This window comes from Colwellia sp. (genome assembly GCF_013215345.1).
GTDB lineage: Bacteria > Pseudomonadota > Gammaproteobacteria > Enterobacterales > Alteromonadaceae > Colwellia.
Genome location: NZ_JABSOV010000010.1, coordinates 1 through 57,671 on the forward strand (window position 1 = coordinate 1; position 57,671 = coordinate 57,671).

51 protein-coding genes, 1 tRNA gene and 1 riboswitch (1 of these 53 running past the window's edge) are annotated in these 57,671 nt (G+C 39.1%); of the genes, 36 read left to right on the top strand and 16 right to left on the bottom strand.

Annotated features, from left to right (window positions below):
- The 3 genes from HRT50_RS01395 to HRT50_RS01405 form a co-directional block, all read right to left on the bottom strand.
- Positions 1 to 774, bottom strand: a 774-nt coding sequence (locus tag HRT50_RS01395) for an efflux RND transporter periplasmic adaptor subunit (RefSeq protein ID WP_291610567.1), incomplete at its 3' end; no start/stop codon positions are given.
- Positions 775 to 1,075: 301 nt separating this feature from the next.
- Positions 1,076 to 1,417 (bottom strand): iron-sulfur cluster insertion protein ErpA, encoded by a 342-nt coding sequence (gene erpA / locus HRT50_RS01400; protein WP_291610569.1) that lies wholly within the window; start codon positions 1,415 to 1,417, stop codon positions 1,076 to 1,078.
- Between the two features lie 126 nt (positions 1,418 to 1,543).
- Positions 1,544 to 2,149 carry a DUF6776 family protein gene (locus HRT50_RS01405; RefSeq protein WP_291610571.1) on the bottom strand — a complete coding sequence of 202 codons (606 nt, stop codon included), beginning with the start codon at positions 2,147 to 2,149 and terminating at the stop codon, positions 1,544 to 1,546.
- Between the two features lie 137 nt (positions 2,150 to 2,286).
- Between HRT50_RS01405 and HRT50_RS01410 the strand changes: the two genes are divergently transcribed.
- The 6 genes from HRT50_RS01410 (at position 2,287) to hemL (ending at position 9,600) form a co-directional block, all read left to right on the top strand.
- The gene (locus HRT50_RS01410; protein WP_291610573.1) at positions 2,287 to 4,008 is read left to right on the top strand and encodes a chloride channel protein; all 1,722 of its coding nucleotides are present in this window, start codon (positions 2,287 to 2,289) and stop codon (positions 4,006 to 4,008) included.
- Complete coding sequence (hemJ, locus tag HRT50_RS01415) at positions 4,008 to 4,454, top strand: protoporphyrinogen oxidase HemJ (protein ID WP_291610575.1); 447 nt, start codon at positions 4,008 to 4,010, stop codon at positions 4,452 to 4,454. The genes HRT50_RS01410 and hemJ overlap by 1 nt, the downstream gene beginning before the upstream one ends.
- A gap of 46 nt (positions 4,455 to 4,500) precedes the next feature.
- A complete protein-coding gene (locus HRT50_RS01420; RefSeq protein WP_291610577.1) occupies positions 4,501 to 4,635 on the top strand; it encodes a hypothetical protein in 135 nt (44 codons plus the stop codon).
- A 261-nt stretch (positions 4,636 to 4,896) separates the two neighbouring features.
- A complete protein-coding gene (locus HRT50_RS01425) occupies positions 4,897 to 6,984 on the top strand; it encodes a trypsin-like serine protease (protein ID WP_291610579.1) in 2,088 nt (695 codons plus the stop codon).
- A 156-nt stretch (positions 6,985 to 7,140) separates the two neighbouring features.
- Positions 7,141 to 8,154, top strand: a complete 1,014-nt coding sequence (locus tag HRT50_RS01430; protein ID WP_291610581.1) for an aspartate carbamoyltransferase — start codon at positions 7,141 to 7,143, stop codon at positions 8,152 to 8,154.
- 162 nt (positions 8,155 to 8,316) lie between these two features.
- A complete protein-coding gene (gene hemL / locus HRT50_RS01435) occupies positions 8,317 to 9,600 on the top strand; it encodes a glutamate-1-semialdehyde 2,1-aminomutase (RefSeq protein WP_291610583.1) in 1,284 nt (427 codons plus the stop codon).
- Between the two features lie 136 nt (positions 9,601 to 9,736).
- On the opposite strand, the gene HRT50_RS01440 is transcribed toward hemL, so the two are convergent.
- A complete protein-coding gene (locus HRT50_RS01440) occupies positions 9,737 to 10,129 on the bottom strand; it encodes a hypothetical protein (RefSeq protein WP_291610585.1) in 393 nt (130 codons plus the stop codon).
- Positions 10,130 to 10,228: 99 nt separating this feature from the next.
- A complete protein-coding gene (gene moeA, locus HRT50_RS01445; RefSeq protein WP_291610587.1) occupies positions 10,229 to 11,461 on the bottom strand; it encodes a molybdopterin molybdotransferase MoeA in 1,233 nt (410 codons plus the stop codon).
- Between the two features lie 271 nt (positions 11,462 to 11,732).
- Positions 11,733 to 11,927, top strand: a riboswitch (molybdenum cofactor riboswitch).
- Here moeA and moaA point away from each other — a divergent pair.
- From moaA to HRT50_RS01495, 10 genes are all read left to right on the top strand, one after another.
- Positions 11,914 to 12,885 (top strand): GTP 3',8-cyclase MoaA, encoded by a 972-nt coding sequence (gene moaA / locus HRT50_RS01450; RefSeq protein WP_291610589.1) that lies wholly within the window; start codon positions 11,914 to 11,916, stop codon positions 12,883 to 12,885. Its footprint overlaps the riboswitch before it by 14 nt.
- A 2-nt stretch (positions 12,886 to 12,887) precedes the next feature.
- Positions 12,888 to 13,553 carry an NTP transferase domain-containing protein gene (locus tag HRT50_RS01455; protein ID WP_291610591.1) on the top strand — a complete coding sequence of 222 codons (666 nt, stop codon included), beginning with the start codon at positions 12,888 to 12,890 and terminating at the stop codon, positions 13,551 to 13,553.
- Positions 13,554 to 13,710: 157 nt separating this feature from the next.
- On the top strand, positions 13,711 to 14,286 hold the full coding sequence (gene moaB / locus HRT50_RS01460; RefSeq protein ID WP_291610592.1) for a molybdenum cofactor biosynthesis protein B: 576 nt from the start codon (positions 13,711 to 13,713) through the stop codon (positions 14,284 to 14,286).
- Complete coding sequence (moaC, locus tag HRT50_RS01465) at positions 14,286 to 14,807, top strand: cyclic pyranopterin monophosphate synthase MoaC (protein ID WP_291610594.1); 522 nt, start codon at positions 14,286 to 14,288, stop codon at positions 14,805 to 14,807. The genes moaB and moaC overlap by 1 nt, the downstream gene beginning before the upstream one ends.
- Before the next feature lie 29 nt (positions 14,808 to 14,836).
- Positions 14,837 to 15,085 (top strand): molybdopterin converting factor subunit 1, encoded by a 249-nt coding sequence (gene moaD / locus HRT50_RS01470; protein WP_291610596.1) that lies wholly within the window; start codon positions 14,837 to 14,839, stop codon positions 15,083 to 15,085.
- 3 nt (positions 15,086 to 15,088) lie between these two features.
- Positions 15,089 to 15,571: a molybdopterin synthase catalytic subunit MoaE gene (gene moaE, locus HRT50_RS01475; protein WP_291610598.1), complete on the top strand. Its 483-nt coding sequence runs from the start codon at positions 15,089 to 15,091 to the stop codon at positions 15,569 to 15,571.
- 1 nt (position 15,572) lies between these two features.
- Positions 15,573 to 16,421 carry a molybdate ABC transporter substrate-binding protein gene (gene modA / locus HRT50_RS01480; protein WP_291610600.1) on the top strand — a complete coding sequence of 283 codons (849 nt, stop codon included), beginning with the start codon at positions 15,573 to 15,575 and terminating at the stop codon, positions 16,419 to 16,421.
- Positions 16,408 to 17,130 carry a molybdate ABC transporter permease subunit gene (modB, locus tag HRT50_RS01485; RefSeq protein WP_291610700.1) on the top strand — a complete coding sequence of 241 codons (723 nt, stop codon included), beginning with the start codon at positions 16,408 to 16,410 and terminating at the stop codon, positions 17,128 to 17,130. Before modA ends, modB begins: the two co-directional genes overlap by 14 nt.
- Entirely contained in the window at positions 17,123 to 18,307 is a 1,185-nt protein-coding gene (modC, locus tag HRT50_RS01490) for a molybdenum ABC transporter ATP-binding protein (protein ID WP_291610601.1), read from the top strand. Before modB ends, modC begins: the two co-directional genes overlap by 8 nt.
- A 36-nt stretch (positions 18,308 to 18,343) precedes the next feature.
- On the top strand, positions 18,344 to 19,111 hold the full coding sequence (locus HRT50_RS01495) for a HesA/MoeB/ThiF family protein (RefSeq protein ID WP_291610603.1): 768 nt from the start codon (positions 18,344 to 18,346) through the stop codon (positions 19,109 to 19,111).
- Between the two features lie 143 nt (positions 19,112 to 19,254).
- Here HRT50_RS01495 and HRT50_RS01500 read toward each other — a convergent pair whose 3' ends face one another.
- A complete protein-coding gene (locus HRT50_RS01500; protein WP_291610605.1) occupies positions 19,255 to 19,821 on the bottom strand; it encodes a DUF1285 domain-containing protein in 567 nt (188 codons plus the stop codon).
- A 329-nt stretch (positions 19,822 to 20,150) separates the two neighbouring features.
- On the opposite strand from HRT50_RS01500, the gene HRT50_RS01505 reads away from it, so the two are divergent.
- The 8 genes from HRT50_RS01505 (at position 20,151) to HRT50_RS01540 (ending at position 34,630) form a co-directional block, all read left to right on the top strand.
- Positions 20,151 to 22,211 (top strand): S9 family peptidase, encoded by a 2,061-nt coding sequence (locus HRT50_RS01505; protein ID WP_291610702.1) that lies wholly within the window; start codon positions 20,151 to 20,153, stop codon positions 22,209 to 22,211.
- Between the two features lie 341 nt (positions 22,212 to 22,552).
- On the top strand, positions 22,553 to 23,947 hold the full coding sequence (locus HRT50_RS01510; protein ID WP_291610607.1) for a TolC family protein: 1,395 nt from the start codon (positions 22,553 to 22,555) through the stop codon (positions 23,945 to 23,947).
- 2 nt (positions 23,948 to 23,949) lie between these two features.
- Complete coding sequence (locus HRT50_RS01515) at positions 23,950 to 25,347, top strand: efflux RND transporter periplasmic adaptor subunit (RefSeq protein WP_291610609.1); 1,398 nt, start codon at positions 23,950 to 23,952, stop codon at positions 25,345 to 25,347.
- Complete coding sequence (locus HRT50_RS01520; protein ID WP_291610611.1) at positions 25,347 to 28,472, top strand: efflux RND transporter permease subunit; 3,126 nt, start codon at positions 25,347 to 25,349, stop codon at positions 28,470 to 28,472. The genes HRT50_RS01515 and HRT50_RS01520 overlap by 1 nt, the downstream gene beginning before the upstream one ends.
- Positions 28,473 to 29,468: 996 nt before the next feature.
- A complete protein-coding gene (locus HRT50_RS01525; protein WP_291610612.1) occupies positions 29,469 to 29,645 on the top strand; it encodes a hypothetical protein in 177 nt (58 codons plus the stop codon).
- A 167-nt stretch (positions 29,646 to 29,812) separates the two neighbouring features.
- The gene (locus HRT50_RS01530; protein WP_291610614.1) at positions 29,813 to 31,492 is read left to right on the top strand and encodes a methyl-accepting chemotaxis protein; all 1,680 of its coding nucleotides are present in this window, start codon (positions 29,813 to 29,815) and stop codon (positions 31,490 to 31,492) included.
- A gap of 390 nt (positions 31,493 to 31,882) precedes the next feature.
- Positions 31,883 to 31,958 (top strand) — tRNA-His (locus tag HRT50_RS01535).
- Between the two features lie 893 nt (positions 31,959 to 32,851).
- A complete protein-coding gene (locus HRT50_RS01540) occupies positions 32,852 to 34,630 on the top strand; it encodes an ATP-binding protein (RefSeq protein ID WP_291610616.1) in 1,779 nt (592 codons plus the stop codon).
- Between the two features lie 220 nt (positions 34,631 to 34,850).
- Here the strand turns inward: HRT50_RS01540 and HRT50_RS01545 are convergent, their stop codons facing one another.
- A complete protein-coding gene (locus HRT50_RS01545) occupies positions 34,851 to 35,759 on the bottom strand; it encodes a LysR family transcriptional regulator (RefSeq protein WP_291610619.1) in 909 nt (302 codons plus the stop codon).
- A gap of 174 nt (positions 35,760 to 35,933) precedes the next feature.
- Between HRT50_RS01545 and HRT50_RS01550 the strand changes: the two genes are divergently transcribed.
- The 3 genes from HRT50_RS01550 to HRT50_RS01560 all read left to right on the top strand — a co-directional run bounded on the left by HRT50_RS01550 (position 35,934) and on the right by HRT50_RS01560 (position 39,482).
- Entirely contained in the window at positions 35,934 to 36,653 is a 720-nt protein-coding gene (locus HRT50_RS01550; protein WP_291610621.1) for an SDR family oxidoreductase, read from the top strand.
- Positions 36,654 to 37,005: 352 nt separating this feature from the next.
- Entirely contained in the window at positions 37,006 to 37,533 is a 528-nt protein-coding gene (locus tag HRT50_RS01555; protein WP_291610623.1) for a porin family protein, read from the top strand.
- Positions 37,534 to 37,865: 332 nt separating this feature from the next.
- On the top strand, positions 37,866 to 39,482 hold the full coding sequence (locus tag HRT50_RS01560; RefSeq protein WP_291610704.1) for a GMC family oxidoreductase: 1,617 nt from the start codon (positions 37,866 to 37,868) through the stop codon (positions 39,480 to 39,482).
- A 16-nt stretch (positions 39,483 to 39,498) separates the two neighbouring features.
- Here HRT50_RS01560 and HRT50_RS01565 read toward each other — a convergent pair whose 3' ends face one another.
- Positions 39,499 to 40,425, bottom strand: coding sequence for a LysR family transcriptional regulator (locus HRT50_RS01565; protein ID WP_291610624.1), 927 nt, complete (start codon positions 40,423 to 40,425; stop codon positions 39,499 to 39,501).
- Between the two features lie 131 nt (positions 40,426 to 40,556).
- Here HRT50_RS01565 and HRT50_RS01570 point away from each other — a divergent pair, with 131 nt between their 5' ends.
- Positions 40,557 to 41,402 carry a pirin family protein gene (locus HRT50_RS01570; protein ID WP_291610626.1) on the top strand — a complete coding sequence of 282 codons (846 nt, stop codon included), beginning with the start codon at positions 40,557 to 40,559 and terminating at the stop codon, positions 41,400 to 41,402.
- A gap of 85 nt (positions 41,403 to 41,487) precedes the next feature.
- Entirely contained in the window at positions 41,488 to 42,504 is a 1,017-nt protein-coding gene (locus HRT50_RS01575) for a glutathione S-transferase family protein (RefSeq protein ID WP_291610628.1), read from the top strand.
- A gap of 106 nt (positions 42,505 to 42,610) precedes the next feature.
- Here the strand turns inward: HRT50_RS01575 and HRT50_RS01580 are convergent, their stop codons facing one another.
- Positions 42,611 to 43,129, bottom strand: coding sequence for a GNAT family protein (locus tag HRT50_RS01580; RefSeq protein WP_291610630.1), 519 nt, complete (start codon positions 43,127 to 43,129; stop codon positions 42,611 to 42,613).
- Positions 43,130 to 43,429: 300 nt separating this feature from the next.
- On the opposite strand from HRT50_RS01580, the gene HRT50_RS01585 reads away from it, so the two are divergent.
- Positions 43,430 to 44,458, top strand: coding sequence for a PAS domain-containing sensor histidine kinase (locus HRT50_RS01585; protein WP_291610632.1), 1,029 nt, complete (start codon positions 43,430 to 43,432; stop codon positions 44,456 to 44,458).
- A 187-nt stretch (positions 44,459 to 44,645) separates the two neighbouring features.
- Here the strand turns inward: HRT50_RS01585 and HRT50_RS01590 are convergent, their stop codons facing one another.
- Positions 44,646 to 45,266, bottom strand: coding sequence for a PEP-CTERM sorting domain-containing protein (locus HRT50_RS01590; protein WP_291610634.1), 621 nt, complete (start codon positions 45,264 to 45,266; stop codon positions 44,646 to 44,648).
- Between the two features lie 466 nt (positions 45,267 to 45,732).
- On the opposite strand from HRT50_RS01590, the gene HRT50_RS01595 reads away from it, so the two are divergent.
- From HRT50_RS01595 to HRT50_RS01615, 5 genes are all read left to right on the top strand, one after another.
- Positions 45,733 to 46,896, top strand: a complete 1,164-nt coding sequence (locus HRT50_RS01595) for a murein transglycosylase domain-containing protein (protein WP_291610636.1) — start codon at positions 45,733 to 45,735, stop codon at positions 46,894 to 46,896.
- 344 nt (positions 46,897 to 47,240) lie between these two features.
- Complete coding sequence (locus HRT50_RS01600; protein WP_291610639.1) at positions 47,241 to 47,621, top strand: BlaI/MecI/CopY family transcriptional regulator; 381 nt, start codon at positions 47,241 to 47,243, stop codon at positions 47,619 to 47,621.
- Between the two features lie 61 nt (positions 47,622 to 47,682).
- Positions 47,683 to 49,242: a M56 family metallopeptidase gene (locus tag HRT50_RS01605; protein WP_291610641.1), complete on the top strand. Its 1,560-nt coding sequence runs from the start codon at positions 47,683 to 47,685 to the stop codon at positions 49,240 to 49,242.
- 235 nt (positions 49,243 to 49,477) lie between these two features.
- Positions 49,478 to 50,890 carry an MBOAT family protein gene (locus tag HRT50_RS01610; protein ID WP_291610642.1) on the top strand — a complete coding sequence of 471 codons (1,413 nt, stop codon included), beginning with the start codon at positions 49,478 to 49,480 and terminating at the stop codon, positions 50,888 to 50,890.
- The gene (locus HRT50_RS01615) at positions 50,865 to 52,169 is read left to right on the top strand and encodes a hypothetical protein (RefSeq protein WP_291610644.1); all 1,305 of its coding nucleotides are present in this window, start codon (positions 50,865 to 50,867) and stop codon (positions 52,167 to 52,169) included. The genes HRT50_RS01610 and HRT50_RS01615 overlap by 26 nt, the downstream gene beginning before the upstream one ends.
- Before the next feature lie 13 nt (positions 52,170 to 52,182).
- Here HRT50_RS01615 and HRT50_RS01620 read toward each other — a convergent pair whose 3' ends face one another.
- The 4 genes from HRT50_RS01620 to HRT50_RS01635 all read right to left on the bottom strand — a co-directional run bounded on the left by HRT50_RS01620 (position 52,183) and on the right by HRT50_RS01635 (position 55,906).
- Positions 52,183 to 53,289, bottom strand: a complete 1,107-nt coding sequence (locus HRT50_RS01620; protein ID WP_291610646.1) for an MBL fold metallo-hydrolase — start codon at positions 53,287 to 53,289, stop codon at positions 52,183 to 52,185.
- Positions 53,290 to 53,403: 114 nt separating this feature from the next.
- Positions 53,404 to 53,784 carry a hypothetical protein gene (locus tag HRT50_RS01625; protein ID WP_291610648.1) on the bottom strand — a complete coding sequence of 127 codons (381 nt, stop codon included), beginning with the start codon at positions 53,782 to 53,784 and terminating at the stop codon, positions 53,404 to 53,406.
- A 178-nt stretch (positions 53,785 to 53,962) separates the two neighbouring features.
- The gene (locus HRT50_RS01630) at positions 53,963 to 54,745 is read right to left on the bottom strand and encodes a hypothetical protein (RefSeq protein WP_291610650.1); all 783 of its coding nucleotides are present in this window, start codon (positions 54,743 to 54,745) and stop codon (positions 53,963 to 53,965) included.
- 168 nt (positions 54,746 to 54,913) lie between these two features.
- Positions 54,914 to 55,906 carry a YeiH family protein gene (locus HRT50_RS01635; protein WP_291610652.1) on the bottom strand — a complete coding sequence of 331 codons (993 nt, stop codon included), beginning with the start codon at positions 55,904 to 55,906 and terminating at the stop codon, positions 54,914 to 54,916.
- A 161-nt stretch (positions 55,907 to 56,067) separates the two neighbouring features.
- Here HRT50_RS01635 and HRT50_RS01640 point away from each other — a divergent pair, with 161 nt between their 5' ends.
- Positions 56,068 to 56,952 carry a LysR family transcriptional regulator gene (locus HRT50_RS01640; protein ID WP_291610654.1) on the top strand — a complete coding sequence of 295 codons (885 nt, stop codon included), beginning with the start codon at positions 56,068 to 56,070 and terminating at the stop codon, positions 56,950 to 56,952.
- Between the two features lie 103 nt (positions 56,953 to 57,055).
- On the opposite strand, the gene HRT50_RS01645 is transcribed toward HRT50_RS01640, so the two are convergent.
- Both HRT50_RS01645 and HRT50_RS01650 read right to left on the bottom strand, forming a co-directional pair.
- Entirely contained in the window at positions 57,056 to 57,397 is a 342-nt protein-coding gene (locus HRT50_RS01645; RefSeq protein WP_291610656.1) for an FtsX-like permease family protein, read from the bottom strand.
- Positions 57,398 to 57,507: 110 nt separating this feature from the next.
- Positions 57,508 to 57,671, bottom strand: the final stretch of a protein-coding gene (locus HRT50_RS01650; RefSeq protein ID WP_291610658.1) for an ABC transporter substrate-binding protein. The gene runs 910 nt beyond the window's last position; 164 of the gene's 1,074 nt are visible here — the last part of the coding sequence; its start codon lies beyond the right edge, outside the window; it ends in the stop codon at positions 57,508 to 57,510.

A 57,671-nucleotide genomic window follows, 5' to 3' on the forward strand; every position in this document is an offset into this window, starting at 1 on the left:
ATCATCACCGACACTGGCAATATAACGTAATGTACCTTGTGAAATCTGGCCATTCAGTAAGCTCACTTGGGCAATTTGGCCAACAGATAACTGACTTATTTGTTGTTCGGTAACATGGGCTCTAACAATAAGTGGGTCTAAATCAGCAATCATGGCAATATCATCGCCAGACGCAACATAATCACCTACTTCAACATAACGAGTATTTAAAATCCCGGCAAATGGCGCCTTAATAACCGTGTTGGCAATATCTAATTCTAAACTGATAATTTCGGCTTTAACTGACGCTAACGCGGCATAGGATTGTGCCAAATACACCTTACCTTGATAGCCTTGTTTATTTAATTTTAATGCGCCTTGGTACTCGACTTCACGCTGGGTTAATAATGCTTGGCTACGTGCTAATTGCGCGGGTAAACTATTTAAAGCAATTTTTGCAATAACCTGCCCTTTAGCTACTTTTGAGCCTCTTTTGGCCAGTACCTCAACAATTTTACCGCGAACTTCTGCTTTTAATGTGGTGATACGATTAGGCTCGGTACGGCCGTAAAGTTCAATTTTTTTATGAATATATTGGCCGAATCGGGTTTCAACTTTAACTTTAGCTGTTAGCTGCTGTTCATTATGACTTGGGATTAGTGCTTTTAATGCCGATTTTTGCTCGGCGACACTCGGACCAGAAGCCATCCATAACACCAAAACAAGGGTGATTAATGTGGCGATAAGGTAAGGGCGTTGCGCTAACCAGCGAGAATTCAAGGTAAATTTCATCATTATAACTCCATATTGATGGCGGCTATAGTAACGTGTTTTCTAAAGAGGAGATAAACTAACTTGCAACAAATTGTTCGCCTCTTTGTGCCTTTATGTAACCTTTGGTAAAATTAAAACAGCAGCCATGTAAGAAATACTCTTCGAAAGCTGGGACTCATCAAGCATTTTTAATTTATCTCAGAAGTCGTGGTCAGGAAATTTGGCTATGACACAAGTAGCTGAAAGTTTTAGCGGAGCAGAAATGACAATGCCGACATAACGTCGGCATTTAGTAGCTTTCTTTAACTAAAAAATTAGCAAGCTACATAGAAAACGATGAACCACAACCACAAGTAGTCGTTGCATTTGGGTTATTTACCACAAAACGACTGCCTTCTAAGCTTTCAAGATAGTCTACTTCACCATCAACAAGGTATTGTAAACTCATAGGATCTATCACCATAGCAACACCTTGCTTTTCAATAGTCATATCGCCATCATTTACTTTTTCATCAAAAGTGAAACCATATTGAAAGCCTGAACAACCACCACCAGTAACATATACACGTAGCTTAAGAGCAGGATTTTCTTCTTCTGTGATTAGCGAAAGGACTTTAGTCGCCGCTGCATCGGTAAATTTAATGGGTAATTCAGGGTTTGACATGGTGCTCTACTTAGTACAATAAAGTACGAAAAAAAATACGCTTTAAAAACGATGGATGGTAACAAAGCTAATTATCTTAAACCTGACTAATTTAATCAAGTATTATTCGTTGATAACCATCAAAGGTTACTTACTTACCAGCCAGGGCACATGTTTATCTTTTTTAGCATATTTTTGCCAACGAGATTTACTTAGTATTGCCGAGACCAAGATATTTTCAGGAGTGAAATTAGCCGGCAAGGTAAATTCACCACTAATAATCTGGAAATATTGAAAACTGAACTTTACATCTTTCTTATTTAATTTAGAGACTTGGCCAAGTTTAAGCTTTATTGATTTTTCACCTTCATAACCTTCAAAGACCAATTCTATATAGCCTTTACTATAGCGCCGCTTCAATTGCTGTTGCACTAAGGTCACTTGAAAATGGTATTGATTAGGTGTTTTACTGGCGGTTATTTTCACACTTTCGACCAACAAGCCTGCAGCTTGTTTTTCTGGTGCCATTATTTTTTCGTAAAAAGCCAATTGCTTTTTCACTTCAAACTGTTGCACGGCTTCGGCTTTAAGTAAACTTTGTGCCTTTTTATTAGCAAGTTGTTCAACCGCTAACTCAACCTCTAAGGAGTGAATTCGTGCTGTACTCTGCTCTTGTTGATGATAGAGTTGTTCCAATCTAAGCTTTTGTTGTTCAAGGCTGGTCACTTGAAAATAATGATAATAATTTCCCATTCGGTAGCCGATAAAAAGACAAAGACCTATCACTGTGCATAAAAACAAAGCCGATTTAAAGGTGCCTAGGCGCTCAATGACTACCCTTAGATTTATTTTTGCTAACCATTTCATTTGTAAAGTATTATAATCCCGTAATGATAATCTCAATCGCAGCAATAAGAAAACATCTAGCTCTACCAACAACCTCTTGGCAAATTTGTTTGCTGGCCATTATTGGTGGCTGCGCTTCCGCTTTATTAGTGGTGTTATTTACGCTTACTATCGAAGAAATTCAGCAACTTTACCTAATAAAGCGCGATAACTATAGCAGTTTAGATGAGTTAAGTCGTTTTGATTTACCCATAATCGGCGCTCTTATCATCTTACTTATTGGTTGGCTTACCGGTTATAAATATTTACGCACCGGTATCCCCTTTGTTCTGCATAGATTAAAAGTTGCTCATGGTGTCATTCCCTTTAAAAACACCCTTAACCAATTTTGGGGCAGCGCGGTAGCACTAGCCTCTGGATTTTCTGTTGGCCGTGAAGGACCTGCGGTACACCTTGGCGCGGCCTGTAGTAGCTATATAGGTAGTGTTTTGAAACTACCTTATAACAGTATCCGTACCTTGTGCGCTTGTGGTATAGCCGCAGGCATAGCAGCAACATTTAACACCCCGATTGCCGCGGTTATTTTTGTTATGGAAGTAATAATGCGTGAATACAAGGTCCATATTTTTGTGCCTGTTATGCTTGCTGCAATTGTTGGCTCCTTGATTACCCGAAGTGTCTTTGGCACCAGTCATAACTTTGAATACTTTCATACCATAGCACTTGGCCAACACCACTACTTTTCCTTAGTAATGCTAGCCATAGTATTAGGCATATTGGCGGCAGCATTTAATAAGTACCTGGTTTTAATCATTAAACACAGTGTTAAATACCATATAGTACCGCGCTTATTACTTGCTGCTTTTATTACCGGTACTTTAGGCTATTTAGTGCCTGGTGCTATGGGTACAGGCACAAGTGCCATAGATATTTCCTTAACCAGTAACTTGCAGCTAGGTTTGTTATTTAGCTTACTTATCGCAAAATTATTAATGACCATGTTTGCTCTTGGCTTAGGTATACCGGGCGGTATTATTGGCCCGACACTCGGTATAGGAGCTATAGCTGGCGCTTGCGCTGGTGCGTTAGTGATACAAGTATTACCCGGTGAGCACCTTGGCAGTGATTTCATTCTCATGGGCATGGCCGGTTTTATGGCTGCCAGCTTGAATGCGCCACTTGCCGCTCTACTCACTGTGGTAGAGCTATCTGGTCAACTTGAGTTGGTTGTTCCCGCCATGATTGTCATTACCATTGCCAGTATAGTGTCTCGACAACTTTGTAAAAACGAGTCTATTTTTATCATGCAATTAGATGCGCAAAACTTATCCTATCGCAAACCGCCCATTGAAGAATCATTGCAAAATATTGGTGTCTTAGCGGTAATGAAAGATAATTTTTTGATGTTAGAGCAAGCCAGTAATCGCTCTATTATCGGTGAACTACTAAATTGTGATGAATCACAACTCATTATTAATAAAGCACCAGCACAGTCGGCAAAGATAAATGATTACTATTGGGCGCAATTCGATGCTGAGATAGCTGACGATGAAGGTGAGGACATTGAACATAACCTTGCTAAGAAGTTGATATTACATAAGCTTATTCCACTGAATCATCAAGCAACCTTGGCAGAAGCATATTTAGCATTAGTTGAGCAACGTTCAGGGGCGGTATACATTTATCATAAAGATATCAACGACTGTATTGGTCTAGTCACTTTTGAACAACTTAGAATTTATTTAGTAGCAGGAAAACTCCTTTAATGGACACATTTTTAATCAACAATATCCTCTGGCTCAAAGCCTTCCATGTTTTTTTTATGGTCGCTTGGTTTGCTGGTATCTTTTATTTACCACGTTTATTTGTCAATCACGCAGAAACCAAATCAACTGAAGTCGCTCAGCACCTTAAGGGCATGGAAAAACGTTTACTGTATTTTATCACTCCTTTTGCCATTTTCACCTTAATAATGGGTTTAGCAATAATCTACACTTACGGACATGACTGGTTTATTGCTGCTAAGTGGCTACACATTAAATTGAGCTTAGTGATAGTGCTATTTGTTTACCACGGCTATTGTTTTAAGTTAGTGAAAACCTTTGCCCAAGATAAAAATACCCGTTCAGGTCGCTTCTATCGTATTTTCAATGAACTTCCGGTACTTATTTTATTAGCAGTTATTATTTTAGCTTACGTTAAGCCGATGTAACTTCCACTCACCTATTACATTCGGTTAAGGCCAACTAAGGTAAGTTATGCTGTACTTATATTTGGGTTATGTAGCCACGCAACTTTATGCCATTACCGAAGTGTTTTCAAAAAACACCGTGGCGCTCAAGGCCAAGCAAACAAAGTCACTTTATTTATTTCGGGTATCGTTATTGCGTTAGTCGAGCATGGTTTTAGTTATTTTAATTTATTGACTGATAAGCCCCATGACATCAGTACCGCAATCGTTTTTTATTGTTTTTCCTAGTAGCTTATTTACCGTTAAACAAACAACAAACCGCCGATTTGTAGACAAAATAAATAACAGTGAACCCCACTTCATTTTTCATACATTACAGTTATAATCTAAATAGGGTAACTTGCCCACAATATAAAAAAAATGTTAATCCACTTATGGATAACCTAAATTAGGGAACATTTTAATGAAGTACATTTTAGTCGCTTGCTTAGCATTCACTACTCTTTTATCAACAGTCAATGCCAATAGCCAATCAACGTTACCAATAATCAAGCCCAAGATTGTTGGTGGTCAACTTGCAGACAAAAATGACTGGCCTTGGATGGCTGCCTTAGTCTCTACCTATAATGAGGTCAACACCTCTTTAGAGGTCGCCGGTATTCCCTATATTAGTTCGCCTTTTTCATATAGCCCATCGGGTCAAGCCAGTGCCACTATGGCTGACTGTGGTATTGGCGATAGTCAATGTGACTCGGCAGCAGAGAAAATATGTCTAATTGCTCGCGGGGAAATCGATTTTTCCGTCAAAGTTAATAATTGCCAAAGCGGTGGCGGTATTGGTGCAATTATCTTTAATAATGTTTTAGGTGATCTCAATGGCACCTTAGGCGAAAATTTTACTGGCACTATTCCTGTGGTAGCCATTAGCCAAAACGATGGTGCTACTTTACTGAATAACCTTGGTAGTATCGCCAGCCTTAATGTTACAGCCCAACAGAAAATTACTCAAAGCGCTACTTGTGGTGCTAGTTTTATCGGTGAGCAATGGGTACTTACCGCTGCTCATTGTGTTGTTGATGCCAATATTAACTTGCTAAAAGTCAATGTCGGTGAATATGACTTAAATGATGGTGCTGAAAATGCCACAGCCATTAAACGTATTTATATTCATCCAGAATATAATGAAGGTGCATCTTTTAATAACGATATTGCCCTGATAGAACTAGTTGAAACTATTGACAATCCAGCGGTAACGCTAGCTGATTTAGATTCGAGTAAACAGCTAGCCTTAGACAACGCAGCAGTAACAGTTATAGGTTGGGGCAATGTTAACGCTTATGGGGCAAATGAAGAATCCCCGCCCAATAGTCAGCCCGATAAATTGCGTCAAGTTGAGCTCTCATTACTCAGTAATGAGCAATGCAAAGATAAATTAGTGCAGGCTTATAGTGATTTAGATAACATTACTTATTTACCTAGTCAGGTAGGTATTACTGACAGCATGATCTGTGCTGAGTTCTTAGGCGAACCTAAAGGTTCATGCCAAGGAGATAGTGGCGGGCCATTGTTAGTTAACACTAATCAAGGCTGGCAACAAATTGGCATAGTCAGTTACGGTGTCGGCTGTGCCGTTGCAGCGTTTCCAGATGTTTACGCCCGTGTTGGCCAGTTTACTACTTGGATTAACAAAATTACCAAAGGCATAGCCATAGAGCCAAGTTATGATTTTGCCATTACCCCACAAAACACTGCACAAACAACTCAACTAACAGTCACCAATAATAGTAATTTAACCGCTAATTTAACTTTCACCCTAATAGCAGACAAAATTGGCAGTACTGGCTTTAGTTTGACTACCGATAATTGCACTACGTTAGCAGCAAAACAAAGTTGCCAAATTCAACTTGCCTTCGATGCTAAAACGGCTGGCATACATAAAGTTAGGATTATTATTAATAGTAATGATGAAGCTATTCCAACTAGCCAAAGCTATATAAGTGCACAAGCGATTGCCGCCAATAATAACATTAATACTCAGTTATCTAATGGCTCCACTGAACTACTTTGGTTTAGCGGTGGTGATCAACCTTGGTTACTTGATAATAGCGAGGCAGCAATTTTCAGCGGAGACATAACTGATGATCAGCAAAGCGCGGTTATGCTGACATTCTCTGGCGCGGGTAGCTTATCATTTGATTGGAAAGTTTCTTCAGAAGAAAACACCGATAATCCTGATGATCCCTATGATGCCTTGTATCTATTTGTTGATGGTGAACAAATAGATTTTATCTCTGGCGAAGTCCTTTATACCAAGGTAACTGTCCCTGACTTTCCTGTCGGTGAACATCAAATAACATGGCTTTACCTCAAAGATGGAGCTACTAGCGAAGGAAGTGACCAAGGGTATTTAAAGAACATCGTTTTTACCCCAACTGCTGCACCTGTTTTCCTACCTGTTCCAGCTCAAGACACGGGGAAATCAAGCGGTGGTAGCGTCTATTATATTCTGATGCTACTAACCTTACTAACCTTTAACCGTCGACGAAGTTAAGGGCAAGCTATCGATAATAAAAAGGCAGTTTTATCTGCCTTTTTTTATTTTCATCGTGTACTGACAGCAGGTTAAAATATTGTTTACCATTCGCAAATTGGTCATTTTATGCTATATTCTTGGCAAATTTTTCCCCTTTCAATGTAACTAATCACGATGATGAAATTTCAAGGTAACCATATTCTATCGGTATCACAATTTGACCGAGAGGCTATCGTAAAGATTTTACAAATTTCCGCACAAATGGCACCTTATGCGTCACGACAAAAACGTTGTCATGTGCTCGAAGGTGCGATATTAAGTAACTTATTTTTTGAACCAAGTACACGTACCCGTGTTAGTTTTGGTACCGCCTTTAACTTACTCGGCGGTTTTGTCCGTGAAACCGTTGGTCAAGAAAACTCATCACTAAGTAAAGGTGAATCTTTATTTGATACCGCGCAAGTGATCAGCGGCTATTCCGATGTCATTGCCATGCGTCATCCACAAATGCACTCGGTAGATCAGTTTGCTCTAGGCAGTACAGTGCCAGTTATCAATGGTGGTGATGGTGCCAATGAACACCCTACTCAGGCTTTACTAGATTTATTTACTATTCAGTCTGAAATGATGCACTTTAATAAAGGCTTAGATGATTTAAATATTGTTTTGATGGGTGACTTAAAACATGGTCGTACCGTACATTCATTATCCAAATTACTCAGTCTTTATGACAATGTTAAAGTGACTATGGTGGCACCCAAGGCCTTACAAATGCCTGACAGTGTAATTTCAACATTAACTGATGCCGGTCATGAAGTGATTTTGACAGAAACTATGGCGGGAAATTTATCTGCTGATGTTATCTATCAAACCAGAATTCAGCAAGAGCGCTTTGCCAGCAAAGATGAAGCAGAATTATATCGCGGACATTTCAGTTTGAATAAGAGTGTTTACCAAAAATATTGTCAAGAAAATACCGTTATCATGCATCCATTGCCGCGTGACTCTCGCCCTGAAGCCAATGAATTAGATACAGATTTAAATGACTTAGATAACCTAGCTATTTTTAGGCAAGCACAAAATGGTGTTTTAGTGCGTATGGCCTTATTTGCCTTAACGTTAGGTGTTGAAGATCAAATCACAAATTACGAAAAGCCGGTAAACTGGTTCACAAATAAAAATACTTAATTGCCATTATGGAGCTAGCCTGAGCATGGGCTATCTCCTTGTATTAACGTTAGGTGTTGAAGATCAAATCAGCAATTATGAAAAACCAGTAAACTGGTTGAAAAATAAAAATGCTTAGCGGCAATACTCCCTATAAGTAACGACTTTTAGAAGAAATATATTATGAATAAATCAGAACAGTTATTTGAACAAGCTCAAAAAATAATTCCCGGTGGTGTTAACTCGCCAGTGCGTGCTTTCAATGGTGTTGGCGGAACTCCTTGCTTTATAAAACGTGCCCAAGGTGCTTATATTTATGATGCAGATGATAAAGCTTACATTGACTATGTTGGCTCTTGGGGACCAATGATTTTAGGGCATAACCACCCAGCCATTCTTGATGCCGTTATTACTACGGCAAAAAATGGCTTGAGTTTTGGTGCGCCAACTGAGCTTGAAATTACCATGGCTGAAAAGGTTCGTGAGTTAGTGCCATCAATGGAATGTTTACGTATGGTTAGCTCTGGTACTGAAGCTACCATGAGCGCTATCCGTTTAGCGCGTGGTTATACTGGCCGCGATAAAATATTAAAATTTGAAGGTTGTTACCATGGTCATGCTGACTCATTGTTAGTAAAAGCAGGCTCAGGTGCATTGACTATGGGTATACCTAATTCACCAGGTATTCCTGCTGACTTCGCTAAACACACACTAACGGTTAGCTATAACAATATCGAAGAAGTAAAAGAGATTTTTGCTAAATACGCCGATGAGATAGCTTGTATTATTGTTGAACCTGTCGCCGGCAACATGAACTGTATTCCTCCAGTTGCTGGTTTTCTTGAAGGTTTACGTGCGGTGTGTGATCAGTACAGTAGCGTATTAATCTTTGATGAAGTAATGACTGGTTTTCGTGTCGCACTAGGTGGTGCACAAGCTCTTTATAACATTAAACCGGACCTTACCACTTTAGGTAAAGTTATTGGCGGCGGCATGCCTGTTGGCGCATTTGGTGGTAAACAAGAGATAATGGACTATATCGCCCCAATTGGCCCAGTTTATCAAGCCGGTACTTTATCAGGTAACCCAATTGCTATGGCGGCAGGTTTAGCGTCATTAACTGAGCTAGCTCAAGGTGATAAACATCAACAATTAAGTGCTGCTACTGAAAAGCTAGCTATGGGCTTTAAAGCCGCCGCTGAACGTAATGGTGTTAGCTTAAGTGTAAATTATGTTGGTGCCATGTTTGGCTTCTTCTTTACCGACGACAAAAACCCTATCACCAGCTACAAACAAGCAACTCAATGTGATGACGAGATGTTCAAACGTTTCTTCCACTTGATGCTAGCTGAAGGGATTTACTTAGCACCATCGTCTTATGAAACTGGATTTTTATCAACCGCACATAGCGATGACATTATAGAAAAAACATTAGTTGCTGTTGATAAGTGTTTCGCTCAGCTATAACTAGCAATTTATTTTGTAAACTATAATTCTTGATATAAAAAAGCGACTTAAATTCATTTAAGTCGCTTTTTCTTTAATAAATTGCTTCTATCTATTAAAGCAGCTCTTTTCAGTTCGGCTCCTGACAGCGTTGCCTTCAATTAGCCAATAAATCAAGCTCAGCTTGTAGCCAATCATAACCTTGCTGCCAGCCAAATTCTAATGCTGGAAATACTTTTAAATTCCAATCATCGATGGCTCGTAGCGACATGACATCGTCTATTATTTTCTGGTCTTCATCTTTATAAACAATCACCGCAATAGCAACTAACTTCTCATGTGAAGCCATGGTCATTTTTGCCTCAAAAGTGTAGCTATAGCTATTTACTTTATTGATCAGCAAGACAAAGTTATCATTCAGCTGCTGGCTAAGAAAATCATCGAATTCATCAAGCATCTCCATTGATACTTCAATGCCTTCAGCTATAATTAGTTCAACAATACAATCACTTAATAAATTTACCGTTGCAAAACTTAACTGCTGTTTCATGGTTACACCCCGCCTACTACTATTTTATTACTCTATAGTAAAGCTACGATTTTTACCAATAACCTGCTCATTTATTGTACACGCACCCTAAAATAGCCACTATAAAAACTGATCAAATAATTGTACGGTGACCATTTCACCTGCCGCGACCTTACCTTGTTCACTTGGCAGAATAATATAACAGTTAGCCTTAGCTAAACTAGATAAGATACCTGAACCCTGCGCGCCAGTAGAACTAACGATATTTTCACCTTGTGAGTTAATCGCTAAGACACCTCGTTGAAAATCCATGCGTCCTGGAGATTTACGCAAGTCAGTACTGCATTTCACTGTTAAATGCGTACGCTTTAAAGGTTGAGCATTTTGCATTTTAGTTAAGGCAACCAAGGCTAATTGATGAAAAGTTACCAAGGCTGAAACTGGGTTACCTGGCAAACCAAAAAATAGGCTGTTGGCTAGCTTGCCAAAAGCAAAGGGCTTACCTGGTTTCATTGCTATTTTCCAAAAAGCTATTTCACCCAATTCATCTAGCACAGTTTTAGTGTAATCCGCATCACCTACCGAAACACCGCCAGAAGAAATTACTGCATCAGCTTGCTCATCGGCACTAATAAAGGCTGATTTTATTGCTGAAAAATCATCTTCAATAATACCAAAATCAATGACATCAACATGTAGTTTTTGCAGCATGGCAGCTAAAACAAAACTGTTAGACTCATAAATATCACCAACTCGTAATGTTTGTCCCGGTAATTTTAATTCATCACCGGTAGCGATCAAAGCTACCTTTAATTTACGATAGACTTTAACTTCAGCCACACCCAATGAAGCAAGCACACCAATATCAACCGCCGTTAATTTTTTGCCTAATTGCAATACTTGTTGACCGAGTTGAATATCTTCCCCGGCATTACGGACATGGCAGCCAAAACTTTTATCTTGTAAAAAAGTAATTTGTTCTCCATCCGCGCTAACATTTTCTTGCATCTCTACTGAATCACAACAGTCAGGCATTTTAGCCCCGGTCATAATACGAATGCATTCTCCAGCCTGACATACACCTTGAAAAGGTGCTCCTGCCATAGAGCGGCCAACAAGGGTAAGGATTTTATTAGCCGTAAAACTCCCAAGAGCAAAAGCATAACCATCCATTGCAGAGTTATCATGAGGTGGTACATTTAATGGGCTAGCAATATCTTGTGCTAAAACATAGTGCAAGGCTTGGTCAATGGCTAAGGTTAATGTTTCGGTGACAGGTGAAACTTGCGCTAGCATATTCGCTAAAGCTTGTTCAAAAGGTAAAAGCCCTGGAGCTGAGCAACAATCAGACATAAAAAACTCGCTTAAATACGTTAATACATGAACATCACTCTAAACTAGGTAAATCTACCAGCCTGATTAGAAAGATATTGGTTAAATCCGTTATAGATAGTATCGCTTAAGTACCCACAAAATTAATAGTGATAAAACCGCAACTTTATTGATTTTGATCAATATTAAGGTCGGCTAAAAAAATTATTATCACGTCAGCAAAGTAATATATGCCATCCGCCTGAACTTGCATCTTAAAGTAGAGCAGGTATATACTAAATATTGAACAGAATTTTATTTATAACACCGAGCTGTCATAACTACCGTGGCTTTCTTTTTAGGCTATATCAAGCCTACTTATTGTAAACCATCATGTTGTGATATGCCGTAACTAAAGCAATGTATTTATTGCACTTTTAGTTACCAGGGTTAACAAGGAAACGCGTTAGCCTCCCTACATTTGGAAAGGTGACATGTTAACAGACAACTATGGCCGTAGGTTTTCTTACCTGCGCTTATCGATTACTGACGTGTGCAATTTTAGCTGCACTTACTGCTTACCTGACGGTTATCAGTGCGATCAGCCACGTGATTTCTTATCACTATGTGAAATCAAACGTTTAACCAAAGCTTTCGCCGAGCTAGGCACAGAGAAGATCCGCATTACTGGTGGTGAACCTGCCTTGCGTAAAGACTTACCTGAAATAATTCAAATTTGTAAAGAAACACCAGGTATCAAGAAAGTTGCCATAACCAGTAATGGTTTTAAATTACCTGAGCACTTACCTCAATGGTTGGATGCCGGCATTGATGCCATTAATATCAGTATCGATAGTTTAGATCCACGCCAATTTCTCGCGATAACCGGGCACAATAAACTTAAGACCATTCTCAAGGGTATTGATATGGGCTTAGCCGATGGCAGAGCAACCATTAAAGTGAATACGGTATTAATGCGTGAGCATAGCGGCAGAGATATTCAAAGCTACCTTGACTGGATAAAAGATACCCCGATAACGTTACGTTTTATTGAGTTAATGCAGACCGGTGATAACAAGGCATTTTTTGATGCACAACATGTACAAGGCTCACGCATTAAACAAAACTTAATCCTCGATGGTTGGCTGCCTGTTATTCAGAATAAATCAGCGGGTCCTGCCCAAGAATTTTATCATCCTGACTATCAAGGTAAAGTCGGTTTGATCATGCCCTACTCGAAGGACTTTTGTAATAGCTGTAATCGCTTACGAATTAGCTCAAGTGGCAAGTTGCACTTGTGCCTATTTGGTGATGAAGGTTTGTCACTACGTGAACAATTGCAAAGTGATGATATAGTGCCAATACAACAGAAAATCGTATCGTTACTCGGTGACAAAAAAGCCACCCATTTTTTACATGAAAAGCTTACTGGTGCTACGAAACACCTTGCCATGCTTGGGGGTTAGTTATGAACCATCAAGCTATTGATTGTTTAGGTGTAGTACTTGCTGGCGGTTTATCTTCTCGCATGGGACAAGATAAGGCACAACTAACACGACTGAAAATTGGTGCCGATATCTCGGTAAAACCCGTAAGTAACATGCTAGATTTTTCCAAGCAGCTGCTTAGCGATGCCGGCATAAAAGATATCGTTGTTAGTGGTGATAACTATCAAATTCCAGACCTAGTACCATGCTCTGGCCCTGTTGGTGGAATTTATAGTGTTTTAGCTCATTACCCTGAACACTTACAGCCGAAAGCATTATTATTATTACCCGTTGATTTACCCTTAATGACAGCCGCAGATTTAGCTAAACTGCGGCTGAAAGGTGAACTGAGTCACAAAGCGACTTTTTTCAGTGATGGTCAAAAACAAGCGCATCATATTCCGTTATACTTGCCCAACAATGCTTTTTTGCAACTGTTTTTAGCTCAGGCATTCCAGCGAGAAAGCTTGCTCGCCCTCGGCAATGAAAAGAGTAATAGAAGCGGTCATAAAAATAATAAAAATGGTCCTTCAGTTAGAGCCCTGCTAGAACAAGTGCCTCACCAAGCCATTACTAGTCCAAAAAATCAGGCGCTATTCAATACCAATACGCCAGAGCAGTGGCAACAAGCAAAAAAACAATTTTAGAGCGAACGTATTGGTTAGCAATACACTCACTGTCAAGAGAATCAATGGCAGCAAGCACAACAACAGTTTTAGTCTAAGCATATTGAGTAGCAATACGCTGCAATATGAGTAGCAAAAAATTTAATTTAATCTAAAAGATTTAGTAAAGGATAAACCTATGTCAGCACATGGCGGCAACACTTTCGTTCCCTTAAATATCGCCGTTTTAACGGTTTCAGATACACGCACCGAAGCGAACGATACTTCGGGGCAAGCGCTAGTTGAGCGTTTAACCCAAGCAGGTCACAACTTAGCTGATAAAGCCATTGTTATAGATGACGTTTATCAATTGCGTGCGCAAGTTTCCAAATGGATTGCCGATGATACTATTCATGCCATTATTTCTACCGGTGGTACTGGCTTTACCGATCGTGATAATACGCCTGAAGCATTAACACCATTATTTGATAAGGCCGTAGAGGGATTTGGTGAAGTTTTTCGTCACGTGTCCTTAATTGAAATAGGCACCTCTACTATTCAATCTCGTGCATTTGGCGGCATCGCCAACAAAACGGTAGTCTTGTGTGTTCCAGGCTCAACTAATGCTTGTAAAACGGCTTGGGATAAAGTGATTAAAGAGCAGCTCGATGCTAGTCATCGTCCTTGTAATTTTGTCCCACACTTAAATATCACGGCAGAGCCGTCAGCGAGTAAAGAGTCTTCAATTGTTGAAAAATGTGGGACTCGCGGTTAATGACTAACTCTACATCAAAAAATAGCACGCCTGAGGCAGCACCTGAGCTAAGCCATCTGAACCAGCAAGGTGAAGCTAACATGGTCGATGTCACGGAAAAAGCCATGACATCGCGTACGGCAACCGCGCAAGGTTTTATTAAAATGAATCGTGCGACTTTTGAATTAATTACTACAGGTAAACATAAAAAGGGTGATGTGTTTGCTGTTGCTCGTATTGCTGGCATTCAAGCGGCGAAAAAGTGCAGCGACTTGATTCCTTTATGTCATCCATTGATGCTAACTAAGGTACAAGTAGACTTCACCCTTGATAGTCAAAACAACCAAGTACAAGTGAATAGCTTATGTCGCTTAACAGGACAAACAGGCGTAGAGATGGAAGCATTAACGGCTGTTTCTGTTGCTTGTTTAACCTTGTTTGATATGTGTAAAGCCGCCGATCCTGCCATGCAGATTAACGGTATAGAAGTATTAACAAAAGAAGGCGGTAAATCGGGCCATTGGCAAACACCATCAACCTAATTTAACGAGAACTAATAGAGAGAATTAGTATGATTAAAATTGTTTTTTTTGCCGCTTTAAGAGAGCAGCTAGATTGTGCTGAACTGTCTTTAAACGCCGATGATGTAAAAACAGTCAATGACGTTAAACAGCGCTTAAGTGATAAAAATTCCCAGTGGCGACAAACCTTTAGCAATGCCTCACTGTTATCGGCAGTGAACCATGACATGGTGGATGGCAGTCATTTAGTGAAATCTGGTGATGAAGTTGCCTTTTTCCCTCCTGTGACCGGCGGATAACAGATGATAAGCCAAGACGTTTTGAAAGAGATATCCATCCAAACTAAGGATTTTAGTTTAGCCGATGAAGTTGCCTTACTTGAAAAAGACAACTTAACCGATGGCGCTGTGGTGACCTTCACCGGCAGAGTTAGAAATAACAATAATGGTAATAGCGTAACTAGCTTAACGCTAGAGCATTACCCAGGTATGACTGAAAAATCATTAGCTAAAATTATCAACCAAGCTAAAGAGCAATGGCGGATAGGACGAGTTAAAGTCATTCATCGCATTGGCGAACTGCATATAGGTGAGCAAATTGTTTTTGTGGGCGTCACCAGCAAACATAGACAAGATGCTTTTGCTGCCAATGAATTCATCATGGATTATTTGAAAGTTAAAGCGCCTTTTTGGAAGAAAGAGCAAATTACCGAGGCTGGAAAAACTTCAGAAAACTGGTTGGATGCTAAAACCAGTGATACTGACAAAGCAGAGCTGTGGAGCTAGCGTGCTACGTTTTCTTTTATACAGCTTGCTATCTTGCTGTTTTGTCATCAGCTTACTTACCAGTGTTAGTAGCAATGCACAACCAAGCGCGGATAAAGGCAAGCAAGCTTCCAGCACACCTTTACGCATTGCCGTTGCAGCTAACTTCACCCCAGTATTAAAAGTATTACTCGAAGACTTCCGCAAACAAACAGGTATAAAAACCCAGATAATTAGTGGTGCTAGTGGCGCGATTTTTTTGCAAATTAAACACGGCGCGCCTTATGATATTTTCCTCAGTGCTGATAGTCGCCGTCCAAAGCAACTTGAGCAAGCCGGTTTTACGCTGAAAAATAGTCGTAAAACCTATGCTATTGGTCAGCTAGCATTATATTCCGCCACTAAAAATTCACTTGAACCATTATCTCTTGAACAATTACCTCTTAACCTGTTAAAAAGTCCGCCGGCACGCTTGGCCATTGCTAATCCCGACATTGCTCCTTATGGCAAAGCAGCCAAAGAAGCGCTAAACCATATGGGTTTGTGGCAGGCTTATCAAAATAGATTAATAAAGGGTATTAATATCGGGCAAACCTTTGCCCAAGTACGTAGCAAAGCGGTTAGCAGTGGTATCGTTGCCAATAGCCAATTAGTGATAAATAATTTATCAGGGGTGCTTATCCCAACAAGTTATCATCAAGCGATTGAGCAACAGTTAATTATTATTCGCGCCAGTAAGCAGCAAGTAGCCGCGAAAAAATTAAGTGACTATTTACTCTCAGCCAAGAGCCAAGCTACTATCGTTAGTTATGGTTACGCCGCAATGACTCTAACGAATAACAGCGAGCTAATGATAGATCATGAATTCTGACTTACAAGCACTGATCACCACCTTAGAAATGGCGGCATTAACCACGATAATTTTACTGATTATTGGTACGCCACTGGCTTGGTATCTAGCCAAAATGACCAGCCGTTTTAAAGTTATCATTGAAGCTGTGGTCGCTTTACCGCTAGTGTTACCACCAACGGTACTAGGTTTTTATTTACTCATTGCTTTTTCCCCTGAATACTTACCCGGACAACTTTGGCAGCAAGCAACGGGTCAACAGCTGGCCTTTAGTTTTTCCGCCATCGTTATTGGCTCAGTTTTATACTCACTGCCTTTTGTCGTTCAGCCACTGCAAAAAGCCTTTGAACAATTAGGTGATTCGCTACTCGAAGCGGGCGCTTTACTTGGCGCGGGGCCAATCGATAGATTTTTTTCTATTGTGCTGCCATTAACAAAAGCCAGCTTTATTACCGCCGCCAGTTTAGGTTTTGCTCATACGGTCGGCGAATTTGGAGTCATATTAATGATTGGTGGCAATATACCCGGTGAAACACGGGTACTTTCCATTGCGCTATTTGACCATGTTGAGGCTTTTGATTATGCCAGAGCACATCTGCTTTCCATCAGTTTATTAATAACTTCTATGGTGCTATTAGCCGCTATCTATTGGTTAAATTTACCGAAAAAAAACAGCAGTAAGAATTTAATGGTTAACACTGTGCGAGAAGAGAAAAGTTCTCATGAATAATTATCCTATAAGTCACTCTCCTGTAAATAATGCTGCTTTGAATAGTCGGTCTAACAATAAAACACCACAACTCGACCTTAATATTAGTATTGAATATCAGCAATTTGATTTAGCCATTGAGCTAGCAATCCCCTTAATAGGCATCACTGGAATTTTTGGCCACTCGGCATCAGGTAAATCAACATTATTGCGCGCCATTGCCGGTTTAGAAACATCGTTGCGTGGTGAGATAACCTTAACCGATACAAGCTTGCCCAGTAGAACCTTTGTCAGTAGAACTTTAGTCAACAGTGAGCGAGGTTTGTATCTCAAACCTGAGCAGCGCCAAGTAGGCTTAGTGTTTCAAAATAGTCGTTTGTTTCCACATTTAACTGTGCGGGGTAACTTAGAATATGCGGTCAAACGTTGTAAAAATAACCGCCTGTCATTAGATGAAGTAATTAAACTCACCGAGTTAGGCGCCTTGCTTGATCATCGAGTCAATCAACTCTCCGGTGGTCAACAGCAAAGAGTCGCCTTAGCCAGAGCAATACTAGCCGAGCCGAAATTATTACTACTCGATGAGCCATTAAGCGCCCTTGATCGACACAGTAAAACCCAATTATTAAAAATGATGCTTAATATTCAAAAACAGCTGAACTTACCTATGTTATACGTTAGTCACTCTTTAGATGAATTACAGCAAGTTTGTGACAACTTACTCGTGCTAGCTCAAGGTAAGGTGGTCAATTTTGGTAATATTCACCAAGTTATTCATCAGCTCAACAATGACAATAATAGTGATATTATTCATCAACAAACCAGTTTATCACTGCCCATTAAAACCTTTAATAATGGACATGGCTTAACGGCTTTAGCGTTAAATGCCCACGAAGACATTTTTATGGTTTGCGATCAGACATTTGAGCAGCAAACTCATTTACGTTGCTTTATTTTGGCTAGCGATATTAGTATTACCCTAACAGAGCCAACTAATAGCTCTATCGTTAATCACCTCTTTGGCACGATAAAACAAATAAACCATCAGCAGAATAATGTGCTGTTGACGGTTCATTGTGGCTCACAAGACTTTTTTGTCACTATCAGTGCTTTTTCTCAACAAAAGTTATCACTAACCATCAGACAACAGGTATATTTGCAGTTTAAAGCAAGTGCTGTGCGTACTTTTATCCATTAAAGCCAATAACTAATAGCCAATAAACTAGGAACACACGTGTTAAGTAATCAAGAGCAACTTAAATACTCCCGCCAAATCATGTTGGATAAAATTGGCGAGCAAGGACAATTAGCACTGCGTAACGCTAAGGTGCTTATTTTAGGCGTCGGCGGCTTAGGCAATCCCGCCAGTTTATATTTAGCTGCCGCCGGTGTTGGCACCCTTTATCTTGCCGATGGCGATTGTATCGAGCTGAGTAACTTACCCAGACAGATCCTCTTTAGTGAAAGTAATATTAATGAAAATAAAGCTGACGTCGCCGCAGAGAAACTACAGCAACAATTTCCTGATGTAACTATTGAAGCTATTGATGAAATGCTCGATGCAGAGTTATGTGAATATTATCTGCCACAAGTCGATTTAGTGCTCGATTGCTCTGACAACATTCAAACGCGTTACTTGATCAACCAAGCCTGTGTGCAACATAAAGTGCCTCTGATAGTGGGTGCTGCAACGGGCTTTGATGGCCAACAGCTCACCATAGACCCCCGAGATGACAGCAGTGCTTGTTACCACTGCCTTTTTCCTGCCAGTGAAAAAGCGCCGGCCACTAATTGTCAAACTGTTGGTATAATTGGCCCTGTATTAGCCATGATTGCCGGGATGCAAAGCTTACAGGCCATTAAACTGTTAACAGGAAATAAAGTGCAGCTTAACCAACTGAACTTACTCGATGGTCTAGCCAATCAATGGCAACAATTTAACATGAAAAAACAAAAAAGTTGCGTGGTATGTGGTACAAGCGATAAAACTATTAACGGCTAATACCAGCTAAGAAAGTACAGCTTAACCAACTGAACTTACTCGATGGTCTAGCTAATCAATGGCAGCAATTTAACATGAAAAGCAAGCCAGTTGCACCGTGTGTGGTTCAAATAGTAGTTGAGCTAACCAACAAGATACCGCGCTTAATAACTACCTAAAGTAAATTGGCACTTAGCACTGGTAATTATTAATTCAGTGCCGTTTTTTGTCTGTTGTTCTTTGGCAATAGCAGCCCATTGGTAATAGACATTACGATGAACTTTTGCAGTTAAATTTCGTCGTACTGTCACATACAAGTCGCCACTTTCATTAACAATTAATGGGTGCTGTTTATCAAGGGTAAACTCATCACCTAAGTTAGTGGTAACTTGCATAACAGTCTCTTTTTCATCTAGCCAGCGCCACAGGGTAAGGACAAAAGGAGCGTCATCCACCTGAATTTTCACTTTCTCAACCGGTGTCACTAAGAAATACTCGGCCATATTTTTAGATAAGTCGTCACTTACATCTTTGCTTACATCTTTAATAAGTACAGAAGCAAACATTTTTACCAGTGCTAAACGCTTAAAAATAGTGCCGTTGTAATACCAGTCGCCATTCGCTTTAATCTGTATATCAATTTCACCACAATAGGGCGGGTTCCATGACTCGACTGGCGGTAATGATTTTTTACTGCCCGCAAGCTGAGCTGAGATTTTATCTAATGACATAATGGCGGAATTTCCTTACAAAATTACGTTAATTGGTAAAACGGGTTAGCCTAACGGTATTACGCGACAAGTGCATTTGATTATAATTAATATCATGCTAACTTATTGCCGATACAATTTTTTAACATTTGAGCCAGTTCAACAAGCACTTGCTTAAGATAATACCAAATCTATTACGTTATTTCCCACTAAGGAAGAATTTAATAGCATTGGTATCACAAGGAATAGACATGAAAATAGCGATATCTAAGACTAAGCTAAGCTTAATAGTCTCCTCTGCCCTGCTTATTGCAGCGTGCAGTAATCAAAATAATGAGACGACTAACACAATGGCAAATATAAATGCCCCTGTCGCTAAAAAAGTCCCCCATGAAATGGTTATTCATAACCATACTCGTGTCGATGATTATTACTGGATGCGTGATGACAGTCGTACCAACCCTGAAATTTTAGCGCATTTAGCCGCTGAGAATGATTATACCACGGCGCAATTAAAGCATACCGAAGCCATGCAAGAGCAGATCTTTGAAGAGATCAAAAGTCGTATTGAAAAAGATGATAATTCAGTGCCAACCAGAGAAGGGGATTTCTACTATTCACGCCAAATGCAAGGCGAGAATGAGTACCCAATTTACGTTAGGTCCACTGACTTTAACGGCACTAACCTTGAAGTTTTACTGGACGTTAATGAATTAGCCAAAGCGCACGATTACTATGACGCTCGTGGTTTAAGCGCGAGTCCAGACGGTAAGTTACTCGCTTATGGTGAAGATACCGTAAGTCGTCGTATTTATACCATGTTATTTAAAGATATCGCTGGTAATACTTTACTTGCTGACAAGCTTGAAGGTACTAATGGCAGTGTTGTTTGGGGTAATGACAATAAAACAGTTTATTACATCAAAAAAGATCCACAAACCTTATTAGGTTACCAAGTATTTCGTCACACCTTAGGCACATCACAAGCTGATGACGAGATGATCTATGAAGAAAGTAATAAATCTTACTACACAAGTATTAGTAAATCTAAAGATGGCAGCAGTGTCTTTATCTGGCATTCAAGTACTGAAGCCAGTGGTGTCTCGGTAATTGACGCCAATAATGCTAAAGCCATGCCTAAAAAGTTTATTGAGCGTGAAGAAGGTCATGAGTATTCCGTTTCTAAATTAAATGACTGGTATTACATCAGTACTAACTGGCAAGCAACCAATTTTCGTTTAATGAAAGTTAATACAAAACACCTTGGCGATAAAACAAAATGGCAAGATGTCATCCCTGCCAATGATGCCGTTAAACTTGAAAATTATGAATTATTTACCGACCACCTTGTTTATCAGCAACGTGAAAATGGTATTAGTCGCGTTACTATTCAGCAAATTTCTACAGGTAAAGAGCAGCAGCTAAGCTTTAATGACACTGCCTATAGCTTAAATTTATACGGTAATAACGAAATAGATAATAAAGCGTTACGTCTTTATTACGCTAGTTTTACTACTCCAGGCACCCATTACGATGTTGATTTAAATTCGTTTAATAAAACGGAATTAAAACAAACGAAAGTACTAGGTGATTTTGACAGCAACAACTATGCCTCTGAACGAATTTTTGTTAAAGCGCGTGATGGCAAACAAGTACCCGTATCATTAGTTTATCGCAAAGATAAATTCAAAAAAGATGGTACTAACCCATTATACCAATATGCCTATGGTTCTTACGGTACAACTATTGACCCTTACTTTTCGGTGAGTCGTTTAAGCTTACTTGACCGAGGCTTTGTTTATGCCATTGCTCATATTCGTGGTTCAGAAATGCTTGGCCGACCTTGGTATGAAGACGGTAAAAAGCTAACTAAAATGAACACCTTTACTGACTTTATTGATGTCACTAAAGACCTAACCGCACAAGGATACGGCGATAAAGACAAAGTATTTGCTGCCGGTGGTAGTGCTGGTGGTTTACTCATGGGCGCGATAATTAATATCTCACCTGAGCTTTATAAAGGCATTGCTGCAGCAGTACCCTTTGTCGATGTTGTCACCACTATGCTTGATGAAAGTATTCCATTGACCACTAATGAATTTAAAGAATGGGGTAACCCAACAGACAAAGTTTATTACGATTATATGATGACATACTCGCCTTATGATCAAGTTAAGGCACAAAACTACCCTAACATCTTAGTTACCACTGGATTACATGACTCACAAGTACAGTACTTTGAGCCAATGAAGTGGGTAGCTAAGTTGCGTGATTATAAAACCGATGACAACTTGTTAGTATTTAAAACTGATATGGAAGCTGGACACGGCGGTGCATCGGGACGATTTAAACGCATTCATAATACAGCTTTAGAATATAGCTTCTTTATTGATTTACTTAATAAAGGTTAATTCACTTAACTAAAGTCAGTACCCTCACCTATGCCCAAGCCACATGCAGCTGTATTTTCATGTGCTTTGGGTAGTTGCCGCAATAAGGTGAGGATACTTATTCCCCCTCCTCTGTGCTTGGTTGCCGCTAAACATTAAGCAGTTAATTCAATAAGGTGATAACTGAATGTGCGTAAAACAGAGTTGTTAATACTTACTTTTTCCCACTAATACCTTAGCAATGCCAACAGAATTTTCTTTAGCACACACCCTCTGTAAATTTATGTAAAAGCTGTATCCCCTCAAAGTAACTTTGATTACACTAGTATTAGATAATTTATTTAAACTGAGTCACCCTTGTTATGACACGTCGATTCCGACAACTACTGCCACTGCTTACAAGCTTTTTTTTACTGGCTTGTAGCAATACTTCCGAAGTAGATAAAAAGCTAACAAACCCAAGCCTTCCCGATAACTGGCAAGAAAGTAAACAGGCACTTAGTGTTGAACATAACTGGCTATCGCAATTAGATAATCTACAAGTTCAGCAATTAGTGACTAAAGCTTTGGCCGCTAACCACCAGTTTGCCATGCAGGCTTATGCACTAAAAATTGCCGAGCAGCAACTCATTGTCTCAGGCAGTCAGCTTTGGCCTGAGCTTGATTTGTCTTTTCGTAGTGGTCGCAGTAAAGACAACCAAAGTGATAGTTATGCCAATAGCAATTCTGTTAATTTGAATTTAAGTTACGAACTTGATATTTGGGGCAAGTTATCTGCCGCCGATCAAATCAGTAACTATAACTACCTGGCGCAAAAAGCCACTTTTGAGCAGTACAAACAACAGTTAGTTGTTAATGTGGTTACTACATGGTTTAAGGTGATTGAAGCAGATAAACTGCTAAGCCTTTATCGCAGCCGAGTAGAAAATTCCCAGCAAAATTTAGCCATAATTGAAGGCAGATATCGCTCAGGCTTAACCGCTGCCCTTGATGTTTATTTAACCCGTAACGATTTGAACAACGAATTAACGCGAGTATCTGAGCAAGCAACTGAAAAAACCAAATTAATTAGAAAACTTGAGCGTCTCATTGGTGAATACCCAAAAGGCGAGTTATTAGTAAACGCTAACTTACCACTGCTGACCAATGATATTCCTATTGGCCTACCGTCAGAATTAATCAGCCGAAAACCTGAATTAAAAGCCAGTTGGTATAAATTACTGTCACAAGATGCAGCTTTAGCCTATGCCCATAAACAACGTTTCCCTAGTATAATATTATCGGGCTCTGTTGGTGATGCGACTACTGATATTGGCGATTTATTATCAGGTTCGTCATTAGCCTGGTCACTCCTGGGCAGTATTAGCGCACCGATTTTTAATGCCGGTCGCCTGCAAGCAAATGAAGAAAAATCCCGTATCGAATTAAGACAAGGTGAACAGCTATATCTAGATACTTTATATGAAGCTTTTAGTGATGTTGAAAACGCCATCACCACTGAAAAGAATTTAAAGCACAGTTATTACACCATGTTGGCCGCACAGGAAAACGCAAAAATAGCGGCAACATTATCTTTTGAGCAATATCAAAGTGGCTTGGTTAGCTATACCACAGTACTTGATGCGCAAAAGCGCTCGTTCGAAGCGCAAACTACCTTGATAAAAATTAAAAACCGACTCATTGCCAATCGCATCAATTTACATCTTTCCTTGGGTGGCGACTTCTCCGCACAGTCACTTGAAAATAAGGTCGAATAACCATGTCTGACACAAAAAAAATTAAAAAAAAACGCTATAATAAAATTCTAGTACCTGTCGTTATCATAATCGCCACCATAACGTTAATCATGGTTATATTTAACAACCCACCGACCAGTAATAGAGCTCAACCTTCAAAAGCCGCACAAATGACGGTAGCTACCACCACACTTACTCCGCAAAGCTATCAAGTGATGGTACAAAGTTTTGGTACCGTGAGACCTAGAACTCAAAGTGTGCTTTTCGCGCAAGTTTCAGGACAAATTAATTACGTCAGCAAACAATTTAGAGCAGGTGGATTTTTTGAGCAAGGCGATATTCTTATGCAACTCGATGACAGGGATTACCGCGCCGAAGTTAAAATAGCGCAAGCTAGCTTAATGTCAGCCAAACAAAGTTTGCAAGAAGAAGGCGCACGGGTAAAACAAGCAGAAGCTGATTGGCAGAGATTAGGCAAGGGTAAAGCACCAAACGCACTCCTTTTACGTCAACCACAGTATGAAGCCGCCAAAGCGCAAGTACTCTCTGCAGAAGCACAGCTTGATAAAGTGGAGCTTTCCCTAGAACGTACCAAGATCATCGCACCTTATGCCGGTCGCATCTTAAAGAAAAATGTTGATATTGGTCAGGTGATTTCAAGTAATACTCAGCTAGCCGATATCTTTGCCGTTGATTATGTCGAAATTCGTCTACCGATAAAAAATAAAGACTTACCACTAATGAAGTTGCCGGAAGAATATCGCAATGCCCATGAGCAATCTGAGGCACATAGTGGCGAGGCTAAGCACTCAATGATCAGTAATGTGGTTATTTCATCCGATTTAATGGGTGAGCAAGTGTGGCAAGGCAAGATTGTGCGCACTGAAAGTGCTATCGATGAAATGTCGCAACAACTTTATGTCGTTGCGCAAATTATCCGTCCTTACGATGGTGAATATAACCAAGGCGCGCAAATTAAAATGGGCCAATATGTCACCGCACAAATTACCGGCCGTGAAGTTGAAAACGCTTTAGTGATTCCCAGCAGCACAATATACCAAGGCAGCTATGTTTATATCGTTGAAGGCGGCCTACTAATGCGTAAAGAGATTAAATTAGGCTGGCAAAATGGCACTGAAGCTATTGTCATTCAGGGCTTAACCGCCGGTGATGAATTAGTATTAACTTCCTTAGGACAAGTAAGCTCTGGCACGCCAGTCGCAATTTCAGGACAAGCGCCGGAAAAGACTGCCCCTAAGCGAAAGATGTCAAAAGAACGTCTTGCCAAGTTAGAAAAAATTGCCGCTGAAAAAGGTACCACAGTTGCAGCATTAATTGCCGAGCGCAAAGCAAAAGGCATCCAAAAAGCTAAAGCATCTCAAGCAACACAGCCAAGCCAATCAGCTAAGGTGAATCACTAATGATTGCTTGGTTTGCACGAAATCATGTGGCAGCAAACTTACTATTAATTACCATCTTAATAGCGGGTTTATTCAGTTTAACTAATCGTATTCCACTGGAAGTGTTTCCGTCTTTTGCCACCGATCGCATTAACGTGAATGTATCACTACGCGGCGCAACACCCGAAGACGTTGAAAAAAGTATTTCTATTCGTATTGAAGAAGCGGTGCAAGACTTAGAAGGGGTCAAGCAAATTGCTAGCAAGTCATCTGAAGGATCTTCTTCGGTCAACATTGAAGTAGAGTCAGGCTATGATCCACGCGAAATGCTCGCCGATATAAAAAGCCGAATTGATGAAATAAATACCTTTCCAGCCGAGGCAGAAAAACCGGTAGTGTCTTTAGCCACACGTAAACGTGAAGTGATTGCCGTTACTATTGCCAGTATTTATAGCGAAAAAGAGACCCGTGAATTTGCCGAGAAAGTCAGAGATGATTTATTAAAGATACCGGCTATCACCCAAGTTGAGCTCAGCGGTGTGCGTGACTACGAAATATCCATTGAAGTGCCACAAGATAAGTTACGTCAATATGGTTTGACCATAGCGCAAATATCCTCAGCAATATCCGACTCAAGCACAGATATCTCTGCCGGTAATTTAAAAACCAAGGGTGGTGATATTTTATTACGCTCAAAAGGCCAAGCCTATCGTAAAGACGAGTTTGAAAGAATAGCCATTAAAACCAATATTGATGGTTCTATCATTCGCCTAAGTGACATCGCCATCATTAAAGATGACTTTGAAGAAACGCCAGTGCGCACACGTTTTAACGGTAAACAAGCGGCCTTTCTCGATGTTTATCGTATTGGCCAACAAAGTGCCATTGAAGTTGCCGATGCGGTGAGAACTTATATTAACGACCAACAAAGTTCATTACCGGTCGGCGTTGAATTAAGCTTTTGGGATGATGACTCACAGATAGTTAAAAATCGCATTTCTACCCTGACCACCAGTGCCTTGCAAGGAGGTATTTTAGTACTTGCCTTATTAAGCCTATTTCTTAGACCTTCCATTGCCTTTTGGGTATTTCTTGGTATTCCCATCTCTTTTATGGGCGCCTTTATCATGATGCCTTTTTTTGGTGTTACCTTAAATATCATGAGCTTATTTGCCTTTATCTTGGTGTTGGGTATTGTCGTTGATGATGCCATAGTCACCGGGGAGAATATTTACACCCACTTAAAAACGTCTGAATCCGGTGAAATGGCCGCCATTCGTGGCACCCAAGAAGTCGCCACGCCAGTGACTTTTGGTATTTTAACCACAGTAGCCGCCTTTCTGCCGCTGGCGTTTATTGAAGGTAACCGCGGCGCCTTGTTTGCGCAAATTCCGGTTATTGTTATTCCGGTACTTATTTTCTCCTTAATCGAGTCAAAATTCGTTTTACCCTCTCATTTGAAAAACTTAAAACTGCGCTCGGCAAAAGACCAGCAATCTAAGTTCAGTCGATTGCAACAAGGCTTTGCCGACGGTTTCGAACGCTCGATAATCCGTTTTTATCAGCCCTTACTAAAACGAGCCATTGATAACAAAGCTACCACTTTAGTTGGCTTTACTGCGGTATTTTTGGTTATTCTTGCGCTAATAATGAGCGGTTGGACAAAGTTTGTTTTCTTCCCACGTATACCGAGTGAAACCGTACGAGCAACACTAACCTTGCCTGCAGGCACGCCCTTTGAAGTAACCAATAAATATATTATTAAAATGGCCGAAAAAGCCGAGCTGCTAAAAGCGAAGTACATTGAGCCATCAACCAACGAAAGTGTCATTATTAATATATTAGCCACTACGGGTGGCCGCGGCGGTGTATCAAATAAAGGCAGTGTTCGTTTTGAAATTACTCCGCCAGAATCGCGAGAGCTGTCGGTTACTTCACGTGAATTAGTGCGTGAATGGCGTAATTTAATTGGCCCTATTCCCGGCGCTGAAAGTATTACTTTTAGAGCAGAAATTGGTCGTTCATCAGACCCTATTCATGTGCAGTTTAAAGCAAGCTCATTAGATACCTTAAAAGAAGTCACCGATAAAGTGAAAATTCGCTTAGCCACCTACCCGACCGTATTCGACATTGCTGATAGTTTATCGAACGGTAAGGAAGAGCTGCAAATTGAATTAACCGAGCAAGGTAAAGCGCTAGGATTAACCCGTACCAGTATTTCCAATCAAGTACGTCGCTCTTTCTTCGGCTCACAAGTACAACGTATTCAACGTGGCAGAGATGATGTCCGCGTTATGGTGCGACTGCCATTAGATGAGCGCCGTACTATGGCTGATTTAGAAGATATTCTTGTTATCACACCTTCCGGTGGCTCAGTGCCGCTATCCCATGTTGCTAAGCTTATCCCCGGAAAAAGCCCGTCAACAATTTCAAGAATCGACCGCTACCGCACCGCCAATGTCAGTGCCGATGTGGAAAAATCGAATACTAATATGACAGTGCTACAAGCCGACTTAAAAGCCTACTTGGATGAATTGATGGTGCAATATCCAGGGGTTAGTCACTCACTTGAAGGTGAAGCCAAAGAACAAAGAGAATCGTTTGGCTCGCTCGGTTGGTCATTGCTATTTGTCTTTTTTATTATTTACGCACTATTGGCCATTCCTTTTAAATCTTATTTACAGCCCCTTATTGTCATGAGCATTATTCCTTTTGGCATGATTGGCGCGGTAATTGGTCACTGGATCATGGGCATGGAATTAACCATCATGAGCTTACTAGGCATGTTGGCGTTAATTGGCGTGGTGGTAAATGATTCACTGGTACTGGTCGATTTTATCAATAAAAAACGTAGTGAAGGCGGTGAGTTAATGGAAGCAGTGTTAACTGCAGGGGCAGCTCGCTTTAGACCGGTAATGTTAACCAGTTTAACCACCTTTATTGGCTTAATGCCCTTGCTGTTTGAACAATCGACTCAAGCCCAGTTCTTAATTCCAATGGCGGTATCATTAGGTTTTGGTATTTTATTTGCCACTTTTATTACCTTAATATTAGTGCCGGTAAATTACCTAATTGTTGAGCGGATAATAGCTGCATTTGCCCATAAGGCCGTCGATAAAAAAGCCAGTGGTAAGCAATTCGCCTAGTAGCAGATAATGACCTTCTAATTAGCTGGGGTAAGTTCTAATATTATTATCTCTCAACAAAGCAACTACTCTAATTATTAGCCAGTTGAACAAGTTGACCAACTGGTCTATTATTTAGAGTAGTTGGTCAATATCTTTAATCACCCCGCTTGATTAAAGGCAAGTTTAGCCCCATATTTAACTTATAGATAAAATATTAGGAGGTTTGTAGATGAAGTTAAAAAAGAAAAAAATGATGGTTCGAAAAAACAAAAACAATTTAAAAGTTAAGGCATTACGCTCTCTTAAACGACGTAATATCGCTCACTTCTATAAATTAGACGATTAAGTCACTCGTTAATTCGCAGATTCAGTGCAAGTAAATTAAGCACCCTTACCAGTTTTGCTGTCAATGACCTTATAAAATCGGTTTATTGTCGCATCACTGAGCTTTCCCCCTTAATAAAACCGCTCACTATTAGATACTTTTTGGTTACTCATCCCTACCTTTGTTAAATTTTATGATGTTAGCTGTAGATTAATTACACAAAGATAGTAAAACAAAAAGAATTATCTATAAACACCATCAAAATAGCAGACTTTACTGATAGTTTTATCATGAACATCTACAAAAATTTTATCTGTTTTACTTCTTTCAAATCCACATAAATACTAAACTTATTTTAATTTTTCTGAAGTACTTTCAGTCTACCTCCATTTGTATCCTCATTTCTTAGCTCCTAGGCAGTGATAATTCTATGGCAAGTTTTTCTCTTCTTAAAATTGTATTCAACTTCGGCAAAGGTCAATAAGCTCATGATTTACACCAAAACTAATAGGTATAACACCTTTTTATAAAGTCAACTATGCTACATAAGTGCCATACTAATTTAGTCAAGTATTAATACCAACGGAGTATCAAATAATTTTGTCTACTACCTATTTTTTGAAAACTGCCAAGGGCTCAAAAGCAATGCAATTGTTCACAAGAACATAGGGTAAAAAGGGACTTCTCTCATGAAATTTTTCGCCAACATTAAGTTATCAAACAAAATATACTTCCTGATCAGTCTTGTATTACTCTGTCAGTTATTTATAGTCGAGAAAGCTATTACTTCGATGAATAAAATTAGTGATGAGTTAAGAGACATTACCGAGTTTGATATGCCTTTAACCGAAAAACACACCAAATAACCATTCATCAGTTAGAACAAGCTATTTGGTTTGAACGGGCATTACGTTTTGGTGAAAGTGAAACATTTAAGACACACCAAAAGTATTTTTAAAATTCGAAGGATCAGATCAATTTTTATGCCCATAAAGTTTATGAGGTAATTAATTAACAGCCTAAAAGGAAAGATATGAAAAAATTAACGCTCACACAAACCATTATGTTGATTGCCATTGTTATGTTTTCTTTGCAATTAATTTATGGTGCTATTAACAGTACTCGTGTTATGAAAATGGGCCATCATATTTCAACTATTGAAACCCAGTATATGCCAATCACTGAGCATATTACGTTGATCACAGAATACCAACTTGAACAAGAAATAGAATTTGAACGGGCTTTTCGATATGCCCTTGAAATGAAAGATAATGATGCTGCGACTGACCATTTTATGCATGCAGTAAAAAAATTCAAATTACTTACGATAAAATTCAATAAAGAAATAAAATCAACAGAAAAAAGAATTTTATCTGCTGCTGAAAAGATGGAAAATAAGGAAAATAAGGAAAATAAAACCAAATTATTTACATTAGAGCATAACTTAGAAATCATTGAAAAACAGCATGAAAAATGGGACTTACATGTTGTAGAAGTACTAGATTTACTTAAGGTAAATCAATTTACTGTCGCTATTAAAAAAGCAACAAAGGTTGAAGAAGAAGCACTAATACTTGAAAAAAATGTCACTCAGATTTTAAGTTCAATTGAACATCTTACCGAGGAAGTATTACATAATCTTAAACGGGAAGAGGAAAGCATTTTAAATATTGGCATCGTTTTATTAATTATTTCTTTAGTCATAGCGGTTATTATCACTCGATGGGTAATTAATCAGCTTAATGCAGATTTGTCTGCACTAAAAGAAGAAATTTCTCGCATTTCAAAGGGGGATTTAGTGACTAAAGTATCCTCAAAACTAGGGACAGAATTTGGGCTAAATACGATGAGGCAACATTTAAATGAAACCTTATTGATTGTAGAAAACACTTCAAACGAAGTACTTGGAGCCAGTGATGAACTCGCAAAAGCTAGTGCCGAAGTCAATCAAAATTCAAAGTTGCAAGCCCAAGAGTTTGAGTTGATTTCAACAGCAATGACACAGATGGAATCAACTTCATTAGAAGTGGCTCGTCATGCTGAAAGCACTCAGAATTTTACAAAAGAGGCAACGAGTACAACATATAAAACAAAAGAAAGCACAAATGATGCAATGACATCAATATTAAAACTAACAGAGAGTCTTAAGCAGAGTAGTGATAATATTTCTGAATTAGCAAAAAGCAGTGAAAATATAACTTCAGTACTAGGTGTGATTAAAGGAATTGCCGATCAAACAAACTTACTTGCATTAAATGCCGCTATTGAAGCAGCACGAGCAGGAGAGCAAGGAAGAGGTTTTGCCGTTGTCGCTGATGAAGTCAGAAATCTAGCTAAGCGTACACAAGACTCCACCGTTGAAATTGAAAGCATGATTGAATTATTTTCTCAAGGGACTGCTAACGCGGTAAATTCAATGATGGATTGTTTGACCCATGGAAAAGCAAGTGATCTGGCAGCAAACGAGTCTAATAATAAACTTGATGAAATTCAAACGGCGATTGAAGAAATCAATGATATGAATAGTCACATTGCTACTGCGGCTGAAGAGCAGTCTTGTACCTCCCAGGAAATATCAAAAAATACGGTTAAAGCTAGCCAGTTGACAAGTGATAATGCTACTTCAATTGCCCGAATATCAGCAGCATCAGAAGAGCTAGCGCAAATATCATTGGTATTACAAGAGAGTCTATCAGGTTTTTCTCTTAATTAGCGCATAAATGATACACCTGCTCATGAAGCTCTCGTTAATACATTTACTCATGCTGAATAGCGTTATGTAAAAGTCTGGAGGTAAATATTTAAAACTTGCCCAGCTCGCTGAATTTCTTGGTAGAGATGCAGATACACTTAGAAATAATTATTTAAGTCCTATGTTAAAACGCCAACAATTAGAATTAGCTTTACCAACAAAACCAAGCCATCCGAACAGGGTTATAAAGTTAAATAAAATTAGAAGCTGCACATTAGTTGCACAAATATTGTAAAGTTTGAACAACTGAGTATAAATACAATTAAAATAGCAGATTTTTCTTGTCAAGTCGGGCTTAAATACAATATACTCCACGCGTCTCAGAAAGAGGCACTTTAAGTCTGTTCAGTGGTGGCTATAGCTCAGTTGGTAGAGCCCCGGATTGTGATTCCGGTTGTCGAGGGTTCAAGTCCCTTTAGCCACCCCATTCTTTTCTTCCTTTGTAAAACTTATACTCTAAACAATCACGAGTGATTCCATTTTCGATTTACCGTGAATTCAAGTCCCTTTAGACAGCCCATCTTTTACTATTCCCATAAAACATTTAGAACTAGAAAGAATCACCAATGATTCCGTTATTCACTTACCGTGGATTCAAGTTCCTTTAGCCACCCCATCTTTTCTTCCTGTTTTAAACTTATACTCTAGACAATCACGAGTGATTCCATTATCGCTTTACCGTGGATTGAAGTCTTATTAGCCACGCCATTTTTTATCTCTATTTCAAATATATTCCTGCTTAATTAAATCACGGGTGATTCCACTATTACTCTGCCGTGGATTGAATTTCCTTTAGCTACGCCCATTCTTTTATTATTCTCGTAAAACATTTAGAACTCGAAAAAATCACCAATAATGCCATTATTCATTTCCGTAGATTCAAGCTCCTTTAACTAGCCAGCCTTTTATATTCTTTGAAAAGCTCTAAACAATCCAGTATCTCAAATAGCATACTGATTTTCGTCTACTGTTAACTTAACTCAATTGTTCATACTCTAGTTCTAGGTACTGCCAATAACGAGCAATCTAACTCGCATTTTGCAAAATAAAAAGCACTCTTCCACACTGTAAGCTATATGCAAATCCATAGATTAAAAATATAGAGCAAATCACGATGTAGATCATAAAATTAAGCGCTGTTAGTTAAACTGGAACGTCACTTGCATTATTTTTTGGCAATTACTGCCAATTCCCGTAGACACTCAAGTCGGCGGAGAAAATGAAGCCATAAAGAGGATTTTAGCTCGGTATGCAAGTGCATAAAACAGCAGTTGAGTAATCTGCATGGGTAGTATTATCAGTCTTGTTCGAGGTATTACTATGGTTAACAAAGGTGACAAAGTAGGCTTGTTACATAAAGCGACATCGATATTTTTAGGGACTCAGACACTAACTCTAGCCATGCTACTTATGGTTGCGAGTATTGTGATGACTTACGTTTATGTCTTAGAGATATCGGATAATTCTGCCAATGAGGATTCAATATCCGGAGCTCAGCGATATATAGAAGCATTAACATCCTTTCGAACTTTATATACCTCAGAAGTAATCAATACCATTACCGACGCCGAAGGTGATGCTTTAACCATAACCCATAATTATAAAAACATTAAAAACGCGATTCCTCTGCCTGCTACATTAAGTATGGCGTTAGGGGATGAAATTGGAAAACTCCAATCAGGAGCGAAAACAGCTTTATATAGTCCATTTCCTTTTCCATGGCGCAAACAAGAAAGTAAAAAATTATTTGATGGCCTTTTCGCTAAAGAGGCATGGGCGAGTTTGGTGCAAAAACCTCATACCCCCTATTATCGCTTTGAAGAAATAAATGATAAAAAATATATTCGCTATGCTGTTGCTGATTTAATGCGTGCTAGCTGCATTGACTGTCACAATAACCATCCGGATACACCTAAGAATGATTGGCAGGTAGGTGATGTGCGCGGCATTATCGAAGTTTTATTACCTGTCAGTATCGCCAAGGATCAACAACAGTCATCATTACAAAAAACCTTTATGGTCTTATCTAGCTTCCTCTTAGTTATATTCTGTATTTTATTCTTATTTATCGCTCGTATAAAACAAAGTGAGCGACGCCTTACACAATCTAATACTCAACTAGTTAAACAAGGAAATATTTTAACAATAGCTAACATTGAGGTTGAAGATGCGCGAATAAAGCTAAGTAATTACGCGACTGAATTAGAGGAAAAAGTAGATTTACGCACCAAACAACTACAAGAACATCAGCAGCAATTAATACAGTCAGAAAAATTTGCCTCATTAGGGGTGTTGGCCGCAGGTGTTGCCCATGAAATTAATAACCCGACCGCTTTTGTAAAAAGCAATATGCAAGTATTGACTGAATATATGACTAGCATACAACTCATTATGCAAAACTATAACGCCTTAGAAGAAAATATAATTAAATCAAATGATCTAGGGTTAATTAAAACCTTAGAAAGGGTACAACAACTAAAGTCGACTCATAACCTCGATTATATATTGTCTGATGTGAATTCACTTTTACTCGATTCAAGTAGCGGTTTGGATAGGATAATAACAATAGTACAAGATTTAAAAAGAGTTTCTTATGTCGGTAGTAACGAATTGACTAAAGTGGATTTAAACTCAGATGTCATTGAATCTGCTTTGCACTTAGTAAGGAACGAGTTGAAATTTAAGTGTAGCTTGACAACTTCTTTTTCAAAACTCCCTTTGTATGCATGTCGCCCCAATGAATTAGGTCAAGTTATTATAAATTTATTAATGAATGCTGGCGATGCAATTACCGACAAGGGTATGGGTATGGGTATGGGTATGGGTATGGGTATGGGTATGGTTAATATTACCAGTGAAGTTAACAAGGCAAACATAATAATTTCTATAACCGACAACGGCTCCGGTATTACAGACGAAAATATAACAAAAATATTTGATCCCTTCTTTACCACCAAAGGACTAGGTATAGGCACTGGATTAGGATTATCTATTTCTAAGGGCATAATTAAAAAACACGGAGGAACTTTATCGGTTAGCTCTCAAACAGGGCAAGGCAGCACTTTCACTATAACATTACCATTAACGCTCTCCATATAACACTACTTCGCCAGTTATACTGGCATATACGGCTAAAAAAACCAATGTTACTTGGCTTCATTTGCATTGATATGACTGAAAGTATTCTGTGGTCTCAGCTAGTGTTTGATTGATTCCTTTGCTTCGTTTCTTTGGGTTTAAGCCCCTTTAGTCACGCCAACCTTTTAAGTTTATTCCCCCCTAAAATTCTTAGTTGAAATACACTAGCTTAAAATCAAACTCAGCTTGTTTGATTATATCGAGCAATATTATTACGAACAAAATCAATGAAGGCTTTTAATCGTGCCGGCTGATATTTATCTTGTACATAAACCAGATAAAAAGGTGACTTGGCTACAGCCCAGTCGGTAAAAACGGAGGTGAGTGTGCCATTGGCGATTTCTTGCTGACAATATAAGTAAGGCAAACGTACTATGCCGTTACCCGCTAGCGCGCTGTTTATCATGGCACGACCATTTTTGCATTTGAACGATCCATCGACGCTAACATCAATATTTTTACTAGCTGTTTTAACATTGATAAAGGACCAGTTATTTAATGAGCCGGTAATACACTGATGCTGCTTTAGCTCTTTTGGATGTGATAATTGACCATTCTTTTGTAAATAGCCAGGACTCGCTAAAGTACAGATTGAGATATCCATTAACTTTTGGGCAATCAAGTTTGAATCTTCTAACTGCCCCATACGAAAGACAATATCAAACTCACCAGCAATCAAGTCTACACGTCGACTACTAAAATCAAGATTAACCTTAACGTCTGGGTATTGCTGAATAAAATCACTCACTAAAGGGGCAATTATATCTTCGCCGATATAACCGCCCACACAGTTAATGTTTATGAAGCCTTTCACAGTACCTGCATCATTTATCGCTTGCTCAATAGCATAATCAACCCCATCAAACGAGCGGCTGCATTGTTCAAAGAAAAGCTTTCCCTGTTCTGTCAAACACTGTGTACGCGTGGTACGTATGATCAGCTTCACCGCAAGCGCAGATTCTAGTTGCGATAATTGCTTAGACAAATGTGAGCGTGAACATAAAATCTGCTCAGCCGCGGCAGTGAAGCTGCCTGCTTTAACAATTAAGACAAAAGCACGGATATCAGCAATATTTATATCGTCATTCATAACAGCTCAAATTCAGTTGATTGGTCATAGCACTATATTATCAAAACCATTATTAGATCGCATCTGTAAACAATGATGTAACTAATACACCATATATCAACAATTTCTTATTGCATAGAATAGCTGTATCACAAATAAGTAGTATTTAAGATTAACCAAATAAGTAGAGACATTATGAAAAAATTAGTTGTTATCACTGGTGCAAGTTCAGGTATCGGCCAAGCAGTTGCCAAACATTTTAGCGATCAGGAACACCCATTATTATTGATTGCCCGTCGGGTAGAGAACTTAGTAGCACTGGAGTTACCAAATACATTATGTGAACAAGTTGATGTAACCAATAAAGTCACATTTGATGCTGCTGTAGCAAAAGCAGAAGCACTTTATGGTCCAACAGATTGCCTGATAAATAATGCTGGCGTTATGTTATTAGGACAAGTTGATAGTCAGGATGCCAATGAATGGAAAAACATGTTTGATGTCAATGTCATCGGTTTATTAAATGGTATGCAGACTGTTTTATCACCGATGAAAGCGCGTAACACTGGCACAATTATTAATATCAGCTCTATTGCTGGCAGAAAAACCTTCGCTAACCATGCCGCATACACAGGCACTAAATTTGCTGTACATGCCATTTCAGAAAATGTTCGCGAAGAAGTCGCTGATAGCAATGTCCGTGTTATTACCATCGCCCCTGGCGCAGTAGAAACCGAGTTGTTGTCACATACAACCAGTGATGAAATCAAGGACGGTTATCAATCATGGAAAGAAAGCATGGGCGGCGCAATACAGCCTGAAGATATCGCTAATACGATCATGTTCGCCTACAGCCAACCACAAAATGTTTGTATTCGAGAAATAGTCATCGCAGCCACCAGACAGCAAGCTTAGAAATACCTGATTGCCATCAACAGATGATTGTTGAACTTAAAATAAGAGTGGTTAAATTCTATTTAGCCACTCTGATATTTATAGCCTACTGGCCATAACCTCTTATTAATGCAACTAAGCACTCGGTAACATTCTAAATTATTTCAATCCCTCAAGGGCTTTATTGATTCCTTTTAGATAAGCTATTATCATCGGGAGTTATTGGACAAGAGCTTTTCATATCCTTATGACTAATGAAAAATAATAAAAACAAAAATAAGACTCGCCAATAACGTTACTGACTGGTTTTGCCAGGCTTAGCAATAACAACACTAACAAAAATAATTTTAGTTATTTAAAAAAGGAATATAATATGAAATCTCTTAAGAACATCGCCTTAAAAACAGTACTAGCCGCTACTCTGGCACTTTCAGCAACGCAAGCAAGCGCTGACGGCTTCTATATCGGCGCAGGTATTTATAGCCCTGAAGTTGATTATGCTACGGTAACTGATAGTGATACGACGCCAGCATTTTTTCTAGGTTACCAGTTTATTGATACCAGCATTTTTATGTTCTCTGCAGAAGTTGGCTATTATGATCTAGGTAGTGTCAGCAGTAACGGCACTAAAATTGATTCCGATGCATTAAGCATATCTGCTGTAGCTTACTTACCTATCGGCCCTATCTTTGAAGTTTATGCCAAAGCCGGTGTTGCGCAAACAAATGTTGATGTATCTTTTGAAGGGACGAAAACTGATTTCGGTGGTACTGATGGCTTTGGTGGTATCGGTGCATCCCTTGATATTCTTGATACGGTGGATATCTATGTCGAGTATTTAGTTTTTGATACCGAAGTTAAAACTGAATCTATCGGTGTCGGTGTTCGTTTCGACTTCTAGGTTTATGCTTAGCTAGGTGTTTAAGCAGAACTCATACCTGTACAACACCTGTAAAATATAAAAATTGAAGTGGCCAATAGTTCTCGGCCACTCCCCCCTCTATTCTTCATTCTCCATGCCTGCAACACAAGCCCGCCTAATAGATGCTCATCCATAGTTGCCTCCCCCTAACATCACCAAGCAAGCCATAAAATCATTAACTAATCGTTACCTTTTCCACCATAGATAATATTTATGCTGTTTTAATAAGCGTTTTTCTATAGCTATCTAACTGATAAAGCGTTAATTTAGTTATCTGGTACGATCAGTAACTTTATCTAAAGGATTAAATGATGAACAGCACACAGGCTAAATTTGATTATATTATTGTTGGCGCTGGCTCCGCGGGTTGTGTGCTTGCGGCGCGCTTGTCTGAGGATGAAAATAACTCAGTCTGTCTTTTAGAAGCGGGCGGTCCTGATAAAAGTATCTTTATTAAAGCACCTATCGGTTTGGCGGCCATGTTACCCACCAAACTTCATAATTGGGCTTTTAAAACTATTCCTCAAAACGGATTAAATGGCAGAAAAGGTTATCAGCCAAGAGGAAAAACCTTAGGTGGTAGCTCGTCCACTAATGCCATGTTATATGTACGTGGCAATAAATGGGATTACGATAATTGGGCTGCACTTGGCAATGACGGCTGGAGCTATAAAGACATACTGCCTTACTTTAAAAAGTCAGAGGGTAATGAAGCATTTAAAGATGAATACCATAACGAAAGAGGACCATTAGGTGTTTCTAATGCCACAGCTGCCAGTGACCTTAATCAGATGTTTATCGATTCATGTGTCCAGCAAGGTATTAAATATACCAATGATTGTAATGGCGCAGAGCAAGCAGGTGCTTTTTACTATCAACGTACCATTAAAAATGGTGAGCGCTGTAGTGCTGCCAAGGCTTATTTAACCCCTAATACCAAACGAAAAAATTTAACCATTATTACCCATGCATTAACTGAAAAAGTACTGTTTGAAGGAAAAAAAGCCGTAGGTGTACGCTACAAAAAAAATAATAACTCCATTGATATCACCTGCAATAAAGAAGTGATATTGAGCAGCGGCGCTTTTGGCTCACCACAAATTTTGATGTTATCAGGTGTTGGGTCTAGTGAACATTTAACAGATAAAGCCATTACACCTGTGCATGATCTACCTGGTGTTGGCCAAAACTTACAAGACCATATTGATTATATACAAACCTTTAAAGTCGATAGTAAACACGATACGTTTGGCTATTCGGTTAAAGGTAGCTTTCGCATACTTAAGTCGATGTTTGAATGGCACAAACATCGCACCGGCAAAGTGACCAGCACCTTCGCTGAGTCGGGCGCTTTTTTTAGTACTCAAGCAAACTTAGTTGCCCCCGATGCCCAGTTGATATTTGTGCCTGCTATTGCTGATAATCATGCCAGAACAGTAAACTTTGGTCATGGTTATAGTTGCCATATAACCTTGCTACGTCCTGAAAGTATTGGCGAAGTAAAACTTAATAGTAATAAGCCTGAAGATTCATTGGCAATCGATCCTAAATTTTTCAATCATGTAAATGACATGAAAATAATTAAGCGTGCAGCTAAAAAAATGCAAAATATTCTTGAGGGAGCACCTTTTTCGCCTATTCGCAAAGACATGCTTTATAGGGTTGAAAATGGTAATGACGAACAACTAGAACAAGATATCCGTAATAGAGCAGATACCCAATATCACCCCTGTGGTACTTGTAAAATGGGGCCTGCAACTGATGGAATGGCTGTGGTCGACCCACAACTAAGAGTTCACGGCATGGAAAATTTAAGAGTGGTTGATGCCTCAATCATGCCTAAGATTATCAGTGGCAATACCAACGCCCCTACCATTATGATTGGTGAAAAAGCAGCGGATATGATTTTAGCAAAGCAACCTCTATAGCCAAATCGTTCAGCCATTATAACGAAAAGTCATCCCAATACGGTTTATCGCCAAAACGCTGAGCAATAAAATCAATTAGTGCTCGGCAACGCGCCGATAAAAAACGTGTTTGTGGATATACCGCATAAGCATGCAATGCTGGTAACTTAAAATCATTCATCAAGGTGACTAATTGACCAGTTTGTATCGCTTGGTATGAAATAAAGTTAGGCAAGTAGCAAAGTCCTTTGCCTTTAATGGCCATTTCCTTTAAAAAATCACCATTGTTAGCTTTCATAATAACGTTAAGGTGTACCGTATGAGCGACGCCTTTGTTATCAGTTAGCTCAACCTTACCTTGAGCGGTATGACTTGCACCGATATTTCCATATTGTAAATAGTTATGGTTACTAAGCTCTGCTAAGGTTTCAATACTGCCGTGTTTTTCAAGATACTCTGGGCTGGCACATAATTCATGGCGAATAGTGGTTAGCCGCTTAGCTTGTAAGTTCGAATCTTTGAGCTCAGCAATACGTATTGCCAACTCATAACCTTCTGCTAATAAATCAATATGACGGTCAACGAAGTCTATTTGTAAATTTAGCTCAGGGTGCAATTGCGAGAACTCATCTATTACCGGCGTTAAATGCAATAAGCCAAACGATAACGGCATGGTGATTTTTAACGTACCGGATAATGACGTTTTCACCCCATGAGTTTGTGCATTGAGCTCAGCCACCTCATCAATAATAGTTATCGCTCGCTGATAATATAACGAGCCGGCTTCGGTCAGCGCTGATTTACGTGTCGTTCTCGACAGTAATTGTGTACCCAGCCTATTTTCTAATTCTTTTAAGCGTTTACTCACCGCAGATTTTGCCATATTCAGCTGAACCGCGGCTTTGCCTATACCGCCTGCATCAACAATACGCACCAGCAACGCCATATCTTCTAACTGTCCCATAACCTACTCACGTTAGCTATTGTTCACTTTTAGAGAACTATCTTTTATAAATATCACTGTTTATTGAAATTTAGTCAACAAGTAAACTTAGCTTATTGATTACTTAACGACCAAGTAAAATGGAGTTACAGATGAAAGCTAGAACACTTATTAAAACCTTTTCCGGTATTGATACCGCTGACGGCGATGGCGTTAAACTTACCCGCATTATTGGGTCGCCACAGCTAAACATGCTTGACCCGTTTTTATTGCTCGACTGCTTTGCCAGTGACCAAGCACAAGATTACATTGGCGGGTTCCCTGAGCATCCTCATCGCGGCTTTGAAACGGTGACTTATTTACTCAACGGAAAAATGCGTCATAAAGATAATGCTGGTAATGAAGGTATTATTGAACCGGGCGGTGTGCAATGGATGACGGCAGGTCGCGGTATATTGCACTCTGAAATGCCTGAGCAAGAAGACGGTTTACTGCAAGGTTTTCAATTGTGGGTCAACCTACCACGCTCAGCAAAAATGACGGCGCCGCGTTATCAAGAATATGCGCCTGACACTATCGCCGTTGAACACTTAGCGGGGGGCGGAAGTATTAAAGTCATTGCCGGTAAAACCGACCTCGGAACTATCGGTCCAGTAATAAACGATTACGTTTTTCCAACCTATATGGATATTAGTTTGCCTGCTGGCAGCAGCTTTAGCCAAACCATAACTCATGGTCATAACGCTTTTATTTACTTGCTTGAAGGTGAAATAGTTATTAGTGCTGACAATGAGCAACAAACCCTGCCCGCCAAAAATTTAGGCATCCTCAGTGATGGCGAGCAAGTTAGTGTAACGGCTGGTGAGCAAGACAGTCGATTTTTATTAATCGCCGGTAAACCTTTAAACGAGCCTGTCGCCCGTGGTGGTCCTTTTGTGATGAATACTGAGGCTGAAATACAACAAGCCTTTGTAGATTATCAGCGCGGGTTATTTTAATTAAATCATTTCACGCTAAACAAGCAGAACAATTTTTAAGACCTTATTTAAGGCAATATTTCACAATAATATTTGGAGTAAGAACATGGGATTATTAGTAGACGGTAAATGGCAAAATCAATGGTACGATACTAAATCATCGGGCGGCCGTTTTGAGCGTAAAGCCCCCAGTTTTCGTAATTGGATAACCGCGGACGGTAGTGCTGGTCCATCTGGCGTTGGTGGCTTTAAAGCCGAAGCCAATCGCTATCACCTTTATGTATCACTGGCATGTCCTTGGGCACATCGCACCATCATTTATCGTAAGCTCAAAGGATTAGAAGAAATGATTTCAATGTCGGTGGTAAATGCTTTTATGGGTGATGAAGGCTGGACTTTTGCACCGGGTGAAGGCGTTATTGCCGACCCTATATTAAATGCTACTAACGTCCATGAAATTTATACTGCGGCGCAAGCAGATTATACCGGCCGAGTGACTGTACCTATATTGTGGGATAAAAAAACCAACACTATAGTGAGTAACGAATCGCCGGAAATCATTCGCATGTTTAACTCTGCCTTTGATCAAATAGGTGCACTGCCAGGTGACTTTTCACCGCCAGAATTATTGGCTGAAATTGATGAGCTGAATGACTTTATTTACCCAACCATTAATAACGGCGTTTATCGGGCTGGTTTTGCCACCACCCAAGAAGCTTATGACGAAGCTGTAGTAGAAGTATTTGACGCCCTCGATACCATAGAAGCACGCTTAGCTAAACGTCGTTACCTAACCGGTAACACCATTACCGAAGCAGATTGGCGCTTATTCACCACCTTAGTAAGGTTTGATGCCGTTTATGTTGGTCACTTTAAATGTAACTTACGCCGCATTGTTGATTACCCAAACATTTGGGGCTATTTACGCGACTTATACCAAGTAGAAGGTATCGCTGACACAGTAGCTATGGACTACATCAAAGCGCATTACTACGGTAGCCACGAAACCATTAACCCAACACGAGTAATTCCTGCAGGACCAGTAATCGATTTTACTAGTGCCCATCATAGAGAGAAGTTAACCAATGTTGTAGAGAATAGCGCTGTTACATCAAGTATTTAAACTTTAATCTCAAGCCTTTACGGTAAAGGCTTGCTGCAATATTGTTGGCTCGTATGCTAATTAAGCTACTTGCCAACTTTATTATTTAGCTATGTTAAAAACATGTCTACAAACATAGTCCGTAAAGGTAATCATCAACCAATTCATTATTGATCAGCGTGTTTTGACGTAAACAGCCTTCACGGGCAAAACCTAGTTTTTCTAACAGCTTATACGAACCTAAATTGTTAACTGAACAGATAGCCGTTAGCTTATTTAACTTTAGTTCAGCGAAAGCATATTCTTTCAGCAGACTTAAGGCTTCTGAGGCAAAACCTTGACCCTGGGCACTTGGCTTCATCATAAAACCCACTTCGCCAATTTTTGCCTCATGATTAACAATTTTAACGCCTATACTACCCAACTTTTCAGCGGTCGCTAGTTCGGTTATGCCCAAGGTAAACCAGCTATCACTTGTTTCATTCCAAGGCTGTGCTTTCGCCACAAAAGCAGCCTTTGCTTCATCATAAGTACAAGGGGTGTAAACATGCTCCATCATTTGTGCAGACATAGATAATTCAATGAAAAGATCTTTGTCTGAATGATCGAGGGGAGATAGTTGTATTCTTTTTCCAGTAAGTTGCACGATACTTCCTTGGTTATGTTCCACCTTGTTATGCGTGGGATATTAATTGCTTGGTCATTAATATCCCATATTTTCAATACAGTAGAAACCACAACATGTGAATTAACAATCGCACCAATTAATAGCTAAATCATATTATTAATAACAGCCGAAAACCCCAGAAAACCTGGCACTCACTGTACTTCACTTCCTTTTCACGTTTTTCAGAAACCCTTCCCTGTTTCGGTAAGGGCTAAGTCACCCTTTAGTCAGGGCATTGTCGCTAAATTATTCAATGAGCTATCCAGTCTTAGTCAAAGTTTGCAAGTAAGTAAAAGCCGCTATGATCAACAAATGTTTTTACTGTATGGCTTAATTGAGCAGCTAGAATCACCGGTATTAATTTTAGATAAAAACGATCAACTACAACATGCCAACCCTGCGGTAAGCCGATTATTTTCAGTACCTTGGCAAACATTAAAACAAAAATCTGCACAAAAACTAGGGCTAATAAAACTTAATGGTTTTTGGACTTTCGATGAAAAAAATCCCCTGAGTGCGCAAAACTCACAGAAAAAATGGCAAATACGACAAAGTGAATTCAAAGATAATAACAATAATTATCAACTACTAATGCTCAATAATATTAGCCAAGAGTTACAAAAAAATGAGCAACAAGCTTGGCAAAATATTATCCGTATTTTAAATCATGAAGTGCGTAATTCTTTAACGCCTATTTCGGCACTGAGCCAAAACTTGTTGGAAATGCCAGATCTCAGTCCTGAACAATACCAACAAGCAATAACGATAATTGATAGCCGCAGTAATAACCTCTTAGCATTTATTGATAGTTATTCCGATTTAGCCAAACTGCCCTCACCTACTTATCAGCAGTTCGATTTAGCGGAACTGTTACAAGGAGTCGCCCGCTTAGTACAGCAAGTCACTGTTAACCTTTCTAGCCCGCTAATGATCAAAGCCGATAAAGGCCAACTGGAGCAAGTATTACTCAATTTGATAAAAAATGGCAAAGAAGCGCAGCTTGCCAATGGTAAAGTAAAAGATAAAAAAACCATGGGCACCTTAGCAAAGGATATTGAAGTACAGGTGTTTAAAACCGGGCAGCAGGTGATCATCAAGGTGCTAGATCAAGGCTGTGGCATCGCTAATAGCGCCAATTTATTTGTGCCATTTTATACCACTAAAGAGACAGGTTCGGGCATTGGTTTAGCGCTAAGCAGACAAATAATATCAAATCATCAAGGTGAACTTACCTTGAATAATCGCACGGATTTAGCTGATACTAGCGGTGCAGTTGCTACCATTACTTTGCCCTTGGTCTATAAATAATTAAACCTTAACAAATGACGATAAAAGTTAGCTCGGATTAGATTTTCTATCAATGAGGCTAAATAATTGAAAGTTGAAATTTCGTGACAATAGGAAAACAGTCTTAATTTGTCACAGTGTCTATTGTGTTAGACATAAAAAAGTCCCGATACAATCGAGACTTTTTCTACCAAGCTGTTACTTTTAACTACTTAGCTTTATTCTTTCTTGCAAAGCTAAGTCCTACTAAACTAAGACCAAGTAATACTAATGATGTTGGCTCTGGAACTTCAACTGGAGTGCCAATTAAAACATACCGTTGAAATGTATTGTTAGAATTCAGTCCAGTATTAGAACCACTACGCCATCCGCCGACTCCTGTAGTATTGTTGTCGCCAGAAATAGTATGCCATGATAATGCAGCGCGGTTACTAGAATTGAATGTATCTGCCTGACCTTGAGTAATGGTACTTACATCACTGAAGCCTACAGAGAAATCATTATGGTACCAAAAAGCTCCATTATCAAAAATAGTAGCATTCTTACCTGTAATTGTATTTAATATGCCTGCGGTTGTCGCGGAAAAAACATCAAAGTTAATTGCACCATCAGAAGTAGCTCCTGCTAAAGCAACTGATACGTTAGAATCCAATCCGCTGATTAAAGAATTCAAATCAAAGCTAGTTCCGTAGCCACCTTGGTAAACAATACTCCAACCATCACTAAGCGTTTGGGTTTTGCTATAATCATTTTCCACGCCAAATGGAATAACTGTAGCATGTGCCATTCCAGTAAATACAAATAACAAAGCAACTAAACACGATTTCATTTTTATCTCCATATTTTTCAAATTAAAAATCAATTAGCACAATCTAAGCAATATTGGAGCCACATACATATCTACTTGTTATTTAAGTGTTTATTACTTTCAATCTCGTTACATAGCTCAAAGTGTAAAAAAAAACGACACTCCTTCTATGCTAAAACAAATGGCCTAACTGTATCTTATGAGTACGTCTGAGTAATATGACAAGAATAATTCATTAGAAAATATATGAACATTTATTTAGGATAATTCCCGCAATTTTTGACGGCTGACTTGCTAAAAATAACCTCACCTAATGGTCACTTACTGTTCACTTAATACCAAAGCGAACCTTATTAATTGAATATAAAATAGTTATAGCTCTGACACTGCAAAAAATCAGCTTTATACTGTTACCATGCTTGTATTTTTTACCGATGAATCTATACAATGCTGTATGAGCAGTAAATAAATTAAAGGTCGCCATTTAATGTTTAAAAAAGTGCTGTTGTTACTTATAATTATGGGTTTAATCAGTTGTAAAAGTACTCCAAATCTCGCCTCACTCCGTAGTGTTGAAACCTTAATTGAGCAAATAAATTCTGATGATACTGATCTCATTACTATTGCTGATCAAGCAGTTAAAACTAATGAGCTTATTCAACAAGATATCCATAACATCAAATCTTTGCTTGATGAATTGAGTAAACACATCAGCGATGCGTGGGGCGAAGATAATCCGCAAATCCCTAACAATAAAAAGCTGGTTAAATACACTAACAACTACAAAGCACGGGCAATTGTTGATTTTGAAAAAGGCATCATTTTAATCGAAACGTTAGCTGATAAGTCGCAAGTTAAAACGTTGGAAAACTTACAAAATGCCATAGTCACTACCTTATTATCGACATCCGATCCTCGAAAAACGGACATATTTTCAAGCGACGCACCACAACTATCAGGCAAACCTTATTTGTACCAACAGGTGGTTGACCGCGACAATAAACCCATTGCATATCAATGGCGCGCCAATCGATTCGCCAACCACTTAACCGAATTCAACCTACAGAAATACAGTAAAAATGAAAAACAAATTTATGCTGTTAAAATTAAGATGGTTGAAAAGCATCAACATTTACGCGAACAAAAATACAGTAAATATGTACTTGCCGCGGCTAAACGTTATCAAATATCACCACAACTGATATACGGCATAATTGAAACCGAAAGCAGCTTTAACCCATTTGCGGTAAGTACAGCGAATGCCTACGGTTTAATGCAGGTAGTACCTACAACAGCCGGAGCCGATGTTTTTCAACGTATTAAAAAGAAAAATGGCATACCAACCAAACAGCAACTATTTGATCCGGCGTTTAATATTGATATTGGCTCAGCCTATTTACACATTCTCAATAACAATTATTTGAAAGATGTGACAAATACAACCAGTCGCCATTATTCCATTATTTCGGCTTACAATGGCGGCGCCGGAAATGTATTAAAAACCTTCCATGGTAATCGTAAAACAGCGATGAAAATACTTAATACTAAGTCATCTAAAGATGTTTATTATTTACTAACCAAGAAACACCCCAAAGCCGAGTCTCGTCATTATTTGGAGAAGGTAACTAAGGCTGAAAAAACGTATTTATAAAATGCTCAACTTTAGCGTGCAGAAGATCTAAAAAGCCACCGAAGACTAACTTTCCAGTCCCACGCCAGACTTTATCTACACTAAAAATTCTCGTATCAGGACGTCTAAATCCTGCATTTTGAGATGGCTGGGTATATATTTATCTTCATACATTATTATTGTATTACCTTTATCCCTGCTATCTTAAAATTGCCTATCAGTTAGCTTTGCAGCTCACTAATAGCTATTACCTCACTCCCTTATTACTACCATTTCCCTCAAAAACCTAAAAACTAATTAATTAGTTGATAAAAAATTAACCAGCCGCTATAGTATTTAAAACTAATTAATTAGTAGGAATAAAAATGGCTCGTAAAAAATCAACCCAACTCACTGACAGTGAACAAAGCATTATGCAAATTCTTTGGCAGAAGGAGCAAGCCTCAGTTAGAGAAATCGCCGATATACTCAGTGAAGAAAAAACCACGGCGTACACCACAGTACAAACCATGTGTAAAATTTTAGCAGATAAAGGTTACGCCGACTTTCACAAGGAAGGTAAGGCTTTTATTTATACCCCTAAAATTACCCAGAAAGATGCCAGAAAAGGCGCACTGACTTCTCTGCTGAATAAGTTCTTTGGTGGTTCACCCGAAGTACTGGCGCAACATTTAATGGAAGAAACCGACATTGAATTGGATGATTTAGCGGCATTGCAAAAACAAATTGATCGCGCCGACGATTAGCTGCATTGAGACTTTTCGCTCTAGATAAAAAGTAAAAAATAAAAGATAAAGGTATTTCACTATGATTGCTCAATACACATTGTTAACCACATTAGCATTACACCATATTGTTATTGGTGGCTTGCTGCTACTGATTCTTTTAGTGCTAGGTAAGGTACTAAAAACCAGTGCAGAAATGCGTAGTTGGGTATTAATGACTGCCTTTATCACCTCAACGATAGTGCCAATAACATTACTTTCAACCACGTCAGCATTACCTATTGCGGCCAAGCCAGCATCTACACCAGCAAGCACTGTGATTGATGCAAGTGCAACTCAACCGAACTTAGAAAACGTTGTTATGCCGTTGCAGGAGCAAGCCTTATGGCATATGCCCAGTGAAATTATTTTTCAATTTAGTGAAATATTAACGGTACTTGTTGTGGTTTGGTTTATCGGCAGCTTATGGCGCAGCCTGATGGTTTTCGGTTCATTTTTACGGACTCGAACATTAATCAAAATGAGCAAGCCCGTTGAGAAAAAAAGTATCCAAGCACTCGTGTATAAGACTGATATTAAAATTTTCAGCGCTAGCCAAATTAACTCCCCTATGGTGGTGGGTTTAACTAGCCCTAGAATCATTTTACCTGAAAACATGATGCAGCAATTAAGCAGCGAACAATTAGCGCCGATAGTGTTGCACGAACTTGCTCATATTCAGCGTAATGACATTTGGTTTAGCCATTTTCAAGAGTTTATTGCCGTGGTGTTTTGGTGGAGCCCGGTGATTCGCTTACTCAATAACAAAATTCATATCGATAGAGAATTAGCTTGTGATTTACGAGCGGTTAAACAACTGAACAACAATAAACAATATGCCCAATCACTGATCGATTGTGCAAAATTAATGATTACCCAACAACGGAGCGTATTAGCCATGGGATTATTTAGCCAGAAGAAAGAATTGAACAATCGTATTAGCACTGTACTTAAAAGTAAAAAAATGAAAACACCAAGCATGTTAACAATTATTGCTGTCTGCCTAGGTTTATCTGTACTGACCATTAAAGTTTCACAGGCATTTGTACCAAAAATTAGCATCAGTGATACACGACAAAATGCTCAACATTATTCATTACTGCCATCTGCACAAGGTGAGCAATTGATTGCTGCGGTAATGCAAAATGATATTGCCACCATTGAGCAAATGCAAAACCAAGGTGTTGATATTAATACGCCAGCGATTGGTGATGGCACAGCGTTAATTATTGCCGTCAAACAAGATAATCGCCAAATGGTGCAAGCACTAATTGATTTAGGCGCCAATGTTAACCAATCATCACGGGGTGATGGTAACCCATTAATTACTGCAGCCATGACTAACAATATCGCCCTAGCGCAATTACTTATTGATAATGGCGCAGATATAAATGGCATCGTAAGAGGTGATGAAACCCCTTTAATTAATGCCACTAGAAGAGGGTATTTTGAGATGACTCAGTTACTTGTTAATCAAGGTGCTGATGTTAACTTATCGGTCAAAACAGGTTTATCTGACGGTCTTAAAATACGTTCACCACTAAACATGTCAAGTAACAGCGAAATAACTAGCTACCTTATTGAAAACGGTGCCATTGAATAAGTTATCCATAACAATGCTAACCACATTGCCAGAAGTCACTTCATATAAATTGAGACGATAGAACTCAAAGCCACATAAGCATTTAACGTAAAGACAGCTACGTACTTTTCCTAATCCACGCCAATCATTTTAAAAATGTTAGGCCTTAGGCTCGATAGACTCGTCTTTAAAAAAGAGCACAACATGAATTTATTACTTAACAAACGCGCTGTAGAGCAGAAAACAGGAGGTCACAATGATATTTAATACTCCGATATTCTTTTGGTTCTTTTGCATTTTTATTTTGTTTTATGGCTTCGCCTTTTTAAAACAAACCCCTAAAGTTTACCTGTTGTTAGTTAGTAGCTTGATCTTTTACGGCGGCTGGAATTACAGCTTTATTCCGTTATTAGTGGGTAGTGGTATTGCCGATTATTTCATTGCTCAAGCCATTGACAACTCATCGAGTCAAGGCAACAAAAAACGTTGGCTAACCTTATCACTGCTGCTCAACTTAGGCATTTTAGCAACCTTTAAATATGCAGATTTTGCCATAGCCTCTGTTGCCGACTTATTTTCAGTACTGGGCTATCAAGCCTCATTCTCCACTCTTTCTTGGGTGCTACCTGTGGGTATTTCTTTTTATACTTTCCAAAGTATGAGTTACACCATAGATGTTTACCGTGGTGATATGAAGCCACGTAAAGGCCTAGTTGAATTTGTCGCCGCCTTGTCTTTTTTCCCGCAATTAGTTGCCGGTCCTATTCTTAGAGCTAAACATATATTGCCGCAGATGCACGCGATATCTATGCCCAAATGGCTAGAAGCAAAACATGGTTTTTTATTAATTACTGTCGGTTTAATTAAAAAAACTGGTGCCGATATTCTCGCTATTCCAGCAGATAAAGCTTTTACTGCGCAAGAGTCATTAAGCACCTTAGAAATGTGGACTGGTGTACTGGCATTTTCCGGGCAAATCTATGGTGATTTTTCTGGTTATACCGATATGGCTATCGGCTTAGCGATTTTGCTCGGCTTTAATATTCCACTCAACTTTAGAGTACCTTACTTTGCTATATCGCCGGTCGATTTCTGGCGTAGATGGCATATTTCCTTATCAAGCTGGTTAAAAGATTATTTGTACATTTCCTTAGGTGGCAATAGAAATAATAACCGTACCCGTAATGTATTTTTAACCATGTTATTAGGTGGTTTATGGCATGGCGCTGCCTGGACATTTGTTGCTTGGGGCGCATTTCATGGCGCAATTATTACCCTTACCCATTACCTTGCTAACTTGCAGATATTCAGCAGCTTTAATCGCAGCAATACCTTAGCTGTTAGCTTGGTTAAATGGGCGGTAACCTTCTATTTAATTCTCATTGGCTGGGTATTTTTTAGAGCAATCGACATCAATAGCGCAATAACCATTATTGGTAATTTACATACTTTTGGTAGCGCGAGTCAGTTAGGTACTAACGCCTGGAGCATATTTATCTTAACGTCGGTGTGGATATTACTGATGCATGTCATGGACTACTTTGTCATTAAGTCGGCAGATAAATTGGAAAAGAAAAACTGGCAGTTTTGGTTGTTAATTATTTTAGGCCAAGCCCTTTGTTTATTAATAGGAGAACCAAGTAATGAGTTTATCTACTTCCAATTTTAATGAGATGAAATCAGCAGAGATGAATGAAGCAATGAGCTTAGGTGAACAAGCACCAACTGAACAGGTATCTGCTGAGCAAATCACCAGTTCAACCACAGCCCAAGCCGAAGATAGACGGGTTTTTATAAAAATAACCTTAGCCATTGTACTGGGCATGATGGCAGCCATGGGCTTAGTGCGCCTTTTGCTCGATGCCAATGGTGCCAATAAACAAGGTATTTTAGGACGGGTATTACAGGCACAAGCAGCAATCCCGCAAATAATAGCTGAGCCTAATGATTTGGTGATGTTTTACGGCTCTTCCATGACCCGTGCTGGTTTTTCACCACGAAAATTTGATGGTGATTTAAAAGCCATGGGTAAAGACATTAGTTCGTTCAACTTCGGTTTTGGTGGCTTAAATCCTTACTATCAAGACTTATTATCTAGGCGTATTGCTGAGCAATTTATCGAACAAGACAGAAAACTTAAATTGGCCTTAATTGAATTTAATCCCTTTCAAACTACAAGCACACGCTGGAACAGAGCTAAATTCTCTTTAGATTCGTTTATTACAATGTTGTCTAACGATGCCGAGTTATGGCAAATATTGCAAGAAGACCTGAGCCGAGGTATTCATTTATTTAACATTAAATATATCCGCAATCATGTCTCGGCTGAAATGGTCACTAGCTATTACTCTCGGGAGTTATTTCCGCCACAAAGAGGCCAGCGCTTTAAAGATGATGAAGAAACGGTAACTGTCCGTAGAAGTTTGGGTAAAGAGTTAAACGCAGCATTCGAAAAAGACTATCCAAACTACTCAGGTGAAGAGTGGTATTACCCTTGGCAAGGTGCTGGTACTATTCCTGAAGAACGTTCTGCCGAGACGCTAGCAATATTTGATAACTATTATGCCGCCTCACAAACTGAGGCACGGATGAAAAATGATAGATTAAGTCGTATAAGAAGTGCTGACATTGAAGAGTTACATTTTGAACCCTTTTTAGTAGAGAGCTTTATTGGTATTGTGAAAAACTTCCAACGTTTTTCTGATAAGGTGGAAGTAGTTATGCTGCCAAAAAATAGCCGTTATATTGACTACACCCCCGAGGCAAAAATACGTCTTGCTAAAGCAATTAAACAAATTGAACAGGCGACTGGTATAAAAATAAAAGATCATCAAGACATTAAAGAGGTTAATGCTGATATGTATAGAGATACCACGCACTTATCACGCTATCGTGGTGATATTGCTTACACCGACTTCTTAGTTAGCGAGTATGCTCAGGCATTGTAAAACTTACCTGGGCTCACTCTATCGGGTAGCCCAGCGCTTGCCATTCGGCTATGCCTGAATGACTAACGCAGGTGATATTCGCCAGCCCCAACATGGCTAAATTAGTTAATGCGGTTTGAGATCTACGGCCAGAATGGCAATAAATAAATATATGTTTGAAACCCTTAAGCCTCTCTAAATGATCAGGCTCTGTGCCTAAGGGGATATTTTGGCTGTCGGGGATATGCCCTTGTAAATATTCCTCTTCAGTGCGGTTATCAATTATTAAGTTTTCCGGATTTTGTTGTTGCCATATTTGATAAAGCGCATTCATGGAAAAGTCATCATGGATATAGGCATTCGCCTTAAAGTTGATGCCGCAAGCTTCATTGGCAGGTACGGCTTCATTAATTCTTTTGGGTAGCGCTAGGTTCAGATTACTCATAATAGCGATAAAATGAGCCAGAGATATTTGTTTACCAAGCCTAGGGTTCCATTGCTTTTCTTCCGCAATAGTAGAGCTGGTATTGCCATTATAATCATGGCCTGGATAAACAATGGTTTTATCATTTAAGCTAAACAGCTTTTCAGTGACACTACGGTAGAGTTCTACTGAACTACCCTGTTGAAAGTCTGTCCGACCGCAACCTCTTATCAGCAAAGTATCACCAGTGAAAACCATTCCCGTAAAACCTGCACTACCATGAGCTTCACCACCAAGGTAAAAACTCATACAAGCGCTGGTATGGCCAGGTGTGGTTATGGCTTTAATATGACTATGGCCAAGGGGAAGTATATCGCCATCATTCAGCGCAATATCAATAGACTTAATACCTGCCGCTTGGTTATAAACTATTTTGGCACCAGTTTTTTGTCTGAGTAAACCTGCCGAGCTAATGTGATCGGCATGAACGTGGGTTTCAATGGCATAAAGTAGTTCAATGCCCAATTCCTCAATATATTGCAGATCACGCTTGAGTTGCTCCTTAACCCCATCAATAATCGCACCTTGGTGAGTTTTAGCGTCAACTAATAAGTAGGTATAAGTACAGCTATCTCTATCAAAGAACTGTTTTATCGTTAATTTATTAATAGCTGATTCATTGATAGTTAAGGGCTGCTGGTAAGGGGAAATGCTCATAGCTATGCTCAGGTATTTAAATCTACATACCTGCAAGTATAGCTAGTGGAATTAGGGGGGGAGATTAAGGCTCAAGTTAAGGTTAAAGTTAAGCTAATGTTGAGAGCATAAAGATTAGCTTAAGGCTTGCAGCCAACTCATCGCATCTTCTTCATTATCAAAGCTGCGTGTTTGTTGCGATGCTCTGGAGGGTGATAACTTATTGATGACATCTAAGATGGTATTTGAGGTGATAACCATGGCTTTGGCAATGAGCTTTTGCTGGTTCAACCAAACATTATACTTTTCCAATTCTTGATAGGCTTCAGGAGTAGCCCCTTGAAATTCTAAATTATTAACGAGAATCGAAAAGCTGGTATCCTTTAAATCATCTACAATAGCCTCGACACCATTAGTATATTTTTGTGCGCCGTATTCATTAAAAGCACCAACATTTCGGACAACAATGATATTGCCCTTTAGGCTAATAGATACTTCACCGTGTTCAATACCCATACATTACCTCTAGCCCAAGAAATGAATTTAAGTTATATCACAATTATTCATGAAATAATTACTATAGCCTATAAAAACCAATTAGCTAAAAGCAAAAAAGCGCAATAATCTCTTATTACGCTTTTTTTATTACTCGATATAACGGATTATCTAGGGCTTAATCACTGCTAGATTAAACTTATATTTCTTTAATACGGACACTACCACCACTGGTTTTTAATACCAGTTCAGGACCACCGCCATTGATAGTACCTTCAATTTTGCGTTTGCTGATTGAGCCATTGACGGCGAACTCACTAGAGACACGCCCACCACTTGTTTTAGCGGTAAGGTTTACCGCAACATCTTTAGCTAAATAAGCGGTGATAGAGCCCCCAGAAGTTTTTAACTTACTATCTTTGGTTGGATTTTTCGGTAATTTCAGCTTAATACTGCCACCTGAGGTTTTCGCATTAATTTTTCCAATAATATTATCAAGATCTAAACTACCACCCGAGGTTTTAATATTTACATCACCGACGACCTCTTCAACAGAAATAGAACCACCCGAGGTGTAGGCATCAACTTTACCTGTTAAGTTTTCAATTTCAATAGAGCCGCCACTCGTGTTTACATCAATATTATAGTTTTCCGGCAAGGTTATTTTATAAGTCACTCTGATACTTGTTGAGCCAAAACCAAAGCCACTGCGATTTAATTCACCATGAATACTGACATTATCACCAGACTTCTTAATGTTTACCTGCATCTTATCTTCATCTTTACCGCTGATATTTACTTCAATCAATACCGTATCTTTGGCATGAGTTTCAATATCAATAGCACCAACATCAGTCTCTAGCTTTAATAAACCACCAGCTGCGACATTCAATTCTTCATTATATGTTTTTGCTTGCAAGCCACCTGCCATTAAGAACAGTGCAATTGGTGCATATTTAAAAGTATTTTTCATGTTTAACATAAAGTATCTCCGTATATTTTTTATTAGTATGGTCATCACTAAGCATTTGCAGTTTCCAAACACTTAGCTAGATTTTTTGGTCAGTGCTAAGTGAGATGCAACTTGAACAAAAAAGGTTTAAATTTATTTTTAATCAATGCAACTTATACTCAGCTAGCTCAAGTAACCTTAACTTAACCAAGAAGTTAAGAAAAAACCACCAAAAATTAACATGATGAAAAGTAATGTAGCTAATAATAACGGTTTAGGACCTGCTTCCTTGATAGTTGCCCAACGAGTGTGTGCTCCTAATGCCGCCATCGCCATAGCTAATGAAAATTGACTCGCAAAACTAAAACTGATTTTAACTATTTCAGGTATAACGAACATACTATTGATCATAGCTGTTGCCATAAAGCCAAAAACAAACCAAGGAATAGCAACAACACTTTTTTCGTTACTGCCAGCGTCATCGCTGCGATTCAAACGTGTTAACACCAGACTCAACATGATAATAAACGGCGCTAACATCATCACCCGAATAAGTTTTACCACTACCGCCGTTTGCATCGTTTCAACATTAATACTTTGCCCAGCAGCCACTGCTTGCGCAACTTCATGAGCAGTACTGCCAATATAAATACCAAAAGTGTGATCATTCATCGCAACCAACTGATAAATGAAAGGATAGCTAAACATTGCTAACGTGCCAAAGAGCACTACCGTGGCAATAGCAATGGTAATATGTTGTTGTTTTGGTTTCAGCACAGATTCAGTTGCTAAAATAGCTGCTGCACCACAAATAGCGCTACCTGCGGCAGTTAATATCGCAACATCCCGGTGTAACTTAAATACTTTTATACCAACAAATGTTCCGACACTAAAAATGACGGTAATCACTACTAGATCAATACCCACAGCTTGCCAGCCCACAGCAACTATTTGCTGAAAACTTAAACCAAAGCCAAATAAGATAATGCCTAACCTGAGCATTTTTTGTTTACAAAAATGTGAAAACTGATGGTCTTTTTCATCTTCTACTCTTAATGAAAAATGGCCATAACTCATCCCTAATAGGATAGCTAAAGGTAGTGCACTTAAACCAAAAGCCGATACTTGTGGAATACTTGCTAGGGCAATTGCCACTAAGGCAATAATGGGTAGAACTATATAGGTAGGCATAATGGACCTCTTTCTGATATTGAGTATACGAGTGAATCAACGATTCATCACTTTATGGAATATAATATAACGCAAGCAATTTGATAAGAATAATGGATAGTTTAAATGTATAGTATCGGATAATCCGAACTATAAATCTGCGATTAAGGTCAAAACCAGTTATGACTATTTCAATAAAGAAACTACAACTTTTTGAGGCGACGGCACGTTTAGGTAAACTGACTCAAGCCGCTAATGAAATAGCTTTAAGCCAGTCAGCGGCGAGCCAAGCATTAAAAGAATTAGAACAAAGCTTAGGATATCCACTGTTTGAACGGGTTGGTCGAGATTTGTTGATCACTGAAAATGGCCTTAAAGCACTACCTAAAGTTCGCCAAATTGCTGATATTCTTGATAGTTTGCAGTTGGCTAATTTAAACCCGATGAGCGGCGTATTGAAAATTGTTGCAAGTGCCACCATTGCTACCTATTTACTACCTAAGCTGATCGCTAATTTTATAAAAACCTATCCTGACGTTTCCCCTGAAATACACATTGGCAATACCCAAATGGTGATAGATTACTTAGATAAAGGCCAAGCAAATATTGGCCTTATTGAAGGCCCAGCATTACATCCTCACTTACAAATAATCCCTTGGCAAGAAGATAAATTACAGGTCTTTTGCCCACCTAATCACCCGTTAGCAAAAAATACAACTATCAATCTAGAGCAGATTCAACAACAGTCTTGGGTATTGCGAGAACAAGGCTCTGGTACACGGGCTATTTTTGATGCCGCCATTGAGAAAATGGGGGCACAAATTAATTTAGCTATGGAGCTGACCAGACAAAGTGCGATTAAAGAATCAGTTAAAGCCGGTTTAGGTCTAGGTTGTCTGTCTAAACTATCTATTGCTGAAGAGTTAAAAAATGGCGGCTTAGTGGCGTTGAAATCACCACTGAACTTATCAAGACGTTTTTCATTGGTGACTCATAAAGATAGTCATCACAACTTGCTTACCCAAACATTCATTGATTATTTGATAGCAGAAAGTCCGAGTAAGTAGCAGTTTAAAGTAATAAGACAACGGACAAAAAGGGCAATAAAAAACGACAGTGAATACTACTCACTGCCGCGCTCTTTATTTATCTGATCTTATTCATACGCTGTTATTCATATCTAAGGGCTTTAATTGGATTTTTTCTCGCCACTTTCGCCGCATTAGCACCAACGGTACTCCAAGCAATAATCAGTGATAGTAAACCTACGCCCAAACAAATAGGTATCAGCAAAATAGCACTTATGCGATAAGGAAAAGCTTCTAACCAAGTTAGCATTAAGTAAGCGGCAATAGGCCAAGCAATTAAATTTGCTAGCACCACCGGCTTAGAAAATTGCCAGATGAGTAAAGCCACTATATCTTTTACACTCGCTCCCATTACTTTTCTAATACCAATTTCTTTGGTTCTTCTTTCTACGGTAAAGGCAGATAAACCTAAACAAGCTATCACGATGGCAAAGTTGCCGTACGTAACAATAGCTAAGGCGGTGCGACTTTTAGCCTTACTTTTTAGCTAGATTTTAATTGAATTTTATAGCTATTTAAACTTTAAGAAAAATACTATTCAACTTGCTCAACCAATTGCTGCATCAAGCTATATGAAAGTTGACTATAGGGCGGAACAAATAAATCAGCACTAAACAGGTTTGGGTAGTCATCTAATAATCCCCTGCTCTCAAGGTTAACCGCTGCAGGTAACATAGAAAGTTCATCGACTATTCTTT

Coding starts and splice junctions, on each gene's coding strand:
- erpA (WP_291610569.1), bottom strand. CDS start 1,417: ATGTCAAACCCTGAATTACCCATTAAATTTACCGATGCAGCGGCGACT.
- HRT50_RS01405 (WP_291610571.1), bottom strand. CDS start 2,149: ATGGGAAATTATTATCATTATTTTCAAGTGACCAGCCTTGAACAACAA.
- HRT50_RS01410 (WP_291610573.1), top strand. CDS start 2,287: ATGATAATCTCAATCGCAGCAATAAGAAAACATCTAGCTCTACCAACA.
- hemJ (WP_291610575.1), top strand. CDS start 4,008: ATGGACACATTTTTAATCAACAATATCCTCTGGCTCAAAGCCTTCCAT.
- HRT50_RS01420 (WP_291610577.1), top strand. CDS start 4,501: ATGCTGTACTTATATTTGGGTTATGTAGCCACGCAACTTTATGCCATT.
- HRT50_RS01425 (WP_291610579.1), top strand. CDS start 4,897: ATGAAGTACATTTTAGTCGCTTGCTTAGCATTCACTACTCTTTTATCA.
- HRT50_RS01430 (WP_291610581.1), top strand. CDS start 7,141: ATGATGAAATTTCAAGGTAACCATATTCTATCGGTATCACAATTTGAC.
- hemL (WP_291610583.1), top strand. CDS start 8,317: ATGAATAAATCAGAACAGTTATTTGAACAAGCTCAAAAAATAATTCCC.
- HRT50_RS01440 (WP_291610585.1), bottom strand. CDS start 10,129: ATGAAACAGCAGTTAAGTTTTGCAACGGTAAATTTATTAAGTGATTGT.
- moeA (WP_291610587.1), bottom strand. CDS start 11,461: ATGTCTGATTGTTGCTCAGCTCCAGGGCTTTTACCTTTTGAACAAGCT.
- moaA (WP_291610589.1), top strand. CDS start 11,914: ATGTTAACAGACAACTATGGCCGTAGGTTTTCTTACCTGCGCTTATCG.
- HRT50_RS01455 (WP_291610591.1), top strand. CDS start 12,888: ATGAACCATCAAGCTATTGATTGTTTAGGTGTAGTACTTGCTGGCGGT.
- moaB (WP_291610592.1), top strand. CDS start 13,711: ATGTCAGCACATGGCGGCAACACTTTCGTTCCCTTAAATATCGCCGTT.
- moaC (WP_291610594.1), top strand. CDS start 14,286: ATGACTAACTCTACATCAAAAAATAGCACGCCTGAGGCAGCACCTGAG.
- moaD (WP_291610596.1), top strand. CDS start 14,837: ATGATTAAAATTGTTTTTTTTGCCGCTTTAAGAGAGCAGCTAGATTGT.
- moaE (WP_291610598.1), top strand. CDS start 15,089: ATGATAAGCCAAGACGTTTTGAAAGAGATATCCATCCAAACTAAGGAT.
- modC (WP_291610601.1), top strand. CDS start 17,123: ATGAATAATTATCCTATAAGTCACTCTCCTGTAAATAATGCTGCTTTG.
- HRT50_RS01500 (WP_291610605.1), bottom strand. CDS start 19,821: ATGTCATTAGATAAAATCTCAGCTCAGCTTGCGGGCAGTAAAAAATCA.
- HRT50_RS01505 (WP_291610702.1), top strand. CDS start 20,151: ATGGCAAATATAAATGCCCCTGTCGCTAAAAAAGTCCCCCATGAAATG.
- HRT50_RS01510 (WP_291610607.1), top strand. CDS start 22,553: ATGACACGTCGATTCCGACAACTACTGCCACTGCTTACAAGCTTTTTT.
- HRT50_RS01515 (WP_291610609.1), top strand. CDS start 23,950: ATGTCTGACACAAAAAAAATTAAAAAAAAACGCTATAATAAAATTCTA.
- HRT50_RS01520 (WP_291610611.1), top strand. CDS start 25,347: ATGATTGCTTGGTTTGCACGAAATCATGTGGCAGCAAACTTACTATTA.
- HRT50_RS01525 (WP_291610612.1), top strand. CDS start 29,469: ATGAAATTTTTCGCCAACATTAAGTTATCAAACAAAATATACTTCCTG.
- HRT50_RS01530 (WP_291610614.1), top strand. CDS start 29,813: ATGAAAAAATTAACGCTCACACAAACCATTATGTTGATTGCCATTGTT.
- HRT50_RS01540 (WP_291610616.1), top strand. CDS start 32,852: ATGGTTAACAAAGGTGACAAAGTAGGCTTGTTACATAAAGCGACATCG.
- HRT50_RS01545 (WP_291610619.1), bottom strand. CDS start 35,759: ATGAATGACGATATAAATATTGCTGATATCCGTGCTTTTGTCTTAATT.
- HRT50_RS01550 (WP_291610621.1), top strand. CDS start 35,934: ATGAAAAAATTAGTTGTTATCACTGGTGCAAGTTCAGGTATCGGCCAA.
- HRT50_RS01555 (WP_291610623.1), top strand. CDS start 37,006: ATGAAATCTCTTAAGAACATCGCCTTAAAAACAGTACTAGCCGCTACT.
- HRT50_RS01560 (WP_291610704.1), top strand. CDS start 37,866: ATGAACAGCACACAGGCTAAATTTGATTATATTATTGTTGGCGCTGGC.
- HRT50_RS01565 (WP_291610624.1), bottom strand. CDS start 40,425: ATGGGACAGTTAGAAGATATGGCGTTGCTGGTGCGTATTGTTGATGCA.
- HRT50_RS01570 (WP_291610626.1), top strand. CDS start 40,557: ATGAAAGCTAGAACACTTATTAAAACCTTTTCCGGTATTGATACCGCT.
- HRT50_RS01575 (WP_291610628.1), top strand. CDS start 41,488: ATGGGATTATTAGTAGACGGTAAATGGCAAAATCAATGGTACGATACT.
- HRT50_RS01590 (WP_291610634.1), bottom strand. CDS start 45,266: ATGAAATCGTGTTTAGTTGCTTTGTTATTTGTATTTACTGGAATGGCA.
- HRT50_RS01595 (WP_291610636.1), top strand. CDS start 45,733: ATGTTTAAAAAAGTGCTGTTGTTACTTATAATTATGGGTTTAATCAGT.
- HRT50_RS01600 (WP_291610639.1), top strand. CDS start 47,241: ATGGCTCGTAAAAAATCAACCCAACTCACTGACAGTGAACAAAGCATT.
- HRT50_RS01605 (WP_291610641.1), top strand. CDS start 47,683: ATGATTGCTCAATACACATTGTTAACCACATTAGCATTACACCATATT.
- HRT50_RS01610 (WP_291610642.1), top strand. CDS start 49,478: ATGATATTTAATACTCCGATATTCTTTTGGTTCTTTTGCATTTTTATT.
- HRT50_RS01615 (WP_291610644.1), top strand. CDS start 50,865: ATGAGTTTATCTACTTCCAATTTTAATGAGATGAAATCAGCAGAGATG.
- HRT50_RS01620 (WP_291610646.1), bottom strand. CDS start 53,289: ATGAGCATTTCCCCTTACCAGCAGCCCTTAACTATCAATGAATCAGCT.
- HRT50_RS01625 (WP_291610648.1), bottom strand. CDS start 53,784: ATGGGTATTGAACACGGTGAAGTATCTATTAGCCTAAAGGGCAATATC.
- HRT50_RS01630 (WP_291610650.1), bottom strand. CDS start 54,745: ATGTTAAACATGAAAAATACTTTTAAATATGCACCAATTGCACTGTTC.
- HRT50_RS01635 (WP_291610652.1), bottom strand. CDS start 55,906: ATGCCTACCTATATAGTTCTACCCATTATTGCCTTAGTGGCAATTGCC.
- HRT50_RS01640 (WP_291610654.1), top strand. CDS start 56,068: ATGACTATTTCAATAAAGAAACTACAACTTTTTGAGGCGACGGCACGT.